General features: G+C 53.5%; 55 protein-coding genes and 1 riboswitch (1 of these 56 running past the window's edge). Of the genes, 46 read left to right on the plus strand and 9 right to left on the minus strand.

The window, feature by feature from the left end; translation table 11 throughout:
* The first annotated feature begins 528 nt into the window (after positions 1-528).
* The gene (mutY, locus tag GQS10_RS19945; protein ID WP_166245538.1) at positions 529-1,761 is read left to right on the plus strand and encodes an A/G-specific adenine glycosylase; all 1,233 of its coding nucleotides are present in this window, start codon (positions 529-531) and stop codon (positions 1,759-1,761) included.
* Positions 1,762-2,062: 301 nt separating this feature from the next.
* Here the strand turns inward: mutY and GQS10_RS19950 are convergent, their stop codons facing one another.
* Together GQS10_RS19950 and GQS10_RS19955 are read right to left on the minus strand one after the other, a co-directional pair.
* Positions 2,063-2,674, minus strand: a complete 612-nt coding sequence (locus GQS10_RS19950; protein ID WP_166245540.1) for a superoxide dismutase — start codon at positions 2,672-2,674, stop codon at positions 2,063-2,065.
* A gap of 79 nt (positions 2,675-2,753) precedes the next feature.
* Positions 2,754-2,939, minus strand: a complete 186-nt coding sequence (locus GQS10_RS19955) for a hypothetical protein (RefSeq protein WP_166245542.1) — start codon at positions 2,937-2,939, stop codon at positions 2,754-2,756.
* Between the two features lie 266 nt (positions 2,940-3,205).
* Between GQS10_RS19955 and GQS10_RS19960 the strand changes: the two genes are divergently transcribed.
* The 7 genes from GQS10_RS19960 (at position 3,206) to folE (ending at position 7,974) form a co-directional block, all read left to right on the plus strand.
* A complete protein-coding gene (locus tag GQS10_RS19960; RefSeq protein WP_166245544.1) occupies positions 3,206-3,586 on the plus strand; it encodes a GNAT family N-acetyltransferase in 381 nt (126 codons plus the stop codon).
* A 101-nt stretch (positions 3,587-3,687) separates the two neighbouring features.
* Complete coding sequence (locus GQS10_RS19965; protein ID WP_166245546.1) at positions 3,688-4,239, plus strand: DUF402 domain-containing protein; 552 nt, start codon at positions 3,688-3,690, stop codon at positions 4,237-4,239.
* The gene (gene lepB, locus GQS10_RS19970; protein ID WP_166245548.1) at positions 4,236-4,790 is read left to right on the plus strand and encodes a signal peptidase I; all 555 of its coding nucleotides are present in this window, start codon (positions 4,236-4,238) and stop codon (positions 4,788-4,790) included. The genes GQS10_RS19965 and lepB overlap by 4 nt, the downstream gene beginning before the upstream one ends.
* A gap of 83 nt (positions 4,791-4,873) precedes the next feature.
* Positions 4,874-6,040 (plus strand): tRNA epoxyqueuosine(34) reductase QueG, encoded by a 1,167-nt coding sequence (gene queG, locus GQS10_RS19975; protein ID WP_166245550.1) that lies wholly within the window; start codon positions 4,874-4,876, stop codon positions 6,038-6,040.
* A gap of 52 nt (positions 6,041-6,092) precedes the next feature.
* Positions 6,093-7,121 (plus strand): HD-GYP domain-containing protein, encoded by a 1,029-nt coding sequence (locus GQS10_RS19980; RefSeq protein ID WP_166245552.1) that lies wholly within the window; start codon positions 6,093-6,095, stop codon positions 7,119-7,121.
* A 35-nt stretch (positions 7,122-7,156) separates the two neighbouring features.
* Positions 7,157-7,384: a YneF family protein gene (locus GQS10_RS19985; RefSeq protein WP_166245555.1), complete on the plus strand. Its 228-nt coding sequence runs from the start codon at positions 7,157-7,159 to the stop codon at positions 7,382-7,384.
* Complete coding sequence (folE, locus tag GQS10_RS19990; protein WP_166245557.1) at positions 7,381-7,974, plus strand: GTP cyclohydrolase I FolE; 594 nt, start codon at positions 7,381-7,383, stop codon at positions 7,972-7,974. Before GQS10_RS19985 ends, folE begins: the two co-directional genes overlap by 4 nt.
* 73 nt (positions 7,975-8,047) lie before the next feature.
* Here folE and GQS10_RS19995 read toward each other — a convergent pair whose 3' ends face one another.
* Entirely contained in the window at positions 8,048-9,055 is a 1,008-nt protein-coding gene (locus GQS10_RS19995) for an alpha/beta hydrolase (protein ID WP_166245559.1), read from the minus strand.
* 220 nt (positions 9,056-9,275) lie between these two features.
* On the opposite strand from GQS10_RS19995, the gene GQS10_RS20000 reads away from it, so the two are divergent.
* A complete protein-coding gene (locus tag GQS10_RS20000; RefSeq protein ID WP_166245561.1) occupies positions 9,276-10,019 on the plus strand; it encodes an IclR family transcriptional regulator in 744 nt (247 codons plus the stop codon).
* 90 nt (positions 10,020-10,109) lie between these two features.
* Here GQS10_RS20000 and GQS10_RS20005 read toward each other — a convergent pair whose 3' ends face one another.
* The gene (locus GQS10_RS20005; protein ID WP_166245563.1) at positions 10,110-10,904 is read right to left on the minus strand and encodes an undecaprenyl-diphosphate phosphatase; all 795 of its coding nucleotides are present in this window, start codon (positions 10,902-10,904) and stop codon (positions 10,110-10,112) included.
* A gap of 177 nt (positions 10,905-11,081) precedes the next feature.
* Between GQS10_RS20005 and GQS10_RS20010 the strand changes: the two genes are divergently transcribed.
* Positions 11,082-11,609 (plus strand): hypothetical protein, encoded by a 528-nt coding sequence (locus GQS10_RS20010; protein ID WP_166245565.1) that lies wholly within the window; start codon positions 11,082-11,084, stop codon positions 11,607-11,609.
* A 49-nt stretch (positions 11,610-11,658) separates the two neighbouring features.
* Here the strand turns inward: GQS10_RS20010 and acnA are convergent, their stop codons facing one another.
* Complete coding sequence (gene acnA / locus GQS10_RS20015; RefSeq protein ID WP_166245566.1) at positions 11,659-14,376, minus strand: aconitate hydratase AcnA; 2,718 nt, start codon at positions 14,374-14,376, stop codon at positions 11,659-11,661.
* Positions 14,377-14,620: 244 nt separating this feature from the next.
* On the opposite strand from acnA, the gene GQS10_RS20020 reads away from it, so the two are divergent.
* The 5 genes from GQS10_RS20020 (at position 14,621) to GQS10_RS20040 (ending at position 19,193) form a co-directional block, all read left to right on the plus strand.
* On the plus strand, positions 14,621-15,649 hold the full coding sequence (locus GQS10_RS20020; protein ID WP_166245568.1) for an amidase domain-containing protein: 1,029 nt from the start codon (positions 14,621-14,623) through the stop codon (positions 15,647-15,649).
* A gap of 10 nt (positions 15,650-15,659) precedes the next feature.
* Positions 15,660-16,793 carry a D-alanine--D-alanine ligase gene (locus tag GQS10_RS20025; RefSeq protein WP_166245570.1) on the plus strand — a complete coding sequence of 378 codons (1,134 nt, stop codon included), beginning with the start codon at positions 15,660-15,662 and terminating at the stop codon, positions 16,791-16,793.
* Between the two features lie 46 nt (positions 16,794-16,839).
* The gene (locus tag GQS10_RS20030) at positions 16,840-17,157 is read left to right on the plus strand and encodes a hypothetical protein (RefSeq protein WP_166245572.1); all 318 of its coding nucleotides are present in this window, start codon (positions 16,840-16,842) and stop codon (positions 17,155-17,157) included.
* Between the two features lie 108 nt (positions 17,158-17,265).
* Complete coding sequence (uvsE, locus tag GQS10_RS20035) at positions 17,266-18,231, plus strand: UV DNA damage repair endonuclease UvsE (protein WP_166245574.1); 966 nt, start codon at positions 17,266-17,268, stop codon at positions 18,229-18,231.
* A gap of 107 nt (positions 18,232-18,338) precedes the next feature.
* Complete coding sequence (locus GQS10_RS20040) at positions 18,339-19,193, plus strand: inositol monophosphatase family protein (RefSeq protein ID WP_166245576.1); 855 nt, start codon at positions 18,339-18,341, stop codon at positions 19,191-19,193.
* Position 19,194: 1 nt separating this feature from the next.
* Here GQS10_RS20040 and GQS10_RS20045 read toward each other — a convergent pair whose 3' ends face one another.
* Complete coding sequence (locus GQS10_RS20045) at positions 19,195-20,997, minus strand: ATP-binding protein (protein ID WP_166245578.1); 1,803 nt, start codon at positions 20,995-20,997, stop codon at positions 19,195-19,197.
* Between the two features lie 172 nt (positions 20,998-21,169).
* Here GQS10_RS20045 and bioD point away from each other — a divergent pair, with 172 nt between their 5' ends.
* The 9 genes from bioD (at position 21,170) to GQS10_RS20090 (ending at position 29,881) form a co-directional block, all read left to right on the plus strand.
* Entirely contained in the window at positions 21,170-21,880 is a 711-nt protein-coding gene (bioD, locus tag GQS10_RS20050; protein WP_166245580.1) for a dethiobiotin synthase, read from the plus strand.
* A 12-nt stretch (positions 21,881-21,892) separates the two neighbouring features.
* Positions 21,893-22,885: a biotin synthase BioB gene (gene bioB / locus GQS10_RS20055; protein WP_166245582.1), complete on the plus strand. Its 993-nt coding sequence runs from the start codon at positions 21,893-21,895 to the stop codon at positions 22,883-22,885.
* 10 nt (positions 22,886-22,895) lie between these two features.
* Positions 22,896-24,074, plus strand: coding sequence for an aminotransferase class I/II-fold pyridoxal phosphate-dependent enzyme (locus GQS10_RS20060; RefSeq protein WP_341805108.1), 1,179 nt, complete (start codon positions 22,896-22,898; stop codon positions 24,072-24,074).
* Positions 24,071-25,000 carry an alpha/beta fold hydrolase gene (locus GQS10_RS20065; RefSeq protein WP_166245584.1) on the plus strand — a complete coding sequence of 310 codons (930 nt, stop codon included), beginning with the start codon at positions 24,071-24,073 and terminating at the stop codon, positions 24,998-25,000. Before GQS10_RS20060 ends, GQS10_RS20065 begins: the two co-directional genes overlap by 4 nt.
* Positions 24,984-26,045, plus strand: a complete 1,062-nt coding sequence (locus tag GQS10_RS20070; RefSeq protein ID WP_166245586.1) for a methyltransferase domain-containing protein — start codon at positions 24,984-24,986, stop codon at positions 26,043-26,045. The genes GQS10_RS20065 and GQS10_RS20070 overlap by 17 nt, the downstream gene beginning before the upstream one ends.
* Positions 26,046-26,132: 87 nt before the next feature.
* Positions 26,133-26,888, plus strand: a complete 756-nt coding sequence (gene kduD, locus GQS10_RS20075) for a 2-dehydro-3-deoxy-D-gluconate 5-dehydrogenase KduD (RefSeq protein ID WP_166245647.1) — start codon at positions 26,133-26,135, stop codon at positions 26,886-26,888.
* On the plus strand, positions 26,888-27,835 hold the full coding sequence (locus GQS10_RS20080; RefSeq protein WP_166245588.1) for a sugar kinase: 948 nt from the start codon (positions 26,888-26,890) through the stop codon (positions 27,833-27,835). The genes kduD and GQS10_RS20080 overlap by 1 nt, the downstream gene beginning before the upstream one ends.
* Positions 27,836-27,953: 118 nt before the next feature.
* Complete coding sequence (locus GQS10_RS20085) at positions 27,954-28,622, plus strand: bifunctional 2-keto-4-hydroxyglutarate aldolase/2-keto-3-deoxy-6-phosphogluconate aldolase (protein ID WP_424991814.1); 669 nt, start codon at positions 27,954-27,956, stop codon at positions 28,620-28,622.
* Positions 28,623-28,828: 206 nt separating this feature from the next.
* Positions 28,829-29,881, plus strand: coding sequence for a serine hydrolase domain-containing protein (locus GQS10_RS20090; protein WP_166245590.1), 1,053 nt, complete (start codon positions 28,829-28,831; stop codon positions 29,879-29,881).
* Between the two features lie 59 nt (positions 29,882-29,940).
* Here the strand turns inward: GQS10_RS20090 and GQS10_RS20095 are convergent, their stop codons facing one another.
* Both GQS10_RS20095 and GQS10_RS20100 read right to left on the minus strand, forming a co-directional pair.
* Complete coding sequence (locus tag GQS10_RS20095; protein WP_243735301.1) at positions 29,941-34,491, minus strand: glutamate synthase-related protein; 4,551 nt, start codon at positions 34,489-34,491, stop codon at positions 29,941-29,943.
* A gap of 485 nt (positions 34,492-34,976) precedes the next feature.
* Positions 34,977-36,320: a glutamate-1-semialdehyde 2,1-aminomutase gene (locus GQS10_RS20100; RefSeq protein ID WP_166245592.1), complete on the minus strand. Its 1,344-nt coding sequence runs from the start codon at positions 36,318-36,320 to the stop codon at positions 34,977-34,979.
* A gap of 260 nt (positions 36,321-36,580) precedes the next feature.
* On the opposite strand from GQS10_RS20100, the gene GQS10_RS20105 reads away from it, so the two are divergent.
* Genes GQS10_RS20105 through GQS10_RS23580 form a run of 3 tightly spaced genes read left to right on the plus strand, consistent with a single transcriptional unit; the run spans position 36,581 to position 37,651 of the window.
* Positions 36,581-36,883 carry a hypothetical protein gene (locus GQS10_RS20105; protein WP_166245535.1) on the plus strand — a complete coding sequence of 101 codons (303 nt, stop codon included), beginning with the start codon at positions 36,581-36,583 and terminating at the stop codon, positions 36,881-36,883.
* A gap of 8 nt (positions 36,884-36,891) precedes the next feature.
* Positions 36,892-37,524: a DNA-binding response regulator gene (locus tag GQS10_RS20110; RefSeq protein WP_243735302.1), complete on the plus strand. Its 633-nt coding sequence runs from the start codon at positions 36,892-36,894 to the stop codon at positions 37,522-37,524.
* A gap of 1 nt (position 37,525) precedes the next feature.
* On the plus strand, positions 37,526-37,651 hold the full coding sequence (locus GQS10_RS23580; protein ID WP_279538048.1) for a hypothetical protein: 126 nt from the start codon (positions 37,526-37,528) through the stop codon (positions 37,649-37,651).
* A gap of 540 nt (positions 37,652-38,191) precedes the next feature.
* On the opposite strand, the gene GQS10_RS20115 is transcribed toward GQS10_RS23580, so the two are convergent.
* Positions 38,192-39,241: an LCP family protein gene (locus GQS10_RS20115; protein WP_166245594.1), complete on the minus strand. Its 1,050-nt coding sequence runs from the start codon at positions 39,239-39,241 to the stop codon at positions 38,192-38,194.
* 203 nt (positions 39,242-39,444) lie between these two features.
* On the opposite strand from GQS10_RS20115, the gene GQS10_RS20120 reads away from it, so the two are divergent.
* From GQS10_RS20120 to GQS10_RS20210, 19 genes are all read left to right on the plus strand, one after another.
* Positions 39,445-40,461: an ATP-binding cassette domain-containing protein gene (locus GQS10_RS20120; protein ID WP_166245596.1), complete on the plus strand. Its 1,017-nt coding sequence runs from the start codon at positions 39,445-39,447 to the stop codon at positions 40,459-40,461.
* Entirely contained in the window at positions 40,458-41,270 is an 813-nt protein-coding gene (locus tag GQS10_RS20125; RefSeq protein ID WP_166245598.1) for an ABC transporter permease, read from the plus strand. Before GQS10_RS20120 ends, GQS10_RS20125 begins: the two co-directional genes overlap by 4 nt.
* Before the next feature lie 4 nt (positions 41,271-41,274).
* Positions 41,275-42,060: an ABC transporter permease gene (locus GQS10_RS20130; protein WP_341805109.1), complete on the plus strand. Its 786-nt coding sequence runs from the start codon at positions 41,275-41,277 to the stop codon at positions 42,058-42,060.
* A gap of 141 nt (positions 42,061-42,201) precedes the next feature.
* The gene (locus GQS10_RS20135) at positions 42,202-43,059 is read left to right on the plus strand and encodes a protein-glutamine gamma-glutamyltransferase (RefSeq protein ID WP_166245600.1); all 858 of its coding nucleotides are present in this window, start codon (positions 42,202-42,204) and stop codon (positions 43,057-43,059) included.
* A 101-nt stretch (positions 43,060-43,160) separates the two neighbouring features.
* Positions 43,161-43,832, plus strand: a complete 672-nt coding sequence (locus tag GQS10_RS20140) for a hypothetical protein (protein WP_166245602.1) — start codon at positions 43,161-43,163, stop codon at positions 43,830-43,832.
* Between the two features lie 205 nt (positions 43,833-44,037).
* Positions 44,038-45,123: a MerR family transcriptional regulator gene (locus GQS10_RS20145; protein ID WP_166245605.1), complete on the plus strand. Its 1,086-nt coding sequence runs from the start codon at positions 44,038-44,040 to the stop codon at positions 45,121-45,123.
* Between the two features lie 97 nt (positions 45,124-45,220).
* On the plus strand, positions 45,221-45,907 hold the full coding sequence (locus GQS10_RS20150) for a class I SAM-dependent methyltransferase (protein WP_166245607.1): 687 nt from the start codon (positions 45,221-45,223) through the stop codon (positions 45,905-45,907).
* A gap of 49 nt (positions 45,908-45,956) precedes the next feature.
* On the plus strand, positions 45,957-46,421 hold the full coding sequence (gene bcp / locus GQS10_RS20155; RefSeq protein ID WP_166245608.1) for a thioredoxin-dependent thiol peroxidase: 465 nt from the start codon (positions 45,957-45,959) through the stop codon (positions 46,419-46,421).
* 81 nt (positions 46,422-46,502) lie between these two features.
* A riboswitch (cobalamin riboswitch) is annotated at positions 46,503-46,721 on the plus strand.
* 147 nt (positions 46,722-46,868) lie between these two features.
* Entirely contained in the window at positions 46,869-47,006 is a 138-nt protein-coding gene (locus tag GQS10_RS20160; protein WP_166245610.1) for a hypothetical protein, read from the plus strand.
* Between the two features lie 88 nt (positions 47,007-47,094).
* Positions 47,095-48,939: a precorrin-3B C(17)-methyltransferase gene (gene cobJ, locus GQS10_RS20165; protein WP_166245612.1), complete on the plus strand. Its 1,845-nt coding sequence runs from the start codon at positions 47,095-47,097 to the stop codon at positions 48,937-48,939.
* 24 nt (positions 48,940-48,963) lie between these two features.
* Positions 48,964-50,028, plus strand: a complete 1,065-nt coding sequence (locus tag GQS10_RS20170) for a sirohydrochlorin chelatase (RefSeq protein WP_166245614.1) — start codon at positions 48,964-48,966, stop codon at positions 50,026-50,028.
* Positions 50,025-50,801 carry a precorrin-6A reductase gene (gene cobK, locus GQS10_RS20175; RefSeq protein ID WP_166245616.1) on the plus strand — a complete coding sequence of 259 codons (777 nt, stop codon included), beginning with the start codon at positions 50,025-50,027 and terminating at the stop codon, positions 50,799-50,801. Before GQS10_RS20170 ends, cobK begins: the two co-directional genes overlap by 4 nt.
* Before the next feature lie 46 nt (positions 50,802-50,847).
* A complete protein-coding gene (locus tag GQS10_RS20180) occupies positions 50,848-51,498 on the plus strand; it encodes a precorrin-8X methylmutase (protein WP_166245619.1) in 651 nt (216 codons plus the stop codon).
* 3 nt (positions 51,499-51,501) lie between these two features.
* A complete protein-coding gene (locus tag GQS10_RS20185) occupies positions 51,502-52,584 on the plus strand; it encodes a cobalt-precorrin-5B (C(1))-methyltransferase (protein WP_166245621.1) in 1,083 nt (360 codons plus the stop codon).
* On the plus strand, positions 52,568-53,821 hold the full coding sequence (cbiE, locus tag GQS10_RS20190; RefSeq protein ID WP_166245623.1) for a precorrin-6y C5,15-methyltransferase (decarboxylating) subunit CbiE: 1,254 nt from the start codon (positions 52,568-52,570) through the stop codon (positions 53,819-53,821). Before GQS10_RS20185 ends, cbiE begins: the two co-directional genes overlap by 17 nt.
* Before the next feature lie 2 nt (positions 53,822-53,823).
* Positions 53,824-54,537 (plus strand): precorrin-2 C(20)-methyltransferase, encoded by a 714-nt coding sequence (gene cobI, locus GQS10_RS20195; RefSeq protein WP_166245625.1) that lies wholly within the window; start codon positions 53,824-53,826, stop codon positions 54,535-54,537.
* Positions 54,534-55,331, plus strand: a complete 798-nt coding sequence (cobM, locus tag GQS10_RS20200; protein ID WP_166245627.1) for a precorrin-4 C(11)-methyltransferase — start codon at positions 54,534-54,536, stop codon at positions 55,329-55,331. Before cobI ends, cobM begins: the two co-directional genes overlap by 4 nt.
* On the plus strand, positions 55,324-56,493 hold the full coding sequence (locus GQS10_RS20205; protein WP_166245629.1) for a cobalt-precorrin 5A hydrolase: 1,170 nt from the start codon (positions 55,324-55,326) through the stop codon (positions 56,491-56,493). Before cobM ends, GQS10_RS20205 begins: the two co-directional genes overlap by 8 nt.
* Positions 56,490-57,671: the 5' portion of a cobyrinic acid a,c-diamide synthase CobB gene (locus GQS10_RS20210; RefSeq protein WP_166245631.1), read on the plus strand. Its footprint extends 300 nt past the window's final position; only the first 1,182 of its 1,482 coding nucleotides appear in the window; its start codon is at positions 56,490-56,492; its stop codon lies off the right edge, out of view. Before GQS10_RS20205 ends, GQS10_RS20210 begins: the two co-directional genes overlap by 4 nt.

Genomic DNA, 57,671 nt, shown 5'->3' on the forward strand with positions numbered 1-57,671 from the left:
GAGGACTCCAGTTTAATTAGGGGGCCTATGAGAACAATACAAGTAATTTGGATTATCGGACAGTCTCATAGACGAATGTCTCAATGTAACGACGGCAAACCGCCATCCCGAGCAAGTAACCCCGACCCGCCCAAGTATCATCGCACAAGCTAGTTACCTCAACCTCACCGTGAAACCGCCATCCCGAGCAAGTAACCCCGCCCCGCCCAAGTATCGTCGCACAAGCTAGTTACCTCAACCTCACCGTGAAAAACGCCATCCCGAGCATGTAACTTCGCCACACCCAAGGATCGTCGCACAAGCAAGTTACCTCAACATCACCGTGAAACCGCCATCCCGAGCTTGTAGCCCGGCCTCGTCCAAGTATCGCCCCTTGAGCGATTACTCTGCATATTCTGCACTCGTATGCACATCTAAGAATCCCAGAATCCCAATACAGCCCATGCTGCAACTAAGCAGGTCGCCTTTTCCGCTTGCCCGTGTGATAGGCTCTCTGATAGGATACTAGGATACAGGGGGAGAGAGTCAATGGAAAACGGTGTTTTTTTCGGCGAACGGCTGTTGGAATGGTATCGGGTTCATAAAAGGGATCTCCCATGGCGGAGAAGTAAAAATCCTTATTATATATGGGTTTCGGAAATTATGCTGCAGCAAACGCGTGTTGAAACAGTGAAGCCTTACTTCGAAAGGTTTATTTCGAAGTTTCCAACGGTTGAAGCGCTTGCGGATGCTCCGGAAGAGGAAGTGCTGAAAGCCTGGGAAGGACTCGGCTATTACTCCCGTGCCCGCAATTTGCAAACGGCCGTGCGCGAGGTGCGTGAAAAGTACGCCGGAGAGGTGCCGAACGAGCCGGAGCAGGTCGCGGCGCTGAAGGGCGTCGGGCCCTACACGGCGGGAGCGATCTTAAGCATCGCCTTCAACAAGCCGGAGCCGGCCGTGGACGGCAACGTGATGCGCGTGCTGTCGCGTTTTTTCTATATGGAGGATGACATTGCTAAGAGCTCTACTCGTGTGAAAATGGAAGGTATGATCCGCCAGCTGATTCCCGAGGGGACGGCGTCCGACTTTAATCAGGCACTGATGGAGCTTGGTGCGACGGTATGCACCCCGAAGACGCCGCACTGCCTGACCTGTCCGGTGATGGAGCGGTGCGCGGGACGGCTTGAGGGAGCGGAGATGCGGCTTCCGGTCAAGACGAAGGCCAAGCCTCCGAAGCCGGAGCAGCGCTTTGCGATCCTTGCGATGCGGGAGGATGGCGCAGTGCTCGTTCGCCAGCGGCCGGAAACTGGCCTGCTTGCCCGGATGTGGGAGCTGCCCCATTGGAAGGTAGGAGCGGCGGACGGCATCACGCAGGCGGGTACGCATGAGTATAATATGGTGCAGCTTCAGGAGGCGCTGGCTCAAGATGGAGGGCCGATGCTTGAGCCTGACGATTGGTTCCTCGATACGGAACACACCTTCAGCCATATTCATTGGGACATGCGAGTGTACCGGTTTACGGCAGAGGCAGGCGGTAACGCAAATCCAGGGAGCGAGCAAGCTGGGGGCGCCAGGCCGTCGGAACGTCCAGCCATGCTGGAGATGGCTGCCGCACGGGAAATAGTCGGCGCCGTGAATCATGGGCCGTCAGCCGAACCGGCCCTAAGGGACTCCGCCAACCCGGAGCAGTCCGGCTCGTACCGCTGGATTACCCAGTCCGAGATGAAGCAGCTCGCATTTCCAAACGTGTTTTTACGCATCCTTAAGCATGCCTTTGTGTAACGGACGCCAACGATCAAAATAGTCATCTAATGGATAGCCAGACGCAATGGAACCTGCTTCAGGTTTGAAAGGTTGCCACTATTAAGCTGTGGTAGTCTTGAAGGAAGCTAGTGTTGACGAAGAGGCGTTATTCAAAGTGATCCCCTATGAAGTAGGGTGTGGCGCTTGCCCTTCCTCGTAATAGCTTACTTTATTAGCGAGATAATTAACGTGATACAGCATAAGCTCCCTCGCAAATTCTCCGAGCGATAAAAAAACGGCCCTGCGTCTTTCGACGACAGGGCCATTTATTATGGCGAGATTACTTCGCTGCTTCGTAACGCTTGCCAACTTCGTTCCAGTTGATTACGTTGAAGAATGCTTGGATGTAATCCGGACGCTTGTTTTGGTACTTCAGGTAGTATGCATGCTCCCAAACATCGAGGCCAAGGATTGGCGTTTCGCCTTCCATGATCGGGCTGTCTTGGTTCGGAAGGCTGTATACTTTGAGCTTTCCGTCTTTGCTTACTGCAAGGAATGCCCAGCCGGAGCCGAAACGTGTCGTAGCCGCTTTCGCGAACTCTTCTTTAAACTTCTCGAAGCCGCCGAGTTCGCTGTTGATTGCGTCAGCCAGCGCGCCAGTAGGCTCGCCGCCAGCGTTCGGAGCGATTGTTTCCCAGAAGAGGGAGTGGTTTGCATGGCCGCCGCCGTTGTTGCGAACTGCCGTGCGGATATCTTCCGGAACTGCGTTCAGATCGGAGATCAGCGCTTCCAATGTTTTTTCGTGCAGCTCAGGGTACTTGTCAAGAGCAGCGTTCAGGTTCGTAACATAAGCGTTATGGTGGCGATCGTGGTGGATCATCATTGTTGTTTCATCGATGTGCGGTTCCAATGCATTGTTCGCGTAAGGCAGTGGCGGTAATTGATGTGCCATGAATAAAACCTCCTAAAAATATGTAATTGACAATGTATATTATGATCGATTAAAGATAATAAATCAACATTTATGTATGTTAAGTATTGTTAAGCCCACCCCGATTCTTGATTTCATCAATGATCTGATGGTGGAGCGATACGCCCTGGCTGTTCAGCCAAGGGGAAAGCTGGCTAAATGCTTCATGCTGTTCTGCTAATTCTTCTTTCGACCATTGCTCCAGCAAGACATCTTGGAGGTCCTGCATCGTCCGGATTTGATTCATTCAAAGCGCGTCCTTTCCTGCTTATTCAATTCAAGCCTGTACTAGTGTATCAATTCGGAAGGAAAGTATGCAGCTGGAAATTCAACCTACGTAAGAATATTGTAAACGCTTAATATTAAGCGCTTTCACGAGAAATATTAAAAAAATGTTTATTTTATTCATGGTTTTCTCATAATAGTGCAGGAAAATCCGATTTTTTGTCGTAATTTTAACATTCTAAGGTTTCGTCTTGAATCTTTAAGATATCACTGCGGGGAGAGTGTAGCATGTATATACGTTCGTTCCAATTGTCGGATTCCGCTCCGGTTACTGAACTGCTTCGGGAGGTACTCACGGAGGAGTGCTGCCAAGAAACGATGGCTGCGCTGACCAGACAATTATCGTGGGACAGCGAATTGGTTGTTGTTGCCGTTGAGGACGAGTTGCCGGTAGGAATTATTATCGGAACGATTGAAGAAGGGGACGGGTATTTTTACCGTATTGCCGTACATACCGATTATCAACGCAGGGGAATCGGACGTTCACTTGCGAAAGCGCTGCAGGCTCGCTTTGAACAGCGTAAAGTAAAGAGCGTGAAAGTAACCGCTGACGAACATAATGAGCCAATTCTGCCGCTGTATGCTGCAGTTGGTGTCGCCGTAGGTTGATATATAAGATAAAAACCAATAAGATATAGGAAAAGCGTATCTTTTCACTTCTCTGAATGTAGGGAAAAGATATGCTTTTCTGCTATGTGGAGCTGGTTTTGATGAAATATCAAATAAAAAGTTTTAAGCACGACGGACATCTTCATCGCGTGTGGCTGGAGAACTGGAAGGTGCCCGATGAGCACTTGCGGGACATCCATATTGACGAGCGGATGTATGTGTTTGTGAACAGCCAAACTAAGATCCGTGAAGCCGACGGAAAAGAATGGGTCAGCCGAATTCCGGGTGTTTCTTTTTTTCTGCCGGAGCGTTGGTTTAATGTGGTCGCACTGATTGAGGACCATGGTGTCCGATATTACTGCAACCTTGCTTCACCGCCTTTGCAATATGGAAACGTGTTGACGTATATCGATTATGATTTGGATGTGATTAAGCTTCCGAATGGTACCGTCCAAATTGTCGATGAAGAGGAATACCAGCGCCATAAAAAACTGTACCACTATCCGCTCTCTGTTGAGGAAAAGGTGAACTGCGGTCTGCAGGAGCTGTTAGACCGGATTCGAATCGGAAGCTCTCCTTTTGACGACGGGATTGTGTATGAATACTACAGCCTTTGGAAAAACGCCGCGAAAGAGGACGGAGGCGGAAAATGACGCCGGAACACATCCGTGCCGCCGCCGCTGAGGTGCGCGCATGGCTGAAGACGCTGCTGATTACCTTTGCGGTGATCTGGCTGATTCAGCGGTTTTTCTTTAACCTATCGATCGTGCAGGGGGCTTCGATGCAGCCGACACTGATTGAGAGTGAATGGCTGTTCGTTAATAAGTTCATTTATTTACTTCACGAACCAAATCGCGGTGAAATTGTAGTTTTAAACGACCCGACTCTGCAAGGAGGGGCACGGGGCGAACGGATCTTCTTAGTGAAGCGTGTTATTGCGGTTGCGGGAGATACGGTTGAAATACGTGAGGGAAAGCTCTACCTGAACGGGAAGCCGCAGGTGGAGGGCTATACGGATAGCGATATTCAGGACGGTGATTTTGGTCCGTTTCGTGTGAACGAGGGCTACGTTTTTGTGATGGGGGATAACCGCCATTCCGGCAAAAGCGAAGACAGCCGTGTTTTCGGGCAAGTGCCCTTGGAAGCGGTTCAAGGCAAAGCACAGTGGGCATTATGGCCCTTTTCTAAAGCGGGAGCGCTGTAGTTGATCATGAGACCGCTACTTCACCTTTTAGTCGCAACGAACGTAGATCAATGACTTCTTGAAAGGCATGGGGTGATCTTCTAATGGAAGGAGCACGGCCGTCAAGCCGTTGGGAGCAATTAAAGGAAGAGATTCGTGACGCGGCCCCGAGCTTAGGCATCGACAAGATCGGCTTTACGACGGCAGATCCCTTTTCGGAGCTGAGACAGGTACTCGAGCGGCATCGCGAGCAGGGCTTTGAATCAGGCTTCGAAGAGCCGGATTTAGACAAACGGGTCGATCCTTCGCTTAGCATGGCGGAGCCGCAGTCGATTATTTCCATTGCCATTGCCTACCCTTCCAAGCTGCAAAACCCTCCGAAGTCGGAGCCCGGCGCGTTCCGGGGCATGATTTCCCGTTCCGCATGGGGAACGGATTACCACACGGTGCTGCGCGACCGGCTGCAAAAGCTCGACCGTTTTGTTAAGGAGCGTGTACCCGAGGCACGAACAGAGATTATGGTAGACACCGGAGCGCTCGTAGATCGGGCGGTGGCGCAGCGCGCGGGCATCGGCTGGTCCGGTAAAAACTGCGCAGTCATTACGCCGGAATGGGGCTCCTACGTCTACCTCGGCGAAATGATTACGAATCTACCGTTCCCGCCGGATGAGCCGATTACGGATCAATGCGGGGACTGTACGCTCTGTATAGACGCCTGCCCGACAGGGGCGCTGGTCGGACCGGGACAGCTGAATTCCAGCCGCTGCGTATCCTTTGTCACACAGACGAAGGGGCATGTGGAGGACGAGCTGAAGGAGAAGATCGGCAACCGGCTGTACGGCTGCGATACCTGCCAGGTGGTATGCCCGATCAACCGCAAAAAACACTGGTCGCATCAGCCGGAGCTGCAGCCGGACCCCGAGCTGGTTAAGCCGCTGCTTAAGCCGCTGCTTACGCTCTCTAACCGCGAGTTCAAGGAGCGGTACGGCCACACCGCAGCGGCCTGGAGAGGGAAAAAGCCCATCCAGCGAAATGCGATCCTGGCCCTTGGCAATTTTAAAGACCGAAGCGCAGTACCGCTGCTTGCTAAGCTGCTGGCGGAGGACGAGCGCGAGGTGATTCGCGGCTCGGCGGCTTGGGCCCTTGGCAAAATCGGCGGGGACGAGGCGGAAGCAGCTCTGAAGACGGCGCTTGAACAGGAGCAGGATTCGATCGTTCTCGAAGAGCTGAACAAAGCGCTCGCGGTGATCTCCTCCAGCATGCTACAATAACATTGGACGGTGCTTGGAGAGTTGAAAATTACAATAGGTGAGGCGCGCGAACATGAGATATTTACACATTGATAATGTCGAACCTGGGCAATATCTCGGCAAAACGATCTATTCCGCCAATGGAGCCGTCCTGCTCAATGAAGGTGTGCAGCTGACCGTATATATGATCAGCACACTTCGCCGTATTGGGGTTACCATGATTTACATCCGGGACAAGCTGCTGGAGGATGTTACAATCGAGAATGTTGTATCGGATGAAACCAAGCAGGCCGTTATGCGTAAGATGGGTGAAACCTTCGATACGGTGCTTTCGGGAAAAGAATTCAGCTCGAAGCAGCTGGGCTCGACGGTAGACAACTTGATCGAAGAAATTATGCGGAATCGGGATGTGCTGGTCCAGCTAACCGATATTATTTCGGAAGACAACGCGATGTATATCCATGCAGTTAACGTATGCATGATGTCTGTCATCGTTGGCCTGAACTTAAAATTTAACGCAAATCAGCTCAAGGAGCTTGCTCTGGGCGCTCTGCTTCATGATATAGGGAAAATTGGACTTGAAGAAGAGGACAAAGCGGATAAGCGGAAAATGCACACGTGGCGCGGTTTTGAGTACTTGAAGAATAAGCGTGAATACAGCCTGCTCATCGCTCACGTCGCTTTTCAGCATCATGAGCATGTCGACGGTTCGGGAACCCCGCGCAATCTGATCGGCGATCAGATTCACATCTATGCTAAGATCGTAGCGATCGCAAATTTATTCGATAATCTCGTATCCGGCACTGCCGGGCGAAAACGCATGCCGCCTCATGAAGCATGCGAATATATGATGTCTCTCTCCGGTACGGAGCTTGATCCAGCGGTTTTAGCCGAGTTTTTCCGGATCGTTTCGATTTATCCTACTGGGACTTCCGTGAAGCTTACGACGAAGGAAATCGGAGTTATAGTCGGACAGCATCGCGGGCTGCCGGGCCGGCCGATTGTCCGGGTCATCAAGTCGTCACCGGACGATGAAGTAGATATTAAGGAAGTGGACCTGGCGTTTCAAACGACAGTGTTTATCGATTCCATCGTTAATTAAGGCAGCTATTATACGTTAAGGAAGGCGGTCGCCCTATGGCATGGGACATTATTATCCCGATTGTTACGTTAATCGTTGGTTTAATTATTGGTTTTATCGCAGGGGTGTTTTATCTTCGTAAGCAGCTGGAGAAAATGCAGAGCAACCCGCAGATGCTTCAGGAAATGGCGAAGAAGATGGGCTACAACCTCAATGGCAAGCAAATGAATCAAATGCAGCAAATGATGCGTCAACAAAACCGTGGAGGACAAAGACGGAAATGAGCGGTGTAAAAGATTATAAAAACGAGCTGGCCGCCGCGAATCGCGAGCAGCTGGAATATCATGTGAAGGAAATACTGCGTCTAATCGGGGAGGATGTGGATCGTGAGGGTCTGCTCGACACTCCCGCCCGTGTTGTAAGGATGTACGAGGAGATTTTCTCCGGGTATTCCGTTGATCCGCGCGATGTGCTCGGCGTTACCTTTGACGAAAACCACGAAGAGCTGGTCATCATTAAGGATATCGTTTATTACAGCCAGTGCGAGCATCATATGGCGCCTTTTTATGGCAAGGTGCATATGGGGTATATCCCAAGCGGGAAAATCGCCGGATTGAGCAAATTCGCCCGTCTGGTGGACGCGGTAACGAAAAAGCTTCAGGTACAGGAACGGATTACGTCCGAGCTTGCGGATATCTTGGACGAGGTTTTAAAGCCGCATGGCGTTATGGTTGTCGTTGAAGGCGAGCATCTTTGCATGTGCTCCCGCGGCGTGAAGAAATACGGCAGCCGTACCTGCACATCGGCAGTACGGGGAATGTTCCGTACCGACGCGGCGCTTCGCTCGGAGTTTTTATCTTTAATCAAGGAATAACGATAGGTAAGCTCCATATACAGTAAAACCCGGGACAGGAGTCCCGGGTTTGTTGTGTTTTATGCGAAATTTGTCACTGCGCAGCGGTGAGCTGGCTCGGTGCAATTGTTTTTAGAAAGCCGAGAGTTCGGCTCAAATATTCTTTTTTGTCCTCGCGAAAGAGCAGCTCGTGCTTGGCATCTTCCAGCAGCCAGTAATCGGAATGCGGCACGTCCTTCTGATTGGCGGCCAGCGCTTGGGTGATCTCGTAAGGCGCTTTTTTGTCGTTCGTTCCGTGGATGAAAAAGATCGGAATGTCGTACGCAGTCGTCTGCACCTTTTCATAAGGCACCTCGCTCAAACGGACGCCGTTAACGATCGGAAAGAACAGGCGAAGCAGCGAGATTGTAGGCTCCTTCGGCAGTGATATATGCTGGGAGACGTTGTAGTACAGCGTCTCGGGGTCAAGCAAGAAGGCACTGTCCAGAATCATGCCGTCGATATCTTGATTTTCCAGAGCGGTTTGCAATGCAGTTCCGGCTCCCATGGAAAAGCCCCAAACATAAATTTGCTCGGCCCCTTTCTGCTTCACAAATTTGATGGCCCCGGCAAGCTGCTTCGATTCCTTAATGCCTCCTGTAGCGAGTCCCGGATCTTCCTTAGAAGCAAAGGCATAGTCGAACATCAGCACATTGTACGCGTTCCGGTGAAGGACGTCGGCAAGTTCGTACATCGGTACCCAATGCTCCTCGCGGTTCGCGCCATACCCATGGGAGAATATGACGGTACGCAGGGAGTTCTCGGCTGGAATGTACCAACCGGACAGCTTCTTGGATTGATCAGTACTCATGAAGGTAACATCTTCATAGGATGCACCGATGGCAGCCTGCGGGTTGGATTCCAAGGGAGCGACGGTAGGACGCGCCAGATACCAAGCGATATAGGCATGAACACTCATAAATACGGTGGTAGAAAGCAGCACTAGCATAAGAAGGGCGGAGAGGATCCAGCCTCTTTTGCGGGAGCGTGAACGCACCAATATGGTAGCGTTTTCAAAAGTGGGGGTTTGAACGACGGAAGCGGACGATGATGTTGGGTGCATTATTCATTCCTCCCTTAGCGAAGTAGTTCTTGTATGCTTACATCCCTCAGGCAAAAATGACCGTGGGTAATGTTTCTACCTCTATGGTATGCGGGAAAGGGGAATGAGTCAATGGGCCTAGCTTAACTGTAAAGCAACTGTAATGTTGTCGTAACATAGCGAGCAGTGTTATACTGGACGTAACCCTGTTTCACTATGTGAAACAAGAGAGGTGTTACCTATGGAAGATCAAAAGTTAACCGTTCGTGCGGTGGAGCGCGCTTTGGATGTGCTTCTTTGCTTTACGGATGGACGAATGCTCAGCCTTACGGAAATTGCCGGTAAAGCGGGGCTTCATAAGAGTACCGTTCTCCGTCTTCTCGCTTCACTGGAAAGCAAGGGGTTTGTCGTACGGGATACGGCTACGGATAAATACAGATTAGGCTTTCGGATTTGGGAGCTGGCGGCCTCTCTGTCGGGTGACGATGAGCCGGCGGTCCTGCTGCTTCCGGAGCTGGAGCGTCTCCGCGATCAAATCGGAGAAACGGTGAGTTTATATATTCGCGATGGGCTTGAGCGCGTACGCATTCAAGCGGTACAGAGCAATCAGGCGATCCGCAGAGTGGCGCCGGTTGGCGCAAGGCTGCCGATTTACGTCGGGGCCTCCAGTAAGATCCTGATAGCCTTTGAAGAAGAGGCCGTTCGCGAGCAGCTGCTTTCACAGCTGGAATGGCCGCCTTCTGTTGATGAGCTGCTGTTTCGCTCGCAGCTTGCGGAAATTCGCGGGCTTGGCTATGCGACAAGCGTGGAGGAACGCGAGCCGGGAGCGGCTGCGGTCGCTGCGCCGATTTTTAACCGTTCGCATAAGCTTGTTGCAGCCTTGGCGGTGTCCGGGCCATCCAACCGCCTGACCACAGACAAAATGCGGGAGCATGCGGATCTTATTATAAATGCAGCGAAGCGTATGGGCACGATGCTGAGATAGAGCAGTAGGCTTTTAGAGGTATAATGAAAAGGACGATCTCCGATAGAGGAGACCGTCCTTTTTGCGATGCATTTTACAAGAGAGAAGGGTTTAATAGAGAATAAAGAAAAATAGGGCAGCAAGCGCGAAACGATAGTATGCAAACCAAGAAAGCTTGAGCCGCTTGATCAGGTTCAGAAAGGTAACGATCGCAATCATGGCGACGACGAAGGATGCGCCGACTCCGGCCAGAAACATGCCAAGGTCATCCATAGACAAGTACTCACGGCTCTTGTAAAGATCGTAGCCGGAAGCCCCGAACATAATCGGCACCGATACGATGAATGTAAATTCAGCCGCAGCCTTTTGGCTCGTTCCGAGCAGCATACCGCCGGAAATCGTTGAGCCGGAGCGGGAGAAGCCCGGCCATAGGGCGAGAATTTGAAATAAACCGATACCGAATGCCTGCTTATACGAAATATCGTCCATCGTTTCCGCTGTAATGCGGCGATTGAGCTTTTCGGCGACAATCATGAGCACACCGCCAATGATCAAACTGTACAAGACGGGCGTTGGTCCGAACAGATCATCCTTAATCGCACGGTATAGCGTGAAGCCGACAAAGACGGCGGGAAACAGCGCCAGGAACACATGGATGACGTTGATGCCCGGACGCTTGTGAAAGCCGGGAGTCAGGTTCAGGAACCCTAAAAAACGGCGCCAGTACAGCACGAGAACGGCGAGAATCGCCCCTAGTTGGACGACAATCTTAAAGGTCGAGGCACGCTCCCCTTCAAAGTTCAGCAGATGACCGGCCAAGATCATATGCCCTGTAGAGGAAATCGGCAAAAACTCGGTCAAGCCCTCGATAATCCCCAGGATTACCGCATTCATAATGTCATTCATTCGTTCCACTCCCTGTTCTTAATCTTTTTCTATATAGTATGGTTGGTGAAATCTAGGAAAAGGTAGACTCGCAAATCTATTATGAGAATTTGTTTCGAGAAAGCCCACGCCTACTATTCGACGAATTAGGTAAAATTTCCTTTTTTTTCTGCATGTTAAGTATTTATAGAGTCTCTGTTGGCCTTGTTCGTAAACCTGTACAATCATATTACAGTGAACACTCGCGGTAAAATGGATAAGATGGAGGGTAAAGTGAAAAGCGATATACGTTATAGGGTGGAAGAGTACGGAGCCCAACGAAAATCAAAGCAGCAATCACGGGAGCTGGTCGGGGCCTTTATTGATCGTTTTGTCGACACAGAGTCCCGTTATTACAAGAATGTTTACTCAAGGGATCCGTTCCATGCTTTTTTATGGGACTGTTTAGTTGATGAAAGATGGAGATGGCTTGCCGAAGAACAGGCGCTGATAATGCTCCGGCAATTGCCTAAGGTTTATTTCTTCTGGGAGAGAGCGGCCAGCAGCATTCTTTACCTGGATGAGGATGATTTTGTTTACGAGGACTATATGGATAACCTGGAGAACTATCTTAAGGACCTGCCGAAGGATTTATATATCGTAGATCATACCTTCACCTTTGCCGCTGCAAGATCTCATGAATATATGGAATTCGGCGAGAACTGGATTATCGTTGATTTGAGATAGAAAAAGCCCGGATCGTATACCGACCCGGGCTTCTTGCTGCTTTTATAGATTACTTCGCTTCCGCGAGGATTTGGCGAAGAACCGTTTGAAGGATACCGCCGTTGTGGTAGTAGTCCACGTCTACCATGCTGTCCAGACGAACGATCGCTTCGAAATTGAAGCTCGTGCCGTCTTCGCGTGTAGCTGTTACTGTAACAGCTTGGCCCGGTTGAACATCGTTGGAAAGACCTGCGATGTCGAACGTTTCACGGCCGGTGATGCCAAGCGTCTTCCAGGATACGCCTTCCTTGAACTGCAGCGGCAGAACGCCCATGCCGACAAGGTTAGAGCGGTGAATACGTTCGAACGATTCCGCGATAACTGCTTTTACGCCGAGAAGGAATGTACCTTTCGCCGCCCAGTCACGGGAGGAGCCGGTGCCGTATTCTTTACCTGCGATAACGACAAGGTTCGTACCGTTATCTTGGTACTGCATGGATGCGTCATAGATGGACATTACTTCGTCCGTAGGCAGGTAAGTCGTTACGCCGCCCTCAGTTCCCGGAGCAACCGCGTTGCGGATACGGATGTTTGCAAACGTACCGCGCATCATTACTTCGTGGTTACCACGACGGGAGCCGTAGGAGTTGAAGTCTTCCTTCTGTACGCCATTGTCAGTCAAATATTTACCCGCAGGGCTGTCGACCTTGATGTTACCTGCTGGGGAAATGTGGTCCGTTGTAACCGAGTCGCCCATCAACGCAAGCACCTTCGCGCCGCGGATGTCAGCGATATCGTTCAGAGCGCCTTCCAGGCCTTCGAAGAACGGAGGCTCTTGGATGTACGTCGAGTTTTTGTCGAACTCGTACAGCTCGCCTTCCGGAATTTCGATTTCGTTCCAGCGCTGGTTAGCGCGGAATACATCCTTGTACTTCTCGCGGTATACTTCAGGGCTCATCGCGTTGTTGATCGCGTCCTGAACCTCTTTCGCGGAAGGCCAGATGTCCTTCAGGAATACCGGCTGGCCGTTCTTGTCTGTGCCAAGCGGCTCGGTAGTCAGGTCGATGTCGACCGTACCCGCAAGCGCGTAAGCCACAACAAGCGGAGGCGAAGCCAAGAAGTTCGCTTTTACTTGCGCGTGAACGCGGCCTTCAAAGTTACGGTTACCGGAAAGTACGGAAGCAACCGTCAGGTCGTTGTCCGCGATCGCCTTGCTTACTTCGTCCGGAAGCGGACCGGAGTTACCGATACAAGTTGCACAGCCGTAGCCTGCAACGTGGAAGCCAAGCGCTTCAAGCGCGTCGATGCAGCCTGCTTTTTCCAGGTAATCGGTAACCACGAGCGAGCCCGGAGTCAGGGAGCTCTTCACGTAGCCCGGCTTCGTCAAGCCGCGCTCAACGGCTTTCTTCGCCAGAAGACCCGCGCCAAGCATAACGCTCGGGTTCGAGGTGTTCGTACAGGAAGTAATCGCCGCAATGACAACCGCGCCGTTTTTCAGCTTGGAAGTTTCGCCGCTTGGATGCTGCACATCAACAGCCTCTTGCAGCTTCTCCTCGGACAAGCCGTAGCCGCCCTTGTCAATCGGCATGCGAACGATGTTGTTGTAGGTTTCCTTCATTGCAGTCAGCTCGATGCGGTCCTGCGGACGCTTCGGACCTGCAAGGGAAGGAACAACGGAGCCGAGATCAAGCTCGATCGTATCGGTGAACACCGGATCCGGCGTTGCATCGGTACGGAACATGTTTTGCGCTTTGTAGTACTCTTCAACCAGCGCGATTTGCTCTTCCGAACGGCCTGTGCCGCGGAGGTAGTTCAAGGTTTCCGCATCAACCGGGAAGAAGCCGATGGTTGCGCCGTATTCCGGTGCCATGTTGGCTACGGTCGCACGGTCAGCCAGGGAGATGTTGCTCAGGCCGGAGCCGTAGAACTCAACGAACTTGCCGACAACGCCCTTCTTACGAAGCATTTGCGTTACAGTCAGCGCAAGGTCAGTTGCTGTTGCGCCTTCAGGCAGTGTGCCTGTCAGCTTGAAGCCGATAACTTCCGGCATTACGAAGTAAAGCGGCTGACCGAGCATGCAAGCCTCTGCTTCGATACCGCCGACACCCCAGCCTACAACGCCAAGACCGTTGATCATCGTTGTATGGGAGTCCGTACCTACGAGCGAGTCAGGGTAAACGACAGTTTCGCCGTCAACCGTCTTCGTAGCTGCAACGGATGCCAGATACTCCAGGTTAACCTGGTGAACGATACCGGTAGCCGGTGGAACCGCACGGAAGTTGTCGAATGCCGTTTGCGCCCAGCGCAGGAAGCGGTAACGCTCTTCGTTGCGTTGGAATTCAAGATTCATATTGGTTTCAAGCGCGTCCTTGGTGCCGAACGCGTCTACCATGACAGAGTGGTCGATTACGAGGTCAACCGGTACAAGCGGGTTGATCCGCTTCGGATCTCCGCCGGCACGCTTCGTGGTTGCGCGCATTGCGGCCAAGTCAACAACAACCGGTACGCCGGTGAAATCCTGCAAAACGATACGTGCAGGGATTAAAGGCACTTCTTTGTCTTCGCGAACGTTCGCCCAAGCAGCAATTTGCTTAACGTGTTCTTCAGTGATTGCGCGTCCGTCGAACTGGCGGACAGCCGCTTCCAGCAATACCTTGATGGAGAACGGGAGCTTCGAAATCGCGCCAACTCCTTCTTGCTCAAGGGCTGGCAGGCTGTAATACGCATACTCGCGGCCCGCAGCGTTCAGCTTGAAGCGTACGGACGAGTAACGGTTGTTCGTTGCCATGAATAAACACCTCATCCCATTTATTTGTTTCATCTGATGAAACTCAATTTCATAATTCCCTCGTACATAAGTATATCGTTTTTCATGTATTCCGTAAAGACTTTTTGCCCTTGAAAACGTATCGAATTTACTATGCGTTTCCCGCGGTGAACGTATACCGGAGTCATAGTTGGCGCGGATTGTTACATGTTTTGGCGATTGCTTTCATATATTTGGATACAGTGCTTGAACGGGGGGGAGCTTGATGAGCGCAAGCTGGAAGCAAGTGCTTTACGAATATGTCCGCTACGCCAATCAACGCGATATGGAATATCAGATGGACGGCGCGAGCTCTTTTGTCAAAGATGAAGCGTTTTTGGATTTTCAGCGCCGCCGATTGTCGCGCATACGCGACTGGCATGAAGAACGCGGAACGAAGCCGCTGGAGCATGAAACGAAGCTGAAGCTGCTAGGGGTAAAGGAACGTGAAACCTCTGTAATCGCGGAGATTGAAATGGCCTGCAAGCAGCAGTATCGGACGGCTGGCCAGACGCAGACCGCTTTTATGAAGGAAAGAGAGCGCGTAACGCTCGCCTCGCGGAACGGAATCCTCTGGTATATCGAAAGGGTGGAGCCGATCATTCAGGAACGGGCGCAAGCTGCAAAAGCCAGTGTATCGCAGCGGATTCCGTCTTCCCACGATTCTTTAAGCGCAAAGCCGCCCAAAATCGGCTCGACGCCGTTACTCAATCGGGCGGCGGTACCCGGAGGAGCATCGGAAGTACGCAAGACACGTTACAACCGGGAGGCGGCCGTTCACTATGCGGATACCCACTGGGACAATCCTAGCCCGGATTATATTCATTTTGATGTGGACTGTACGAATTACGTCTCTCAATGTCTCTTTGCAGGGTCAGCACCGATGAACTATACTGGGAGAAGAGAATCGGGCTGGTGGTATAAAGGCGGCCGGCCGGGCTCCGAGCAGTGGAGCTTTTCTTGGTCCGTAGCCCACAGCTTGCGCTGGTATTTAGCAACAAGCTCAACCCATCTGCGCGCGGAAGAGGTGCAGGAACCGCAGCAGTTAAAGCTTGGTGATGTGATCGTATACGACTTCGACGGAGACGATCAGTTTCAGCACAGCACGATAGTTACGGCCTTTGACGGCAACGGAATGCCGCTGGTTAATGCGCATACGTCAAACAGCAGGCACCGTTACTGGGATTACAAGGATTCTTACGCTTGGAGCGATACGATTCGCTATAAATTTTTTCATATTCTTGACGATTTCTAAGGGGGTTCCCATGCATACTAAATTACGCGTCGCGCTCGTATACGGCGGGAAATCGGGTGAGCACGATGTTTCCTTGCAGACCGCTTTCGCGGTGATGAAGGCTTTTGATTACGGAAAATATGATATTTCTCCGATTTACATAACGAAAGAAGGCCGCTGGAGACAGGGGCCGATGTTGACTGCACCCGCTGAACGCAAAGAGCTGTTGACTTGGGCTGGGGAAAAGGATGCGGCTATCAGCAGTACGCTTCCGGCAGCTTCACAAGAGAGCTCTGCCCTTTTGCCATTGCTGGCAAACGTCGGCGCAGCTTCTGAAGACCGTGCGATTGATGTTGTATTCCCTCTGCTCCATGGCACGAACGGGGAAGACGGCACGATTCAGGGCATGCTGGAAATGCTGCAAATCCCGTATGTTGGCGCAGGGGTGCTGGCGTCTGCCGTCGGTATGGATAAAGTGATTATGAAGCAGGTGTTTGCGCAGGCGGGAATTCCCCAATGCTTGTACCGTCATTTTACCCGTTACGAGTGGGAGCAGAGCCGCGACGAATACATTATGGAAATTGAAATTTCTTTGGGCTACCCTTGCTTTGTTAAGCCGGCGAACCTTGGCTCGAGCGTAGGCATTTCGAAGGCATCCAATCGGGAAGAGCTTGAGAAGGCTGTAGCCTATGCGTTCCAGTATGACCGTAAGGTGCTTGTCGAAGAAGCGGTAGACGGCCGGGAAATTGAAGTTGCTGTACTTGGCAATGATAATCCGAGGGCTTCCGTTGCGGGCGAAATTAAGTCCTCCAACCATTTTTATGATTACAAAGCAAAGTATGTAGACGGAAAGTCGGAGATGGTCATTCCGGCAGAAATTCCGGCGGAACAGGCGGAGGAAGTGCGCCGGCTTGCCATTAAAGCCTACAAGGCGATTGACGGAAGCGGGCTTTCACGCGTCGACTTCTTCCTTTTGAACAAAGAGAATCGGTTTTTGATCAACGAAGTGAACACGATGCCGGGCTTTACTCCTTTTAGTATGTATCCGCTTCTGTGGAAAGAAACAGGCGTTAGCTATCAGGAGCTGCTCGATGAGCTGATTCGTCTGGCTGTTGAACGTTATGAGGAGAAACAGAAAATTCAGTACGGTTTTGATGTAGAATAAGGTACAATATAAGGAAATGCCGGAAATGGCAAGGAGGCTGTCCCGTATGGGTTTCCAAACAGAATTTAATTCCGTATGCAAATTCAAATCGGACCAGGAGCTGCACGACTTGTTGGAATACGGCCGCACGGCGATGGTCAAGAAGGGCTTTCGCGTGTTTCCGACGGGGCAAATGGTTGTGGCCTACTCCCCTGAGAATGAAGCGGTTGCGATCGTGAAGATTACAGCTTCAATCGCTGAAATTACGTTCCAAGGGGAAGAGGTTACAAAGGTCGAAATGGAGCTGGTGCGCCGCTTGACCGAGGAAGAAGCTAGAGTGCAAACCTCGCTAGCGAATGAAATGTTTTTTGGACTCCAGCAGTAAGCGGCAAAAAGCGTATAATCCCCTTTCCAGGGGCATGCTACTAGTGCACAAGATAGGCTGCCGAAAAGGCGGCCTTATCAGCATGCTCGGAGGAAAGGGGATTTTCATTTGATCGTACGTTTCGGATACGTAGCCATGTCGATGACGGTGAAGAATGCATCGCCGTCCAAGACGATGACTGCTACCAATTTTGAAAAGCTGGCCGACCGTGAAGCCGCTCTGCGGAAGCTGGAGCGGATTGCTGAGGAGAATTTGGCCAACACGCTGCGGCTGCTTCGGCATAATCGGGCGCATGATGTGAAGATGTATCGTTTTTCGTCCAAGCTGATCCCTTTAATCGGACATAAACTGGTTGAGGGGTGGGATCCGTTTCCGCGGCTGGAGGAAGCGTTCCGGGCGATTGGAGACTATGTGAAGCAGCATCAAATGAGAGTGAGCTTTCACCCGGATCACTTTACGGTTCTAAGCACGCCGCGAAGCGAGGTGTTACAATCCTCCTTTGAGGATTTGGATCGTCATGTGCGGATGCTGGAGTCGATGGGTCTGGATGAAACGGCAATGTGCAACATTCATATCGGCGGCACCTACGGCAACAAGGAAAAGTCGTTTGCCCGGTTTTTGGACAACTTCTCCAAGCTCAGTGAACGCATTCGCCGTAGAATTACACTGGAGAACGACGATAAGACGTTTACGGCAGCTGAAACCTTACAAGCGTGCCAGAGGGTAGGCGTGCCGATGGTATTGGATATTCACCACCATATGGTCAATCCGGGTCAAGAGACGATAGACCAGCTTTGGCCGGACATTGTGAAAACATGGTCGAATACGCTTCCGCCGAAAATTCATGCAAGCAGTCCGAAAAGTGAAAAGGATCCGCGGGGGCATGCTGATTTTGTTGAAGTGGACAACATGCTCAAGTTTTTTCAAACCGCCGTCTCCTCATGCGACCGGTTGGATGTTATGCTGGAAGCAAAGCAAAAGGACGAAGCGCTTTTTCGTTTAATGGAAGAGCTCAAAGATAAGCCTGGGGTTCGTGTATTAGATCAGGCATCGATTGCTTTTGGGAAAGACTAGGAAGCCGGCGGGAAATTATGTAAGCTTCGCTCGTTCTTTTTTCTTTCCGGGGATCGAAACTTCATGGAAAATGTTACGTATGTAGTAGTAGAGAGGTGAACTGGGCGATGGCCGGTGAAAAAAACGCGTTTTCTGTCGGCAGTAAAAGCTATACTGCTGTGGCCGTCAACACGGCTGCCCGTGCGGGCGAATGGATTAAAAGCAAGCTTGGCGAATTTGCCAATTTGGATGTGAAAACCTCCCATCATGATCTGGTTACGGAAGTGGACAAGGGTGCGGAGGCGATGATTAAGAAGCTGATTTTGACGTATTTCCCGTCTCATTCCTTCTTAGGCGAAGAAGGTGCCGAGCCTGGGGCGGACGGAGCGATCAAAGCTTTGGAGAAAGTACGGGAGCAAGAATATGTGTGGATCGTTGATCCGCTCGACGGAACGACGAATTTTATCCACGGCTTTCCATTCTTCTCCGTATCCATCGCTCTTGCTCATAAAGGCGAGGTAATCGTTGGGGTTGTTTACGATCCTTCTAAAGACGAGATGTTTGTTGCGGAAAAAGGCAAGGGTGCGTATCTCAAAGGGAGACGCATGCATGTATCTCATGATGCGCGGCTCTCGGAAAGCCTGCTTGCTACAGGCCTTCCAACCGATAAAACCGTAAATTTACCGGCAAATCTGCGCGGCATTCAAGCGCTTTCTCCACAGGTGCGTAACATCCGCATCGTCGGATCCGCCGCGCTGCATCTGGCGTATGTGGCTGCAGGCCGACTAAGCGGGTTCTGGGAAATCGGATTAAACGCTTGGGATTTGGCGGCAGGCTCTTTGCTCGTTACGGAATCGGGCGGAAAAATTACAGATTTACACGGAAATCCTTACGAGCTGAGCACGCGCAATGTCATGGTTTCTAATGGAATGATCCACGATGATTTCCGCAAAGCGTTGGACGAGGCCGATGCAGTTGTCTAAATCATTCTCTGCCAGCCTCGTCCGGCAGCGGAAGGGAAACGGTAAAGGTCGTCCCGCTGCCTAGCTCGCTGTGTACGGTAATATTGCCCCCATGGTCTTGAATGACCTTGTGGCAGATGGAAAGACCAAGGCCGGTTCCATTTTCCTTTGTGGTAAAAAACGGGAGAAACAGCTGATCCAAATGCTCCTGTGAAATGCCTTGACCTTTATCGACGACCTCCAAATAAATGGTCTGATGCTTCCGGTACAGCTTAAGGATGACCACCCCGTACTGGTCCATCGCTTCGAATGCATTTTTAATTAAGTTCAAAAGTACTTGTACAATTTTATCTTTATCCAGATTCAAGTAAGTCGGGGCCATGAGGTCGTCCAGATAATGAATTTGATGGCCGAGCCGAAGCCCTTCCGATTCGGTCAGCTGAATGGCATGCTGAACGCAGTCTTGAATAGAGTGAAGCTGGAACTGGGATGTTCCTGCCCTGGAAAATTGTAGAAATTCAGCTGTCAGCTCACTCATTCGTGAGATCTCGTCCATAATAATTTCGTAATACGACGAAATATTGTAATTGTTTTTTTCTTTGGCGATTTGCAGAAATCCCTTCACTGAGGTGAGGGGGTTTCTTATTTCATGGGCCATGCCCGCAGCCAATTCCCCCACTGCCTTGAGCTTTTCCGCACGAAACAGGTGCTCCTCTCTTTGCATCCACAGTGTTCGCTTCATGGAAAACAGCATGTGCTCCGCAGCTAAAATCAGCTCGTTCTTCGTATTGGCCTCTTCCGGGTAAAAGCTGTAGCCATAGGAGAGCGCAACACGAGATTCGCGCGGAATGTCCTGCTCCAATATTTTTTTCAGCCTAGGCTCAAGGAGCTCTCTCGTATCATAACGGATAACAATCGCAAACTCATCGCCCCCATACCGAGAAATAATAAGAGCGTTGTCAAAAGCTCTGGAAATGACAGCGGAGATCTTTTGCAGCTCGGCGTTTACGCCATGGAAGCCCAGCTCAATATTCATCGATTTGAGATCCTGACAATCGACAATAATTAAGCAAATGTTGGAGTCCGGGATTAACAGCCGGTTCAGTTCTTTATGAAATTGCTGGAAATTGAGCAGACCTGTTAAGGGATCAAATCGGATCAGCCGCTGATGCTCCTGCTCCAGCTTAATTTTTTGACTGTGATATTCGAGGTAAAAGTGACCCAAAAAAACGGTAATCGCAAAAGTAATGATGAACGAGGTCGAATCGAATAAGAGATGCTCCTTGATCGAAAAGTAGGGGGCTGTTGCGCGCTTGAAATATCCGACTATGAAATAGAGAAGAAAGATACAGCTCATGATGGCAATGCTCTTTTTTAACGGAGGAATAGATAGTCTGGAGAGCAGCGCGCAGCCGATTCCGACCGATAGTCCAAGTATGACGCTTGCTTCCGAAAAAGTGAAAAAGACCATGCTGTAGAGGACGATGATGATGGAAGCGGTGAATGCGGAAAGCCAATTACCGGAGATGGCTGGGAGGACAACGGCCGCATAGCGTAAATCCATGGTTATGCTGCTTGGCAGCCCAACGCTGAAATGCATGCAGATTGCTCCGATTAGACCATAAACGGTTCCATGAACAATTTTTGCGATCAGCGAGTTGTTTTGCAGTGGATGGATCGGGAAAATTTGTGTAATCAAAAACAAGCTTGAAAACATAATACATATATTAATTACTAGATTATAAAGCACATTATCGCCTCGCTTGTTGAGGGTTGTTGCTTTTCTCTCTATACCTTCGACAAGACTCGTCAGGAATCCTCTCATGTTAAGAAAAATTTGTAAAATTAACCTTTTGAACATATTAAATTTACATTGATACCCATAGAACTCTATTCTGGAAGTCTACTTGAATTGTTAACTTCATATGCTATATTATGGTTAACAATCATCTTTGTAAAGGAGAGTGCGAGAGATTATCGCTTTTCATCGCAAAGGAATGTTTATAACGGGTACAGACACGGACGTAGGAAAAACGCTGGTTGCGGGGGGGCTTGCTGCGCTGGCGGCAAGGAGAGCCGCCGGGCTGAAGGTATCGGCGTGGAAGCCGATCCAGACCGGGGTTGCGCTTGGTGCACCGGATAGCGACAGCTTCCGGCTGCTGGCCTTGAGCGGGCTTGCACAGCCGGAGCAGGAGACGGCGGGTTTGACCCTGCCGGAGCCGCTGGCGCCATGGGCCGCTTCCCGCAGAGCGGGCGTGAGAATAGATACGGAGGTGCTGATTGCCTCGGGAAAACGGTTGGTGCAGAGCAGCGCTTTTAGCGTGATCGAAGGCGCGGGCGGGCTGGCCGTTCCTATCGCGGATGGCTTCTTGATGGCGGATTTGGCGAAGGTGCTGGAGCTTCCTTTGGTAATTGTGGCGCGTCCGGGTCTAGGTACGGTAAATCACACGCTGCTAACGATACATTATGCGAGGGAGGCTGGGCTTGATCCGGCTATTGTTGTGCTGAACGGCGTGAAACCCGATCTGCCTACTCGCAATCTGCAAGAAAATATAGAAATGATCGAGGCCTTCGGCAAGGTAAGGGTAGCAGGCTGGCTGCCTTGGTTGGATGAGCCTTCGTATGGAAGCGCGGATTGGCCCGCATGGCGTAAGCAGTGGCTTGACTTGATGGAAGAACAACTAAAGCTGGATGTTTTTTATACATAGGAGGGTATTGGGATGGAAATGACATTGATGAATTGGGAGCAGCTGGCGGACAAGGCTTTGGCGGGGGAACGGCTTACGATGGAAGAAGGACTCGCTGTACTGCAGGCGGACGATGACGAGGTGCTGGCGGTTTTGCAGGCGGCATTCCGCGTTCGCAAGGCGTATTACGGCAAAAAGGTTAAGCTCAATATGATCATTAACGCTAAAAGCGGATTGTGCCCGGAGGATTGCGGCTATTGCTCGCAGTCGATCGTATCCACGGCGCCGGTTTCAAAGTATCCGCTGCTGGAGAAGGACACGCTGGTTGACGGTGCACGGAAGGCCATGGAGCTGAAGGCGGGCACGTACTGCATCGTTGCGAGCGGCAGAGGGCCGACCGAAAAGGAGCTGCAGCAGGTGATCGATGCGGTCAAAGAGATCAAGTCGGATATGCCGATGAAAATTTGCGCATGTCTTGGCATCCTGTCGCAGGAGCAGGCTGAGCGGCTCAAGGAAGCGGGCGTTGACCGATATAACCACAACATTAATACGAGCGCGAGCAATTTCTCGAATATTACGAAGACACACTCGTACGATGACCGGGTAGCGACCGTGGAGAAAGCGAAGGCAGCCGGCATTTCACCGTGCTCCGGGGTAATTGTCGGCATGGGCGAAAGCGATGCGGACATCGTCGAGATGGCTTATGCGCTGCGGGAGATTGACGCGGACTCGATTCCGGTTAACTTTCTAAATTCGATTCCGGGAACGCCGTTAGAAGGGTATGCGAACTTGAACCCGCGCAAATGCCTAAAGGTGCTGGCGTTGTTCCGGTTTATGAATCCGACGAAGGAGATCCGCGTTTCGGGCGGGCGCGAAGTTAATCTGCGCTCCCTGCAGCCGCTCGGCCTGTATGCCGCGAATTCGGTGTTTGTCGGCGATTATTTGACGACCGAAGGACAGGAAGCGAATGCGGATCACCGCATGATCGAGGATCTCGGCTTCGAAATTGAGCTCTGCGCACTGTAAGGAGGCAGCGGTGACTAGCAAGTGGGACTGGATGCGGCTGGAGCTGGAGCGGCTTGATTCGCTTTCGCTGCGGCGAAGCTTGAGCGCGGTGAGGCTGCTTCCCGGCGGGTGGCTGGAAAAAGACGGGCGGCGCATGCTGAATCTCGCCTCGAACGATTACTTGGGCATTGCCTCTGAGGGCGGGTACGTCACAGAGGAGGCGGATGCGCTGCAAACCGGAGCGGGAGCGTCACGGCTCGTCGTCGGCGGGACGGAGGAGCTTGCCCGGTTTGAGGAAGCGTATGCCGCTTATCACGGTGTGGGAGCGGCTCTGGTATACGGCAGCGGCTACGCGGCCAATGTAGGCGTGCTCGGCGCGCTGCTGACGAGGGACGATGCGGTGTTCAGCGACCGGCTGAACCATGCCAGCATCGTCGACGGCATCGTGCTGAGCCGGGCCGAGCATTTCCGCTACCGGCATCTTGATATGAATCAGCTCGAGGCGATGCTGAAGAAGGTGAGCGAGGCTGCTCCCCGCCGCAAAAAGCTGATCGTAACCGACGCGGTATTCAGCATGGACGGCGACGCTGCGCCGCTTATGGACATAATCGCGCTGAAAGAGCGTTACGGTGCGCTGCTGATGATTGACGAAGCACACAGCGGCGGGGTATGCGGCAAGGAAGGCAGAGGGCTTGCCGACGCGCTTGGCGCTGCGGAGCATATCGACATCCATATGGGCACCTTCAGTAAAGCTTACGGCGCCCTTGGAGGCTACATAGCCGGTGATACTGTGCTCAAGGAGTATTTGGTGAACCGCTCGCGCAGCTTTATTTATACGACAGGGCTGCCGCCCGTTGTTATTGCGGCTATTGAGCGCAACTGGAGAAAGGTGCGCGCGGCCGATGAAGCGCGCGATCGTCTGCGCCGAAACGCGGCGCTGTTTCGCGAGGGGCTTGCCGCAGCGGGATTTCAGCTCGGCGACAGCGCGAGCCAAATTGTGCCGCTGCTTGCGGGCGAGAGCGAAAGGGCGGTACGCATGGCGGCGAGGCTCCAGCAGGCGGGCATCGCCGCCGTTGCGATCCGGCCGCCGACGGTTCCGGAGGGGACCGCCCGGATTCGCTTTTCGCTGATGGCGCAGCATGAACCGGAGGCTTTGCTGCAGGCGGTTCAAGTCATAACCGACGCCGGTAAGCAGGAGGGGATAGTGTGAAGCAGCGGGCAGGCATCGTATGGCTGCACGGCTGGGCTTCTTGGCCCGGGATGTGGAGGCCGCTTTGGGAGCGGCTCCCCGAGTACCGGCATGAATGTGCCGAATTTTCCGGCTGCAAAACCGCCGATGATTTTGCCGCGGCGGCGGAAGCGGCTATAGCGCGCCTCCGGAGCAGGATGCGGATTCAGGATGTGAAAGAGCCTCGAGTTGAGGATGCTGCGGCGGCTTCACATGAGCCGGATGACGGCGAGGCGCTTATTCTCGCCGGCTGGTCCATGGGAGCATTGCTTGCCCTTCAGCTCGCGCTTGATCCGGATCGCCGTGCCCGACTCGGTATCGACGGAGTCGTTTCGATTTCGGGCACGCTGCGCTTTACGTCCGATGCGCCGGAGCTTGGCTGGCCTGACCGGATTGTGGCGCGCATGCAGAAGCGGCTCGGCAAAGAGCCGGAAGCGACGCTTGAAGCGTTCCGGGCGCTCCTGTGGACGGCCGAGGAGCGGGAGCGCATGACGGCACCGAGCGGCAGCTTTCCTCCGTTAGAACGGACAAGCGTTGGGCAGACGCAGCCTGGGAGGCCTGAGAGCGAGGTGCCGGAGCAACCCTGCGCTCATACCGATATGAGTGTGGAAGGACTGCAGGCCGGGCTCGCCTATCTCCGGCAGACCGATCTTCGTGAGCGCTGGGAGACGCGCGAGGGGGAAACGGGGATGCCGCCGCTTCTTTGGATTCACGGCCGGCAGGACCAGGTTTGTCCTTTTGGCGCGGCAGCGGCATCCGCGTCCGTTGGGGGAAAGAATAACGACGGCGCCGAGCTTGCGCCCTATCGTTTGGTGGAGCTGCCGGATGCCGGGCATGCTCCTATTTATTTTTCTGTGGATAGGGTGGCTGGGGAGATAAGGAGCTTTCTTGATGAGCAAATACAATAAACAATTGGTACGGAAGCATTTTGATAAGCAAGCAGGGAATTATGAACAATATGCCGAGGTTCAGGCGCTTATGGCGGAGGAGCTGGCAAATCGGCTTCCTCGTGAACTGCCGGACCATGCGGAGATACTTGAAATCGGCTGCGGGACGGGCATGCTGACAAGAAGGCTGCTGCGAAAATATCCGAACGCTCGGGTGACTGCGGTTGACCTCTCGCAATCGATGCTGGACTACGCGCGTAAAGCCATTGAGGAGCTTGGGGAGATTACTTCAGACGGAGGACCCGCTCATGCTGGGAAGCTGCTGGAGCGCGTCGATTTTCGGGAGGCGGACATTGAAGTGCTTGCGCATCAGCTTGCGGCAGCCGACAATCGTAATTTTGATCTGATTGTTTCTTCGGCGGCATTTCAATGGTTGAATGATCCGGAGGGAACGATGGGCGCCCTGCTTCAGCTGCTGAGGTGCAAAAGCGATCGACACGCTTCCCCGGACCAACAGGATGAAGCGTCGGGCTGTCATGGGGCAATCCTTCATGCAGAGCGAACGGAGGGACAGTATTCTTACTCTAACGTTGATCCCAGTGTTACCACGTCCTCATGGATGCACGGCAGGGACGAAGGAACCGGAGGTCAGGACAGCAAGGGCACGAAGAGCGGGCTGTATTTTGCTACGTTTGGGGATCGGACCTTTTTTGAGCTGAGACAAAGCTTCACGGAAGCAGAAACGGAGCTTGGCCTGCCCGGCGGAAGCCATACCTCCGAGCTTTTATCAGGCAAGCAGTGGACTGCGCTTTTTACGAGGCTTCATTGTTCTCTTTCCATTACGGAACGTATGGAAGAGGTTTGGTTTCCCAATGTGCGGCAATTTTTGCGCTCGGTTCAGCGTGTTGGCGCAAGCCACGCTCCAGCTAATGGAAATGACGCTGCATATCCTTCCGGCGGAAAAACGCTTTTCCGTCAAATGGAGCAAAGGTATCTGCGAAGATATGGCAGCAGCCCGTCCGGCGCGATTCCGGCCACCTATCATCTGATCTATGGATATGTGTAGACGCTCCTTTGGCTTTGAACTATAATGAAGGAAGAAAGTGCACAGAAACGAACAATTTCGTACTGAATCGCACGATTAAGGGAGGATATTAAGATGTTTTCATTGCAAGGGAAAGTCGCATTGGTAACCGGAGCAGCAACTGGATTGGGAAAAGCGATGGCTTTAGGATTAGCGGAAGCGGGCGCTGACGTAGCGCTGGTTTCGAACCGCAGCCCGCTTGACGAGGCGGTCGCAGAAGTTCAGGCACTGGGACGCAAAGCACTTCCGATCGTAGCGGATTTGAGCCAAGAGTCTGAAATTCCGGGTGTCGTTGCAGCAGTAGTGAAAGAGTTCGGACGCCTTGATATCCTAGTTAATAACGCAGGCATTATTCGCCGTACACCGGCTGCGGATCATGCAGCATCCGACTGGCACGACGTGATCGATTTGAATCTAAATTCGGTATTTTTCCTGTGTCAGCAGGCTGGCCGTGTCATGATCGAGCAGGGCTCAGGCAAAATTATTAACATTGCATCCATGCTTTCGTACCAAGGCGGCATTAACGTTCCAGGGTACACGGCAAGCAAGCATGGCGTGGCAGGGATTACGAAGGCGTTAGCGAACGAATGGGCAAGCAAAGGCATTAATATCAATGCTATTGCGCCGGGATATATGTCTACGGACAATACTGCGCAGCTTCGTGCGGATCAAGACCGCAGCCGTCAAATTTTGGAGCGCATTCCGCAGGGACGCTGGGGTACGCCAGAAGATTTGAAGGGACCGGTTGTATTCCTTGCTTCGGAAGCATCGGATTACATGAACGGGCATGTTATTTGTGTTGATGGAGGGTGGATGGCTCGCTAATGAATGAGCTGATAACGTTTGGTGAATCGATGGCACTGATGATGCCGACTACGACCAAAGGCATCGAGTACAGTCCGCAGATGAGTGTTTCTTTCGGCGGTGCGGAGAGCAATGTCGCGATCGGGCTTGCCCGACTCGGCCACAAGGTTGGATGGTTCGGCCGTCTCGGTCAAGATCCGCTGGGCTCTCTCATCGTGAAGCGTATTCGCGGTGAAGGTGTCGATGTATCTCGTGCAGAGCTGACACCGGAAGCGCCGACAGGCTTAATGTTCCGCGAGCAGGTTGCGGGCAAATCGTCGGTTTATTATTACCGCAAGGGTTCGGCGGCCAGCAAGATGCAGCCTTCCCATCTTGACGAGCAGTACATTGCTTCTGCAAAGTATTTGCACGTTACAGGGATCACGGCTGCCCTGAGCGACAGCTCCTTGGAAACGCTGAAGGCTGCGGTTGCTATGGCGAAACGCAATGGCGTAAAGGTATGCTTTGACCCGAACCTGCGCTTAAAGCTGTGGACGGCGGAGCAGGCTCGTCCTGTTCTTCTGGATCTGGCTCGTCAGGCGGATATTTTCTTGCCGGGGCTGGACGAGCTGAAGATTTTGTTCGAGACAAGCTCGGATGACGAGGCATTGAAGCAGGTGGAGGGGCTTGGCGACGGCATCAAGGTTGTGAAAGGCGGCAACAATGCAACGCTGCTTTATGAAAACGGTGCGTGGACGGAAATTCCATACGTTAAAGTAGAGCATGTTGTAGATACCGTTGGCGCTGGGGATGCATTCTGCTCGGGCTTTTATTCCGGTCTGATTCGCGGGTATTCGCTGACGGAATCGGTTCGCCTTGGAAACGTCATGGGAGCGATGATTATCCAAACCGAAGGGGATTGGGAAGGCGCTCCAACCTGGCAGCAGGTGCAGAACGTGCTGGAAGGCAAAGCGCACGTCGAACGGTAAAAGAGATGCGTCATGCGTCTCTTTTTTCGTACCTGTGCAAGCAGTATAAGATGTTATGGTGTACGATGTAACGAGCTGCAGTCATGTTCTCTTACTACAAAGGATGGAGTGGATCCATATGCTGAAAAAAGTTAAAATCTTGAACTACTTAACGGAAGAAGGCGTCGTTGCGGTACTTCGCGGAGAGAGCCCGGAAGAGGTTGTTGAGATGGCCGAGCAGGCTATTGCCGGCGGGATCAAAGTCATCGAAATTACGATGACGGTACCGTTTGCGCTTCGGGCGATTGAGCAGCTTGCGGCGAAATACAGCATTGACGCAAAAGATCCTGCGAAAAATGCGCTGATCGGTGTGGGCACCGTACTTGACCCGGAAACAGCACGCGCTGCAATTTTGAGCGGTTCTGAGTTTGTGGTCGGCCCTGCATTGAACCCGGCGACGGTAACGCTTTGCCACCGGTACAGTGTGCCTGTGCTGCCAGGAGTGATGACGATTGCGGAAATTCAGAACGCACTGGAGCTTGGCGTGGATATCGTGAAGCTGTTCCCGGGCAACCTGTTCTCGCCATCCGTAATTAAAGCGATCAAAGGTCCTTTGCCGCAGGCAAATGTTATGCCGACCGGCGGCGTATCGCTGGATAATCTGGCTGAGTGGATTAAAAATGGCGCAGTAGCGGTAGGGATCGGCTCCGATTTGACGAGCGAAGCAGTGAAAACGAGAGATTTCAGCCACATTGCGAAGAAAGCGGAGCAGTATGTTGCCGCTTATCGTGCTGCAAAGCAGAAGTAATATCGTTCGTAGACTTTTGTATAAAAAGAAAGTACGAGCCCGTTGGCTCGTCCAAGCCTGTTGAGAAGCTTCTATTCTTCAATAGGCTTTTTTTTGCGCGAAAAAGCTCTTCATAAAAACATTACAATAAGTGCTGCAACAAAGAAGCGGCTCCGGCGTAGGTATAAGCAATTTAGCTTTAAGCGACTACAGGGGAGAGGTTTCAATTGAAACATATTTCGTCTAAAGTAAAAGCGGAGAAATTATTGGGGAAAGAAATAAAGAAGATCGATATTGCTGGGGCCGCCGTCTGTGTAGAGAGCGGAAACGGTTCGTTTTCATGGAGCGGGTCGGCAGGAAATTTAACCAAGGATCGCCCGTTCTTTATTGCAAGTGTAACGAAGCTGTACACTACGGCCGCTGTACTTATACTTCAAGAGAAGGGGCTTTTGCAGCTGGAGGACCCTGTAAGCAGACATATCGATTCAGCGGTATTGGATGGTATTCATCGTTTTCACGGGAAGGACTACACCCATGCTATAACGGTTAGGCAACTGATGGCTCATACATCGGGCTTGCCGGATTATTTTCAACAAAGGGGCAGTGATGGGAAAAGCCTGCAAAGCAAGCTGTTAGCGGGACACGATCAAGATTGGACGTTTGAGCAGGTAATGGACTGGACGAGAGGGATGAAGCCGCATTTTGTGCCGGGGCAAACAGGCAAGGCCCGATATTCCGATAGCAATTTTCAACTGCTGGGCCGAATTATCGAAAATAGAATGGAGCAGAGGCTGAGCGATGCGTTTCGAGCTATGATTTTTGATCCGCTAGGATTACAAAATACATTTCTATACGAAGATTCGAAAGATCAGCGGCCGGCACCTTTATATTATAAAAAGAAGCCTTTGCAGATTCCATTGGCCATGTCTTCCTTCGGACCGGATGGGGGAATTGTTTCAACGGCAGGGGAGATGATGGTATTTTTGCGGGCATTTTTTGAAGGCAGATTGTTCTCGAAAGAACGGCTTCCGGAGCTCTATGCATGGAATAAAATCTTTTTCCCGTTGGAATATGGAGTTGGTCTTGCTAGGTTTAAGCTGCCAAGATTATTTACTCCGTTAAAAGAAATGCCCGAGCTGCTTGGTCATTCGGGGCTATCGGGAGCGTTTGTTTATTATTGTCCCGCGAAGGACCTATATATGGCGGGTACGCTGAATGAAACCGCTCATCCGAGTATGCCTTATCGCTTGATGGTAAAGCTGCTGCATGCTTTGCCATAGAAAAAAAACGCCCAGCGTCCGACTTAGCGGATCAGCTGGGCGTTCTGTTTATACGAAGACTACTCGGTAGCTACGGATTGATCAGCCTGCATACCCACTGGGGATACACGGACGAAGTTAGCTTCAAGGTTGTTCATCAGCTCGTCGACCTTCTCTGCTGCTTTAGTTTGGCCTGCTTTTGCAAGCTCTTCACGGTAAATGCCAAGCAACTCGGTTAAGTCTTTACGGCTTTGTGGTCCTAGCGGAGCAACGTTAACCTTCGCGCCTTTTGCGATACGACGCTCGATTGCATCTTCCGTCAGACCCATTTCCGGCTGGATACGCTGGTACACAACGCCGCCAGTCATACCTGCGCAGATCCATGGACCCGGATCGCCCATAACAACGGCACGGCCGTTTGTCATGTACTCGAACGCAAAGCCCTTCAGGTTCGCGCGGGACGCGATGGAACCAAGCTCGTCGCGGATCGGAGTGGTCACTTCGCCGCCGAAGATTACGTCAGCGCCGGAGAGACGGATACATGCACGGGAGTCGGCATTGCCTTGAACGATGAACGTTCCTTTTTGTGCGCCGTAAGCGAACGACTTACCGACAGAACCGTTAATATACTCTTTATGCTTGCTAGGCGCCTTCAGGATCGCCACTTTACCGCCGTACGACATTTTGCCGACGCCGTCTTCTGCACCGCCGTGTACCGTAATTTCTACACCGCGAGCATTAAATGCGCCAAGGCCGTTACCCGGTACGGAACCGTCTGTCAGGTTGAGCGATACCTTCGGCAGCTTGTCGTAGCTTCCGTCGAAACGGTCGCGTACGCGGTTGCTGGAGTAGCGGGAACCGATAATGCGAGTTTCCGCCATAACCTTCGACCAAGTGCGGTCAACCGGAGCTTCGAACGTAAGCGAACTCGGGTAGTAGCTTTCCGAACCGGCTGCGACTGCAAGCGCGTTTTCTGCTGCCGCTGCAGCTTCCGCTTGAGCGCGTGCCGCAGGGGAAAGGAACTGGATCGGAGCCGGACGAAGCAGGGCGGACAAATCGATTTTTTCCAGGTGATTTGTCTGAACCAGCAGGTCGGAACGGCCTACGAGATCCTGAGCGTTCTTAAAGCCGAGCTGTGCCACGATATCGCGAACTTCTTCGCCGATGGATCCGAATAGGCGAACAAGCGATTCAACAGCGATGTCGTATACGCGAGGAACGAAACGGCGCAGGCCTTTTTCTTCAGCTTCCTCAAGCGAGTCAATTTGCGTTGCGATACCAACGTGGCAAGTATCCAAGTGACAGCCGCGGCAAGTCGTACAGCCGATCGCTTGCATTGCGATTGAACCGAAGCCAACGCGGTTTGCGCCGAGCATGATCATTTTTACAACGTCTGCACCGGACTTCATACCGCCGTCGGACCAGATTTCCACCAGGTGGCGAAGACCTGCTTCGATCAGCGCTACGTGCGCCAGCTTGGTGCCGATTTCCGTCGGGAGGCCTACGTGCTGCAGGGAGTGAATCCGCGCAGCGCCTGTGCCGCCGTCGAAGCCGGACAGTGTGATCACGTCAGCGCCGGCTTTGGCAACGCCGACTGCGATCGTACCGATTCCCGGAACAACCGGAACTTTAACGATAACCTTAGCTTTATGGTTGGAGGCTTCCTTCAGCTCGCTGATGATCTGAGCAAGGTCCTCGATCGAGTAAATGTCATGGTTGTTGGACGGCGAAATCAGGTCGGAGCCGATGGTCGCATTACGTGCTGCAGCGATTTTCGACGTAACCTTGGAGCCTGGCAGGTGACCGCCTTCGCCCGGCTTCGCGCCTTGACCGATTTTGATTTCTAAGAATGCGACTGCGTTCGCAAGCTCAACGTTAACGCCGAAACGTCCGGATGCAACCTGCGCACCGCGAGTACGCTTGTAACGGCCGAGCATATCTTTAATCTCGCCGCCTTCGCCGTTCATCGTTACCATGTTCAGACGCTCGCCGGCTTCCGCATAAGCGCGGAACGCGGTTTCGTTCTGCGAGCCGAAGGACATGGACGAGATCAGCATCGGCAGGTTGTGATCGCCGATCGAAATATCGACTTCGCTGCGGTCAAGCGCTTTACGGCCTTCTTCGTAAGACTTGTCGAAGTTGAAGCCAGCCACGTGACGGATCGAAATCGGGTTTTTCTGCTCTTCTTCACGAAGCTTATTCATGTAATCCTCGTAAGGAGCAGTTCCTGCCGCAGCTTCGTTCATCGCTTTCCACATACGCTGGAAGAAGTGGAAGTTACGAGCTGCTTTTGCTTTCGGATTCTCAACGTCCTGGTAACGCGCTTCTGCCTCTGCCTCAAGCTGAGCAAAGCCGGTTCCGGCTGTTTCGCTTCCGAGGTAGTTTACGATATCGAGCACTTCCGTCACTTCCGGCTTTAAGCCGATCGAAGAGAAGAAGCGTGTATAACCGCGAAGCTCATGCGTACCGATCGTGGAGATCGCCTTCTCCATCCCTTTGGAAAGGGCAGTGTATACTTTACGCGCTGCAGCAGCGCCTTCCTTGCTAGCTGCGGTTGCGAACAATACATAAGGCGAAATCGCGTCTGCGCCAAGACCAACAGCAACAATCATGTCATGCAGATTGCGAACTGCGGCGGAGCGAAGAACGATGCTGGTTTGACGGCGAAGGTTGTCGCCGAGTTCAAGCTTTACAGCTTTCAATGCAATGTCTACTTTGGAAACCGCAAGATGCGGGTCCAGCCACAGACGATCGTTGCGGTGCGCGCCTTCGTCGTCGAGCACAAGAATCGAAGCGCCGCCTTGAACTGCGGAGATCGCATCTTGAGCAAGCTGCTCCAAAGCTGCTGTCAACGCTGTGCCGCGTGCGTAAGTGATCGAAAGCACGGCAACGGATTTCTCATTCTGTGCACGGAACATCGAAAGAAGCTGCTCCAAGGACAATTGTCCAATCTCCTCGTAGCTGCCAACTCCGTTGGAGCCTTCAAGAAGCATTGGGGACGGAAGCTCCAGACGGAAGCTCTTGTCCGCCGCACCGTAAATCGAAGGACGGGCACCGATGACAACACGTGTCGAGAAGTGCTCGGTTTCGCGGTCGCGGTCGATCGCCGGGTTCGTTACGACAGCAACGCTTTCCTTGATGAAATCTGGGATGTTTTGACGCTCCCAGTTAATCGCAGCAAGCGGACCGTCATGGCCGAGCGAGCGGATCGGCTCAGCGCCGGTTTGGGACATCGTTTCGATCATTTGGATGCCTTCACGGTCCCAGCCGTTTACGCTGTATAGGGTATCTGTAATTTCAACGTCTGCATTCGGCTCAACCTCAGCAGGAACGTCGATTGCATATTTTAAATGCTTGTTCAGGCCGGACAAGGATACACGCTTTGCTGCGCGATCAAGTACGAGGTTCTGCAGCTCTTCGTACGGGATAACCTGAATATGCTCGTTCGGTGTAAGAACGACACCGATTTTCTCGCCCGGAGCGATCGGCTTCGGATCGGCAACCATTTCGCCTACGGTGATAACGCCTTGCTCGGAGGAGAAGTACAGCGAAGTTTCGCTTTCTACCATCCAGAGCGGACGAAGACCAAGTGCGTCAACGGAGAATACGCACTCGTTGCCGTAACGGGAAACGATAGCTGCCGGACCTTGGGCATAATGGCCCCAAATTTGGCGATAATAAACATAAAGGTCTTGAAGCTCAGGCTTCAAGTGCTTCATCTCGTTGTAGATCGGCGGGAACACGAGTTCCATCGCTTCAAACATCGAGAAACCGAAACGGTGAATGAACGTCTCGATCGTACGGTTCATATCCTGGGAGTCGGAACCGCCGTCTACGAGCGGTACGCCAACCATTTCCGCTTCGTAACGAAGCTTCTTAATCGTATTGATTTCTCCGTTATGACCGAGCAAAGAGAACGGTTGTACACGGAAGAAATTAGATAATGTGTTCGTCGAGTAACGGTTGTGACCGATCGTTACTTGAGCAGCGAACAACGGATCGCGTGTGTCATGGAAGTACTTTGGCAAAATGCTTGCCGATCCCATCACTTTGTAAGCAGCCGCTGTGTTGCTGAGCGTTGCTACGTGAACGGTGAACTTGTCTTCGATGGCGATGTGCAGCTCGTAAAGATGGTCTGCAACAACGACTTCTTGCTTCTCGCAAAGTGCGGCAACCTGCCAGAACACAGGCTCGTCGTTCTTACCGTTCGGTCCAAGAACGGAGCTGTCGACCTGATCCTCAAGTTCCAGCAAAATGCGTACGCCCGCATCCGCGAACATCTTGCGGATCTCCGCCTGCATTTCGAATGCGGAAATTTCAAGCTTGCGCGGAACAAAAATGTGCGCAATAGAGAAACGAGGATCCTGGGCCAGCTCGCTGTCCAGACCCGCCTCAAGAAGGCGTTTCGCCCAGAGCGCTCTCGGGATATCGGTTAAAATACCGCAGCCGTCGCCCTCGCCGTCGATAAAACCGGAACGGTGCTCCATTTTAACGAGTGCTTCGATCGTTTTTTGTACGTTATCCGGTGAAGGGACGCCGTTTTTCTCGATGATACAAATAACGCCGCAGCTGTCGTGCTCGATTTCGAGCAGGTTTTGAAATTGACCCTCATTGATCATAGCTCTGTTCATTAGTCTTTGGTCAGAAGAAACTGACCCTCACCTCCTGATTAGAATGGTGCAAAGAAATATTAACCTTTTGTAAATTAGCAATTATTCACGTTATATGAATAAAAATGCAGGATTCCGTATGCAACAAAGCGGCGGCAGTCACGTCGGGGTATAAATTGACGATTGCGAATCACCGGGACGGGGAATAAAAAGGCACTGCGGATAAGTACTGCCAATATCGGGTGAAATCTATAAATTTCCTTGCCCTGATTGGTGCTGGCCGCACCTTTTTAGAAAATAGGTAAAGTAGTTATAGGATAACACGAATCTTCACCGTGTACAATAGTCTATTCGGGAAATACAAAATGTAAGCGTTTTTCTACATGCATAATCGTGAATATATGGGCATTCAACCTGTCCGCTTATACAAAAAAGACGAACGTTTTCGCTCGTCTTTGGATAAATGTACGGAATATTTTAGTTAACTATGTTACGGATTTTTGAAGCTACCCTAGCTTTTGGAACGCTTCGTCAGCAGCTTGGATTGTACGTTGGATGTCATCCTCGGTATGCGCGGTGGTCAAGAACCACGCTTCGTATTTGGACGGCGCTAAGCAAATCCCGCGGTCTAGCATTTCTTTGAAAAAGCGTCCGAACCGCACGCCGTCGGTGTCCTGTGCTTCATCGTAATCGCGTACCGGATGATCGCAGAAATGCGTGGAAAACGCGCCGCGTATTTGATTGATCGTAAGCGGAATTCCGTGCTTACGGGCGCTTTCCGCTAGCCCTGCCGTGAGGCGCGAGGCGAGGGCGTCCATGCGGTCGTGCACGCCGGGGGCCTGCAGCGCCTCGAGGCAGGCGATGCCCGCCGCCATTGAGAGCGGATTGCCGGCCATCGTGCCCGCTTGATAAGCGGGGCCGAGCGGCGCGACCTGCTCCATGACCTCGCGGCGTCCGCCATAGGCGCCGATCGGCAGGCCGCCGCCGATGATTTTGCCGAGCGCGGTCAGGTCCGGCTCGATCGCGGCGAGATCTGGCGACAGGCCGGGGAACGTCTGCGCCGCGCCGTAATGGAAGCGGAAGGCGCTGATGACCTCGTCATAGATGACGAGGGAGCCGTTCGCCCGCGCGAGGCGGCAGAGGTCCTCGAGGAAGCCGGACTTCGGCATGACCATGCCGAAGTTGCCGACGATCGGCTCGACCATCACGGCCGCGACCTCGGCGCCCCAGCGGCTCAGCGCCTCTTCCAGCGCCGGGATGTCGTTGAACGGCACCGTGATGACCTCTTGGGCGATGGTCGGCGGTACGCCTGCGCTGTCCGGTGTGCCCAGGGTCGACGGGCCGGAGCCTGCGGCGACCAGCACGAGGTCGGAGTGGCCGTGGTAGCACCCGGCGAACTTGATGATTTTGGTGCGGCCCGTGTAGGCGCGGGCGACGCGGATTGTCGTCATGACGGCCTCGGTGCCGGAGTTGACGAAGCGCACTTTATGCAGCGAAGGGATGGCATCCTTAATCATTTTGGCAAAATGAATTTCAAGTTCTGTAGGAGTGCCGTACAGCGTGCCGTTTGCGGCGGTGCGCTGGATCGCTTCGGTGACATGCGGGTGGGCATGTCCGAGGATAATCGGGCCGTAGGCAGCCAGGTAGTCGATGTATTGGTTGCCGTCCTCGTCCCAAAAATATGCGCCCTGCGCGCGTTTCATGAATACCGGGGCGCCACCGCCAACGGCCTTGAAGGACCGCGAAGGGCTGTTCACGCCGCCGACAATGTGCTGCAGCGCTTCATTATATAGTTGTTCCGAGCGGGGGCGGTTAGCCGCCGGCAGGGAATTTGTTTCGTTTGCGTCCATGGCAGTTCCTCTCTTCCGTGGTACATATATGGTGTGTTGCTTGTTGCTATAATATAATAGAAAGAAAACATTTTCCATACGTGTCGTGAAGCCCACGCCGTCCATTTCGGTATTTGCCGGAAGGGGCGGTGTTTTTTGTTTTTTGTCAGGGGGAGGGGAGTAGCGGGATGCTGGGATCATTGGCGGCGGGCTGGCGGATTGGAAGGAGGAAGAGCTGGACAAGGGCATTGTGACATTTGTGCGTAGGGGCGAGTTGGGGCGTGCTGCATAATCTGCGTATCGTCAAAGGGAGAGGGAAAAGAAGGGAATTCACGGGCTGCAACGCGGAGTGGGTTAGCAAATGGGAGGGGATGTCTGAAGAAGGGAGGCTGGGCTGGGAATATGCCGGGCACAGCACAGAGCTAGATGGGGCTTTTCATTTTACATGCGGTTATAGGAGAGCAAGGAAGATGATGCATTTATATTCATTACTATTATATGAAGGGAGAGTTAGGGGATGGGCGGCAGTCAATTTAGGGATCATGATCAAGAACAAGTTCACGCTCGAATGCTGTCTTTTTTAAAAGATCAAATGGAAAAGTCGGAAGGAGAACGTCAAAGGAGGCTTCAGCAGGGGCTAGGGCATGCGGAGACGATGTTTTTAGAAAATGTGTGGTGGCCGTTGTTTCATTCTTTTCATGATTTGTATCCGGAATACGAAGTTATTGATTTTGATGATGGGGCAAGATTTTTAGATTTTGCTTACTTGCGCGCACCGCACAAGCTATGTATTGAAATTGATGGTTTTGGCCCCCATTGGAAAAATACTACCCGTTGGCAATTCGCGGATCATCTCCACAGGCAGCTGCATTTGACGATTGATGGATGGGTAGTTGTCAGGTTTTCTTTTGACGATGTAAAGGAACGGCCGAGAAGGTGCCAGGGAGCATTGCAGCAGCTTTTTGGCAAACTGTACGGGAGTGGTGTGCCAGATCGTTTGGAGATGAGCTTGACCCCCATTGAACGCGAAATTGTGCGGTTTGCGATTTCCGAGCGAAATGTGGTGAAAGCGGGCGGAGTAATGGAGCATCTGGGCTATAGCAGGAACCAAGTTCATGCGCTGCTTCGCGGACTTGCGGCTAAAGGAGTATTAGTACCTGCAGAGGGAGGAAAGCGGATTAGGTATTATCAGCTGCAAAATGGGTGGGAGCGGCGGTTTCGTTAGTTTGTTAAGTTGGTTAGTTGAAGAAAATGGAGGAGTGCGGACGGTTATCGGTCAGAAACGTGATGGAGCTGGTGGCGTGCTGGGTATGCAGCAGGATATGGCGGCAGTTGGAGCTGGACTTGATTAGGGTGGACGGATGCGTTTGGGGAGAGGCTTGTTCAAGAGCGGAACCCATTGGGGGTCGGGAGCTTGTAATGGTGTTGAAAAGGTGGAAGGGGAACTAGTTGGGGCGAGGTGGTGCTTTGTATAAGATGTTAACGATGTTAGCTAGAAGAGTTAATACAAATTATTTGTATTAATCGTTTTTCGGACTGAATATTGAGCCGGATAATACAAATTATTTGTATTGTTTGAGCTATTATGCTGATTGTGGCCCTTCAGCGAGGGAAATAATACAAATCATTTGTATAATGCGCCCCCACTTTGGGGTCGAGTGGAGAAATAATACAAATTATTTGTATAGAGGCCCGCGCCAGCGGCAACGCCCTCGCGCCGGCGGCTCGCCCCGCGCCAGCGCCTCGCCCCGCGCCAGCGCCTCGCCCCGCGCCTCGTGCCCAGCGCCGGCGGCTCACGCCCCGCCCCCTCGCGCCAGCGCCAGCGCTCGCGGCTAACGCCGTAAAGGCTCAAGCCATCCGGCTTGAGCCTTTACGCTTGCCCGCGGCGCGGGCTACCGCACGGCAGGCTGCGCCTTGCCGTTTGCAGGCTCGGCCAGCTGCGTGCCCGTGCCTGCATCCTTCAAAAACTGCTCCTGCACGTACGTTTGGAGCTTCGACGTATTCACCGTGATCACGGAGGCGCCGCCTACGCGATCCTCAACCAGCAAATCCGACGGCGGGATTTGCGACGAGCCGATCGTGCCGGCCTTCACCTCAAAGCCTAAAGCTGCCAGCTTCGCCATTTCGCTCACCGTTAAATTCGTTTCTATATAAGGATCAATTTTACTTAATATATAGGGAAGCTTAATCAAAGAAGACGTCTGCTGCATCTTCTCCCCGATCGCCTGCATAAAATTGCGCTGGCGCTCAGTGCGCGCAAAATCGCTCAGCGCATCATGACGGAACCGCACATAACCGAGTGCTTGCTTGCCGTCGAGATGCTGCATCCCTTTTTTCAAATTAATATCGTAGTCGGGGCCGTCGGCACGGCTAATGTACTTCATATTCTTTTCAACCTCGAAATCGATTCCCCCGATGGAATCGACAAGAGCGACAAAGCCTTCGAAATCCGTATACACATAATACTGGATCGGCAGGCCGAGCAGATCTCCGACGGTGCGCATCGCAAGCTCGGGTCCGCCAATGGCAAGAGCTGCATTCGCGCGATCCTTGCCATGATCAGGAATATGTACATAAGTGTCGCGTAGGATGGAAAAGATGTGACCGTTCTTACTTACCGGATCAACGGAAACCACCATCATCGTATCGGAGCGAGGCACCTCGCTGTTCGTAAGTCCGCGGGAATCGCCGCCTAACAGTAAAATGTTCACCCGATCCTGGCCTTCCCACTTTGGCACAGTGTACTCGGTTGATTTGGTTTTCCCGGCAGTTCCGCCTTGAGCTCCTTCTGCAGCCGTATTTTGCATAAATTGCTTAAACCGGGATTGCTCCGGCGCTTTCTGAATTTCCGTGGCAAAATGATAAACAGAATAGCCATAATACCCAATAACACCTAGAATTGCGAGCAGCATAAGTGTTAATAACCGCCGAATTGTTTTCATATGCAGATCCCCCCTGTTTGTGGTATGACCCGCAGCCTTTAAAATCGGGCAGGGTTCGTGTATCATTACGATAGGATTTGGACAAAGCTGGGACATCATACATGATAAGCTTAACATTTTTTTACCATATCGGGGCTGTAATCGCAAGTTTCGACCTTTTTCAACGAGTTTAAACGGATGTTTTCATATAGGAGGTGAAGGCTGTGCTGGCCATTGATGTACAGGATTTGCGAAAGGAGTTTAAAGTCCAGAAAAATCGGGAAGGCTTAACCGGCGCATTCCGTGATCTGTTCAACAGAGAATACAACAAAGTAACGGCGGTAAAAGACATCAGCTTTCAAATTCCGCGCGGCGAAATTTGCGGCTACATCGGCGAGAACGGTGCAGGGAAATCGACAACGATCAAAATGCTGACCGGCATTCTCGTGCCTACATCCGGCAAGGTGGTCGTGAACGGCTATGTTCCATTTAAAGATAGAGAGAAGTTCGTATCGCGGATCGGAGTTGTCTTCGGACAGCGAAGCCAGCTGTGGTGGGACATCGGAGTGATCGAGTCGTTCCAGCTGCTGCGCAAGGTGTACCGCGTCCCAGCGGACGAGTACAAAAAACGGCTCGGCGAGCTCGTTGAACGGCTTCAGCTGCAGGAGCTGCTGAACCGTCCGGTTCGTAAGCTCAGCCTTGGTCAGAGGATGCGCTGTGAGCTGGCCGCAGCGCTTTTGCACAACCCGGACATCGTCTTTCTTGATGAACCTACCATTGGACTTGATATTGTGGTTAAGAGTGAGATTCGCGACTTTTTGAAAGAAATGAATCGGAAGCATGAAACGACCGTGCTGCTTACCACCCACGACTTGCAGGATATTGAAGCGCTTTGCTCACGCGTTATCATGCTGGATGACGGCCGAATTATTTATGACGGCGGTCTGCAGGACCTGCGGGATACGTGGGGTCAAGGCAAGGAGGTTGTCTTCCAATTTGCTTCCGCCGTTACGCTGGATGAGCTGGCGGGCATTACAGCCGGTATTAATGGGGTCCGCTGGACGCAGGAAAATGAGCTGACCTGCAAGGTGTGGCTGCCAAGAGGGACGGTGTCCGTGTCACAGGTAATCGGCAGCGTCGTGCAGTCGTTTGAAATCTCGGATATGCAGATTCACGAAACGAATACCGACGATATCGTTAAAGAAATTTACAAAAGCGGTTCGGCGGTGGCGCAGGGATGACGGCCGCATACTTGGAACTTATTCGCATCCGATTTTTGATGATGCTGGCATACCGCGTCAATTATTATTCGGGTATCGTTATTTATGCCATCAATATTGGGGCCTATTACTTTGTGTGGAAGGCGATCTATGCAAGCAGTCCGGCAGCGGCCGGAGAAGGCGGTATCGGCGGGCTGACTCTAGCGCAAATGACCACCTATATTGCCGTATCCTGGATGGCGAGGGCCTTTTACTTTAATAATTTAGACCGTGAAATAGCCAATGAGATAAAAGATGGCAGCGTCGCGGTGCAATTTATTCGTCCCTACCAATACATTGTTGTGAAAATGATGCAGGGGCTCGGGGAAGGGCTGTTTCGCCTGCTTCTGTTTACGACGCCGGGGATGGTGCTTGCCGTTCTTTTGTTCCCGGTCCAGCTTCCAACAGACCCGAAGGTATGGGTGCTTTTCCTTGTGATGCTGTTGTTCAGCTTTCTTATTAATTCGCAGATCAACATTATTACCGGTTTGTGCGCATTTTTCCTTGAAAATAATGAAGGGCTCATGAGAATGAAGCGGGTCGCGGTTGACTTGTTCTCAGGCTTGATCGTGCCGATTTCATTTTACCCGGGCTGGGCGCAGGCAGTGCTCGAACTGCTTCCCTTCCAAGCGATCACTTATCTGCCAGGCTCGGTGTTTACAGGCAAAGTAGCGGGTGCGGCAGCGTTTCAGGTGCTCGGTGTGCAAGTACTGTGGTTTGCCATCCTAATCGTACCGCTGGTCGTGATGTGGCGGGCGGCGCGTCAGCGGCTGTTCGTACAAGGAGGGTAATCGGGTGTTTTACGCAGGATTATTTTGGGACTACTTAAAGAACTACTTCAAGACGCGAATGACCTACCGCTCCGATTTTTGGGTGCAGGTCCTATCCGATCTGCTGTTTTTCGGGATGAACCTGCTGTTTATTTTCGTCATCTTCCAGCACACGCCTGTTTTGGACGGCTGGACAAGAGAGCAGATCATTTTCATCTACGGCTACTTCATGGTCCCTTGGGGACTGTTCGGTACGTTCTTTAACTTGTGGAGCTTTACGGAACGCTACATTGTAAAAGGTGAAATGGACCGGGTGCTGACCCGCCCAGCACATAATCTGTTCCAGCTGCTGCTTGAAAACATGGATCCTTCCTCCTTATCCAGCGCAGCGCTGGGGGCAGCCATCATGGTTGTGACTTGGCCGATGATCGGTGCGGAATTCCTATGGTACGACCCGCTAGTGCTGCTGCTGCTTATTGCGGGTTCAGCGGCGATCTACGGCGGGATTTACATTGGACTAACGGCGATCTCGTTTTTCTCCGATGCTCCGACAGGCATTCTGCCGTTAATGTGGAACATCCAAAGCTACGGGCGCTATCCGGTAACGATTTATAACAAAGTGATCAAAGTGCTGCTGACGTGGATTTTGCCGTTTGCATTCGTCGGCTTTTATCCCGCGGCTTACTTTCTCAACCGGGAAATGTATCAAGGCGTGGCGCTGCTGACACCTGTAGTCGGAGCGGTGTTTTTGACGGCAGGGATTTTATTTTGGAACTGGGGCGTCAGCCGCTATCGCGGAGCCGGTTCCTAGATGATACCGTCGTTTGTCACGTAATGTGAGCTCCATATCCAGCAAAGGACTGCCCTTTCCAAGCGGCGGTCCTTTTTTCGGTTCAAAGAGCAAGCCTCCTTCGAATACATATAGAAAAAACGCAACACAAGGAGGAACTGCATGATCCGGATTTCCGATGCTCCCGTATCCGCAGGACAGCTGCTGAAAGAAGTGTCTCCGTCTGCTGTGAGCCTGGCTGCATTCATGAGAATGAGCACGAATAAAGAGCAGTATGAGTTTGATTCTTACCGTAACTTTTCCTATGAAATGCAGCTTCGAGACAGCATTGTTCGGGCGGCGTCGGAACTGAACTACAGCGGAGTCAGCTTTGCAGTCGATGAAAAGTCTCGCTGCAATCCGCAGTTTTGGCGGCGTACGGCAAATGGCGGCTTTGAGCTGCTTCCGGGCGTCACTCCTGCGAATGCGATTCGTGATATTTACGCCAATGGGGCAATGTATGCTTTTGAATGTGCCGCTGCGATTGTTATTGTTCTATATAAAGCGGTGCTGAGTACGTATACGGACGACATGTTTAATCGGCTTTTTGCGAATTTGTATTTGTATCATTGGAATTACGATCACGACCTGCGACTGTCGTCCGTCCCTGGAAATCAATTTTTGCCTGGGGATGTCCTCTACTTTGATAACCCTGAGGTGAATCCAGAAACCCCGCAATGGCAGGGGGAAAATGTCGTCGATATGGGAGGCGGCTTGTATTATGGGCACGGGATCGGGATCACGACAGCGGACCGCATTATTTATCATTTGAACAATCACCGGAGGCTCGGTGCGATGCAAAGCGCCTTTTTGATGAATCAGGCGACAAGGCCGGATTTTGCGTATTTGGCCCAGTTCAGTGCGAATCCAATGCCGCCGTTCCGTAATGTGCAGCAGGCGGCGCAGGGCGGCTCGTGTAATCCGAAGGAGCTTTTGATCGGCGCGAGGATCGGGGAGCGGCTTTCGCTTCAGGCAGAATAAAATTTCATCGGACATTCATTTCTTTTTAAGGATAAATTCAGGTTCCCTGCCAATACTCCACAATGTACGAATATTCCAATGGAGAAAGTTGAGGGAACAGCATGAATTTTTGGAATCGGAAAGCCGCCGCTGCGGCATTAACCGCAGTATTGGTCGGCACGGGGATGTTCGGTTCGCTGCAGGCTAATGCTTCGGCGCTGCAGGCGGAGGCAGCTGCGGGATCGGCGGCTCAGGCGGAAGTGAAGCTGGGGAAGCGTATGCACAAAGGGCCGGCTCCTTTGGATACGGCTGCGGAAGTGATTGGGCTGACGAAGGAGCAGCTTCAGAAGGAAATTGAAGCGGGCAAGACGTTGACGGCTATCGCCGGGGAAAAGGGCATGGCGAGGGAAACGCTGATCGCCAAGCTGGTGGAAAAGCACAACCAGCACATCGATCAAAAGGTGAAGGAGGGTCATATCTCCGAAGAATTCGCTGCAAAGCTGAAGGAGAAGGCGCCGGAGTTCACCGGGAAATGGGTGGACAGCGAAAGACCGGATCAAATGCTCCTGAAGCATAAGCATGGCATGCACCGTGGTGCGTATTTGGCGGGTGCTGCGGCGGAAGCGATCGGAGTGGAGAAGGCAGAGCTTTGGAAAGCGATGAAGGAAGGTAAGTCGGTCGCTGAAATCGCTCAGAGCAAAGGCGTTAGTAAGGAGCAGCTGATTGCCAAAATGAAGGAAGCTCTTACGGACGATATCGAAGCGTTTGTCGATCGGAAAAAAGAGAAGAAGTAACGCTGTAAACGAGCATGAAGTCAGCCGTCTCTAATTTGGAGGCGGTTTTTTTGCGTGGATATGAGTGGACATGCATGGAAAGGATTTGTAAGATGGACGTAACGTGAAGGTTTTGGGGATGATCAACGAAAATAACGGAGTGAAGTGAAGATCAAACGAGCTTCGAAGCGGGATATACATGAAAGAATATAGGGGAGGGACACGCATGCGGATCCAAGAAATTGCCCGGAAGCTCAATATGACCCCGAGAGCCATTCGGTTTTACGAGGAAAAAGGACTGATCAAGCCGGAGCGGCCGGATGAGAACGGATACCGGTCTTACAGCGATTCGGACGCGTGGCGGCTGCAGACGATTTCTGCGCTGAGGGAGATCGGATTGCCTCTGGAAGAGGTTCGGTCAGTGCTGGCAAGCGTCGAGGCGGAGGGGCCGATGGGGATTCGCAGCGGCTTGGAAACCCAGCGCAGCCTGCTGTTTCAGCAGTGGACGGGCTGCAGGGAGCTGATTCGCTGTGTCGACGGCATGCTGGAAAAGCTGGACCGCAACGATATGCCGGCGATGCACGATTTATTTGAGCTGGCGGACCGGATGAAACGGTGGAAGCAGGTGCGCGAAACCTGGGAGGAGCGGCTGCATTTCGACTCGCTTGCGGCGCAGTACGATGAGCTGCTGAAGGAAGACCGGCAAGGGTTAGGGGATAGGCAAGGGGCAGCAGATGAGAAGGAGCGTATGCTGCGCGAGCAGCAAGCCGGGACATCTAATCCGAACGAAATGCTTGCACAGCGGCTTTTTCCAATCGGCGCCTCTTATGATCAGGTTCTTGACCGGATTGTAGAGTGGATCGATCCTGAGCGTGAGGAATCGGGACTGGATGCGGCAACGGGAACAGGGAACCTGGCGGGCCGTTTTATCGCTCGCGGGGTACGGATGGCTGCGTTTGACCAGTCAAAGGGCATGCTGCGCAAAGCGAAGGAGAAAGCGGCCGGACTGGATGTGAAGCTGGGGAATTTATTGGCGATCCCCTACTTTGATGAGCAGTTTCATTTTGCTGTAACGAGTTTTTCTTTTCGCCATCTAACGCTGGAGGAATGCGGAATTGCCTTGGAGGAGCTTTGCAGGGTACTGAAGCGAGGCGGAAGGCTTTGTATTGCCGACGATTTTAGCTTGGTGCAAGCGGGAAGCGTTCAGGAGATTCGGCAGGTGCTCGTAAGCAAGCTCAAAGAGCTGCGCATGGTTACGGTCCAGCAGCCGGCAGTAGATCACATTCACTTGATTTACGCAGTGAAACGGTAATGAGATCAAAGGGTTATGACGTTAATTCATTCACACTTGAGCTTTACGCAGCGTTATCCTTTACGATCAACTTGAAACCGATCGAGGAGGATGAACCATGCCAAACCATGAACAAATTTACCGCAATCAGGCTGAGCAGTATGAGGAAATGATTTCGCGGCAAGAGAGCCTGCTGGAGGTCATTCGAAGCAAAATGAATCCGGACGGCTGCGATGTCATTGATCTTGGAGCGGGAACGGGAAGACTGACGAGAGCTCTTCTGCCAGCGGTCCGGTCCATAGTATCCGTGGACCAATCCCCAGCAATGCTGGGAGTGCTCAAGCAAAAGCTGTCGTCTCAGCTGCAGTCCAACTGGCGGGGCATAGCAGCTGATTATCGTTCCGTTCCGCTGCCGGACGGCTGCGCGGACCTTATTACGGCAGGCTGGAGCATTTGTTATACGGCTAGCTCGAATCACGCGGATTGGGAGACGAACGTAGAGCGGGTATATGGAGAAATAAAGCGGCTGCTCCGCCCTGGGGGAACGGCTATCATTTTTGAAACGATGGGGACAGGGGCTGAGACACCGGAGCCGCCTGCTTATTTGCTCCCATACTATGAAAAACTAGAACGGCACTATGGCTTTCAAACGCAATGGCTGCGCACCGATTATTCTTTTGACAGTGTGGAGCAGGCGGTTCAATTTGCTGAATTTTTCTTCGGACAGGAGCTTGCGGCGCGGATATCCGAGCACGGGTGGCGGCGGCTGCCCGAATGCTGCGGGGTTTGGTGGAAAGCGTTTTGATGCTTCGGTATAATGTTTGTAATGTTTTGGAATAGGAGTGATTGTGATTATGGCAGAGCTAGCAATTGGACAAGCCGTACCTGACTTTACATTACCGGCCTCGAACGGATCCGAGGTTTCGCTCAGCGATTTTCGCGGCAAAAAGGTCGTTATTTATTTTTACCCGAAGGATATGACCCCAGGCTGCACGCAGGAGTCCTGCGATTTCCGCGATTACACGGCGGAACTGCGCCAGCATCATGCGGAGATTATCGGGATTTCGCCGGATGATTTGAAGTCGCATGACAAGTTTATTGAAAAACACAGCCTTCCGTTCCTGCTGCTGGCCGATGAGGAGCATCGTGTTTCCGAGCTGTTCGGCGTGTGGAAAGAGAAGAAAATGTACGGCAAAACCTTTATGGGGATCGAGCGCTCGACCTTCGTCATCGATGAAGAGGGTAAGCTTGCTAAAGAATGGCGTAAGGTAAAGGTCGAAGGGCATGTGCAGGAAGTGCTTGAGTTTGTAAAAGGGTAAGCACGGCTGGAAAGAATCGGCAACATTTGTCTGTACAAAATTTTTGATCTCAGGTATTCTTTGTAGAGTGAAAAATAGAATAGAACTAGCTGGGAAAAAGGTGCCAGGCCCTATGAGCTTACGAGCTTCATGGGGCTGGCTTAATAGGGAAGCCGGTGTAAATCCGGCGCGGTCCCGCCACTGTATACGGGCGGCCATGCAAGCCATGGCCAACCTTCGGAAACACGTCACTGGGGGAAACCCGGGAAGACTCCGAAGGCTGCCCAGAGCCAGGAGACCTGCCTGTTTCCGTTGAACAACACGCGAACCTGCGAGGACAAGGAAGTGTTGAAGTGCGATGTTCCTGCAACGGAGGACGGAAAGTAGGTTTCTTTTCGCCGCTAGGAGTGAATGGACGAGCATTTCTGCACCCACGCCCGGGTTCAGGAATGCTCTTTTTAATATTTTTTGATAGAGAAAGCAACTGCGGGTTTGGCGAATTACTCGCTCACGCCGCTGCAGCTGTTCACGATTGGCATGCAGACTGCAGCACAGCCTGTGAGCTATGCCGCATCTGGGACTTATTTTTACGAAGGTGAAGCGTAAGCTTTACGTTCTGCTTGGTTCGGTTACGGGTATTTACAGTTTGGTGCTGGGTGTTTACCAGGCAGTACAAGAAAGGGGAGAGAGCGTTATGAATGAAAACAGGGGAAAGCTCCTCATCATTGGCTTTGGCCCGGGTTCAGCGGAGCATATTACGGAACGAGCGCGTACGGCATTGCAGGAGAGCGACGTCGTAATCGGCTACAATACATACGTTGATTTGATTCGGGATTTAATGACTGGGCAGCAAATCGTAAGAACGGGCATGACCGAGGAGGTCAGCCGGGCGCAGGAAGCGGTACGTCAAGCGGAAATGGGCAAAAAGGTTGCGGTCATTTCGAGCGGCGACGCCGGGGTGTACGGCATGGCCGGACTCGTATACGAGGTGCTGATCGAAAAAGGCTGGAAGGAAGCGCAGGGCGTCGAGGTAGAGGTCATTCCGGGCATTTCAGCAATTAACTCCTGTGCGTCGCTGCTTGGTGCGCCGGTTATGCACGATGCGTGCACGATCAGCTTAAGCGATCATTTGACGCCTTGGGAAACGATCGCGAAACGGATTGAAGCGGCGGCTTATGCGGATTTTGTGATTGCGCTTTATAATCCGCGCAGCGGCAGACGGACGCGGCAAATCGTGGAGACGCAGGCGATTTTGCTGAAGCATCGTTCGCCGGATACTCCAGTCGGCCTTGTTAAGAGCGCGTATCGCGACCGTGAGCATGTGGTCGTGACAACGCTGAGCAAGATGCTGGAGAATGATATCGGCATGCTGACGACCGTTATTATCGGCAACTCGACGACGTTCGTCTACGACGGCAAAATCATAACGCCGCGCGGCTACCAGCGCAAGTATACGCTGGATACGGCGGAGCAGCGGCTGAAGCCGGCCGAGCGGCTGCGCACCGAAGCGGAGCCGTGGTCGTTGAACGCGCAGGCGCCTGACTGGGAGGCGGCGCAGCCGGACCGCGGGCCGGCGCCTGGCGCGGGCGCAGCCGGGGCTTACGCGGCGAGCGGGGCGAGTGCGGCAGGCGCTGTGGGCGCGACGGCGGCGGGTACCGCCATCGGCGCAGCGGCGCCATGGGCCGGCGGGGGCCGCGCGGCTTCGCCGGAGGTGCTTGCCGCAGGGCCGGAGCGCAGCGCCACGGGCGCCCGGGCGGGCACCGCCGTTGCGGAGAAGCCGCAGCCGGTCGTTTCGCTCGGCGCGGTGGAGCTCGCGATGGAGGCGCTGGAGCGCGTTCGCGGGCCGATCGCGGCCCCAGCGGCGGACAGCCAGCCTTCGCGGACGAAGCAGGTGTCGATCTTCGAGGTCGCTGTAGCGCCCGGGATCGCCAACAAAAAGCTGACGAACCGGCAGATGCTGCTGCTCGCGGAGATCGCAGGAGACAGCGGCGAAATGGAGTACACGCCGAATCACCATTTTGTGCTGCGCATCCCGACGGATGAGCCGGAGCGAATTGTGGCTCGCTTGAAAGAGGCGAACCTGCTCGTATTCCCGATCGGGGATGTGGCGCAGGTGAAGGCATGCGATTTTTGCAATTTGGAAAAGACGGATGCGATTCCGGTCGCGGAGCAGCTGAACTTATCCTTCGGCGGCCTTCGCACACCGAAAGAGCTGCATGTCGCGGTGAACGGCTGCGGCATGGCATGCTACGGCGCAGTGCTGGAGGATATCGGGCTGGTGTATCGCAGAGGAGCATATGATTTGTTCCTCGGCGGAAAGAAAATCGGTCGCAATGCGCATTCCGGCATTTGTGTGGCGGAAGGCATTCCGGCAGAAGAAATCGTAGGGACGGTTGAACGGATTTTTGCCGAATATGCGGAAAAAGGCCATCCGAATGAACGTTTTCATAAATTTTTTAAACGAATGGGCAAGGTCGCAGGATTTGCCTATAATGCAGATGCCGCTCCGGTCGAAGTAGATCCGGTGTGCGGAGATTAAGAGAAAAACCAGGGGGGATATCGGATGGAAGCGATTTTGCTGGTAGGACATGGGAGTCGAGATGCAGAGGGAAATGCGGAGCTGCTTCGTTTTGCCGATATGGTTAGAGAAAGAGCGGGAGCTTCTTATTATATAGAAACATGCTTTTTAGAGCTGGCGCGGCCGAACATCCCGCAGGGAATTGCCAAGTGCGTGGAAGCGGGGGCAACGCGGGTTGTGCTGGTGCCGATTATTTTGTTTGCGGCCGGACATGCGAAAATCCACATTCCTGTGGAGATTGACCATGCGAAGCAAAAATATCCGCATGTGCAGTTTGCCTACGGACGCCCGATCGGCGTGCATCAAAAGGTCATGGATATTTTGTCGGAGCGTTTGTCGGAGGCAGGGTACGCAGCGCCGCAGGCGGCAGGGGAAGGCCAGCGGGATACCGATACAGCGGTACTGGTGCTGGGCAGGGGCAGCAGCGACTCGGATGCAAATAGCGATTTTTATAAAATGACGCGTCTGTTATGGGAGCAGCTTCCGGTAAAATGGGTGGAAAGCAGCTTTATCGGAGTAACGGAGCCGTCTTATCCGGAAGGCTTGGAGCGCTGTATGCGGCTTGGGGCGAAGAAAATTTATGTTTTGCCATATTTCTTGTTTACGGGCATTTTGATCAAGCGCATCGAGGAAATGACCGCCGAGTTTGCAGAGCAGAACGAACAGGTGCAGGTGGAGCTGGCCGGTTACTTCGGACTGCACCCGTATCTTGTTGAGCTGCTGCTGGACCGCGTGGCGGAAGCGTCCGAAGGACGCGCATTTATGAACTGCGACAACTGCAAGTATCGTCTGGAAGCTGCAGCGGCCCATGCGCATCACCATCATCATGACCACGATCATGATCATGACCATCATCATGGGCACGACGATCATCACGATCACGATCACGACCATGTGCATGCACATTCGCATGAACACGAGCACGATCATGACCACGAACACAGCCATGGGCATGCCCATGGACACGATCACGACCACGATCATCATGAAAAGCCGAAGCATGAGAAGGAGCCTGCGCAAGCGTCGAAAGGCCAGGTGGCCGGCGTATGATTTTCATGCTTTGCGGCACAAGCGACGCAAGAGAGCTGGCTGTACGCATCAAGCAGAGCGGCTGCGAGCTGCTCACCTCCGTCGTCACCGAAAGCGCAGCAAAAAGCCTCGAGGAAGCCGAGCTCTCCGTCCGGATGGGACGGCTCCCTCTCGCGGAAATGACGGCGCTGCTGCGCGAAACCGGCGCGCGCGCCGTTGTCGACGCGAGCCATCCGTTCGCCGAGGAGGCGCACCGCAATGCAATGCAGGCCGCGCAGGAGGCCGGCATCCCGTATATCCGTTTCGAGCGGGCCTCGCTCGTGTACGGCGACCATCCGCTGCTGACCGTCGTCTCCTCGTACGAGGAGGCGGCGCTTGCAGCGAAGCGGCTGAAAGGCTCGGTCATGCTGACCACAGGCAGCAAGACCCTGCAAATCTTCACCAAGCATTTGCTGGGCGATTCGGAAATCCGGCTCGTTGCTCGTATGCTGCCAAGGCTGGATAATATGGAGAAATGCGAGCAGCTTGGCGTCGAGCAAAAAAACATCATTGCCATGCAGGGGCCTTTTTCCCGTGAATTGAATGAAGCGCTGTACAAGCAGTTCGGCACCACCGTGATGGTAACGAAGGAAAGCGGAAAAACCGGAGCCGTCGACGAAAAGGTAGAGTCGGCGCTGCAAATGGGGATTGCCGTTATTTTGATATCGAGACCGGAAATCGAATTTGGCACCGTGTACAGCAAAGAAGAAGAGGTGCTTCAGCAGTTGAAGCAGCTGGGATTGACGGAAGCGTAGCCTTAGGCTGGATAGATAGAGATTTGATATAGAGGAGGACAATGAAATGGATTTTAAAACGGAATTTAAGCCGTTAACGGTACAGCCGCAGGAAATTGAAGGCATCAGCTTTCAAATGATTAAGGACGAGCTGGGTGAGCACCCGTTCACGGAGGAGCAGTTTCCGATCGTACAGCGCGTGATTCACGCTTCTGCAGATTTTGAACTAGGGCGCAGTCTTGTGTTTCAACCGGATGCGGTTCAAGCGGGCATAGAAGCGATCCGTGCAGGCAAGCGCGTCGTTGCGGACGTACAAATGATTCAAGCCGGTGTAAGTCAGGACCGTCTAAAGCGGTTTGGCGGAGGCATTGACGTGTACATCTCCGACCCGGACGTGATCGAAGAAGCGAAGCGTCTCAACACGACACGCGCCATCATTTCGATGCGCAAAGCGATCCGCGAGGCGGACGCAGGCATTTTTGCGATCGGCAACGCGCCGACGGCGCTGCTCGAGCTGATCCGCATGGTAAAGGAAGGCGAAGCGAAGCCAGGTCTTATTATCGGGCTTCCGGTCGGCTTCGTATCGGCCGCAGAATCGAAGGACGAGCTGCGTAAGCTGGACATTCCTTATATTACGAATATCGGACGAAAGGGCGGCAGCACGATTGTCGTATCCGTGATCAACGCGCTATCGCTGCTTGCTGTGAAACAGGACTAAACGATGCGCCACGGATTTACGACAGGGGCGTGCGCGTCGGCGACGGCCAAGGGCGCGCTGACCATGCTGCTGACAGGGCAGCCGGTACGGGAGGCGGAGATTTGGCTTCCGGCCGGCTTTGCCCATACCTTTGAGCTGATTGAGTGTGAGTGGACGGCGGCGGATTCCGCCCAGTGCGCGACCATTAAGGACGGCGGCGACGATCCGGATGCGACACATCAGGCTAAAATTGTTGCTACGGTGTCGTGGACCGACGGCGAAGGGATCGAGCTGGACGGGGGTGTCGGCGTCGGGCGGGTAACGAAGCCCGGGCTGCAAATTCCCGTAGGGGAAGCGGCGATCAACCCTGTTCCCCGTAAAATGATCCGCCAAGCGATCCAAGAAACCTTGGACGAGTATGGCGTGAACCGCGGGGTGCGGGTGGTCATTTCGGTGCCCGACGGTGAAGAAATCGCCAAGAAGACACTTAATGGCCGGCTTGGCATTATCGGCGGCATCTCCATACTCGGCACGCGCGGCGTCGTTGTGCCTTACTCTACGGCGGCATATAAGGCGAGCATCATTCAGGCTTTGCAGGTGGCCAAGGCCGCAGGTTGTCAGCATGTTGCACTGACTACGGGCGGCAGCAGCGAAAAGTCGGCGATGCGGCTGAACCCGGAGCTTCCGGAGGAAGCCTTTATCCAGATGGGCGAATTCGTCGGCTTTGCGCTTCAGCATGCGAAGCGGCTCGGTATGACGAAGATGAGCCTCGTCGGGATGATGGGCAAGTTTTCGAAGGTGGCGCAAGGGGTCATGATGGTGCACTCGAAGAGCGCTCCTGTCGATTTCGGCTTTTTGGCCCAAGTGGCGGAGGAAGCGGGCGGCTCACAGGCGCTAGTCGAAGCGATTCAGGGCGCAAACACGGCTTCGCAGGCTGGCGATCTCGCGCAGGAGGAAGGGCTGAACACCTTTTTTGATTTGCTGAGCGCCAATGCGTGCCGGCATGCGATGAAACAAATCGGCGGCGGTGCAGTGATTGAAACGGTACTGGTGACGATGAAGGGTGAAGTATTGGGGAGGGCCGAGTTACATGGGACACCGGATTAAATTGATCGGCGTTGGGGAAGAAGGGGCGGCAGGCTTATCCGCTGCGAGCCTTACGGTCATCCGTGAATCGGATGTACTGGCAGGCGGGGAGCGGCAGCTGTCGTTTTTCCCGGAATTTACAGGCGAGCGTGTCGTGCTGAAAAGCGGCATAACGAAAACGGTAGAGCAGTTGGCGGAGCTTCGCGAGCACAAGAAGGTAACGGTGCTTGGTTCCGGCGACCCGCTCTTTTTTGGCATTGCGGCGCTAATGGTGAAAAAGCTCGGGGCCGACGCGGTCGATATTCAGCCGAGCCTTAGCTCGCTGCAGCTTGCTTTTGCGCGGATGGGCGAAAGCTGGCATGACGCACAGCTGGAGAGCGTGCACGGCCGCCCGATGAAGGGGCTGGCGCAGCGGATCGACGGCAAGGCGAAGGTAGCGATTTTGACTGACGCGCAAAACAGTCCATCGGCGATTGCGCAGTATTTGCTGCAATTCGGGATGGACGAATACGAAGCGTTTGTGGCTGAGGATCTCGGCAGCGAGCAGGAGCGTTACGGATATTGGCCGCTGCAGGAGATGGCGGATGCAAGCTTTTCCGAGCTGAATGTCGTTATCTTGAAGCGGCGAGCTGACGCTCCTGAACCGCGCCGGGGCTTCGGCTTTGAGGACGAGGAGTTTCACCAGCGCAAGCCGGAAAAGGGCCTCATCACGAAAAAAGAGGTGCGGGTGCTAAGCCTTGCCGAGCTGCGGCTTCGTGCGGACAGCACCGTCTGGGACATTGGAGCGGGCTCCGGCTCGGTCGCGGTGGAGTGCTCTCGTCTGGCGCCTCGTGGAGAGGTATACGCCATCGAGAAGAATGAAGGCGATTTCGCGAACATTGAACAAAACCGGCTCAAGTTTCGCACCGATTTTACCGCGATTCACGCGAAGGCACCCGAGCGGCTCGATGAGCTTCCGGACCCGGATGCCGTGTTTATCGGCGGCAGCGGCGGCGAGCTGCGCGAGCTGATCCGCATTTGCTGTGAGCGGCTGAAGCCGGAAGGTCGCATCGTCGTGAACGCGGCGACGATCGAGACGCTGTCTGCGGCGAATCAGGCACTTGTGGAGCAGGGCTTCGAGGTGCGCATTACGCTGGTGCAAATTTCGCGGAGCAAGCCGATTTTGGACATGACCCGCTTTGAGGGTCTGAATCCGATTTATGTAATCACCGGCTTTCGCAGCGGTGGTTCTGTGCAGCAAGTAGAGGGGGCGGTTTAATCATGACAACGACAGTAGGCACGCTGTATGGCGTTGGTGTCGGCCCGGGGGACCCGGAGCTGATTACAGTCAAGGCGTATCGATATATGAGAGAGTGTCCGGTCATTGCATACCCGAAAAAGCGTATGGGCGGCAAATCGTACGCGCTGGAAATCGTGGAGATGTACTGTGACCCGGCGGAAAAGGAAATGCTCGGACTTGTGTTTCCGATGACAAAGGACCCGGCCATTTTGGAAAGAGAATGGAATAAAACGGTTGAGCTGTGCTGGGAACAGCTTCAAATGGGCAAAGACATCGCGTTCGTAACGGAAGGCGATCCGAACTTATACAGTACGTTTATTCATATGGCCCGCCTTATGCAGGAGCTGCATCCGGAGGTGCCGATTCGTACGGTGCCGGGCATTTCCTCAATTCTCGGAGCGGCGGCGCAGCTGGGCTTCCCGCTTGCGGACGGCGACGAGCAGGTAGCAATTGTACCGGCTACGGACGACCCAGAAGCGATGCGCAAGGCGATCGTTGACCATGACACGGTCATTTTTATCAAAGTAGCGAAGGTGCTTGATCAGATGATCGCTGTCCTAGAGGAGCTGGGCTTGGCCGACAAGGCTTCTGTCATTACGAAAGCGACGTCCCCGTACGAGCTGGTATGGAGAGATGTGCGTGAGCTGAAGGGGCAGGAGCTGGAATACTTAACGTTAATGGTGGTGAGAAAATGAGCAGCGGCGAAGCGAAGGTTTATATTATCGGAGCGGGTCCCGGCGACCCGGAGCTGATCACGGTCAAAGGCTTGAAGCTGCTGAAGCAGGCCGAGCTGGTGCTGTACACGGATTCGCTCGTTAACGAGGAGCTGATCGCACAGGCCGGCGAAGGCGCTGAGGTGCTGCAAAGCTCCGGCATGGATCTCGAGGAAATGGTCGAGGTCATGGCCAAAGCGGTCAACGAGGGGAAAAATGTCGCGCGTGTACATACCGGCGATCCGGCCGTATACGGCGCGATTTTGGAGCAGATGGTGCTGCTGAAGCAGCGCGGCATTCCGTATGAAATTGTTCCGGGAGTGAGCTCCGTATTCGCCTCGGCGGCGGTGCTTGGCGCGGAGCTGACCGTACCGGACTTGACGCAGACAGTGATTTTGACGCGTGCCGAAGGACGAACACCGGTGCCGGAGCGCGAGAAGCTGCGCGATTTGGCGTCGCATCACTGCACGGTTGCATTATTTTTAAGCGCGACCTTGGCCAAAAAGGTTGTCCGTGAGTTTCTTGAGGCGGGCTGGTCCGAGGATACTCCTGTAGCCGTCGTTCAGCGGGCGACGTGGCCGGATCAAAAGATCGTGCGTTCCACACTGAAAAATCTCGACGATGACTTACGTTCGGCTGGCATCCGCATGCATGCGATGATACTGGCCGGATGGGCACTGGACCCGACGATCACCGAGCGCGACGAGCATCGTTCGAAGCTGTATGACAAGACGTTTACGCACGGGTACCGCAAGGGGGTCGCCGCTCATGAGTAAGCCGTTTGCGGCGGTGGCCATCACGAAGCATGGGGTGGAAATGGCCCGCAGCCTCGTGGAGTCGTTCAGCGGTACGGATTTATATTATATGAGCAAGTTTGCCCGGGGCGATGAGGAAGAGAAGGGCTACCACATGTTTGAAGGCTCGGTGAAGCTCATTCTCCCGGATCTTTTTAAAAAATACAGTGGACTTATTATTATTATTTCCCTTGGTGCGGTTGTGCGCATGATTGCTCCGATTCTGGAGGATAAAAAGAAGGACCCGGCCGTCGTTGTGATCGACGATCGCGGCGAGCATGTTATTTCCGTGCTGTCCGGCCATTTGGGCGGGGCGAACGAGCTGACGCGCCAGGTGGCGGCGGCGATCGGCGCAAGACCGGTCATTACGACTGCCTCGGACGTGCAGCAGACGATTCCGGTTGACCTTTTCGGTCGGCAGTTCGGCTGGGAGATCGAAAGCTTTGAGAAGGCGACGCCGGTCAGCGCCTCGGTCGTGAATGAGGAGCGGGTGGCTGTCGTGCAGGAAACCGGCGAAACAGGCTGGTGGACGTATGAAAAACCGCTGCCTTCGCATATCAAGGTGTATGGAAGTGCCTCGGAGGCAATGGAAGGCGCCGAATTTGACGCAGCACTGGTCATCACGGATCGGCTACTGGACGCCGGGGAGGAAGCCGCGCTGCTGGGCAACGGTGTGCTGTACCGCCCGCGTTCGCTGGTGCTTGGCATCGGGTGCAACCGCGGCACGTCCGCGGAGGAAATCGAAGGGGTGATCGCGGAGACACTGGCGGAGCTGAAGCTGTCGATCCGCAGCGTTCGTAATATTGCGACGATCAACCTGAAGGCGGATGAAGAAGGGCTGCTTGCGGTGTGCCGTAAGCACAAGTGGGAGCTCGTCACCTATACTCCGGAGGAGCTTAACGCCGTCGAGCTGCCGAATCCTTCGGAAACGGTGTTCAAGTATACCGGCGCTTACGGCGTGAGCGAACCGGCGGCTCGTTTATCTTCGGGAGCTTCTAGCTGGCTGCTGGAAAAACGCAAAAGCGGCAACGTGACGATTTCGGTAACTCGCATTCCGTTCGCGGCCGCCCCCGCTTCCAGTTCAACGGCAGAGGCAGCTGCAGCGACGGAAACGGCTGCAGCCCGGCAGGTGGCGCAAAAATGAGCGGAGAAGTGCAGCGGGAACGCCGCAGCCGTCTCGTCATCGCCGGCACAGGCAGCGGCGTCGGCAAGACGACGGTGACGCTCGGGCTGATGAAGGCGCTCGCTCGCAGCGGACGAACGGTTCAAGGCTTTAAATGCGGGCCGGATTATATCGACCCTACCTATCATACAGCGGTAACGGGACGGCCGTCGCGTAATCTCGATACGTGGATGATGGAGACGGAACGGATGAAGGAGATCTTTCTGCGCGGCTCTGCTGGTGCGGATATTTCCGTCATCGAGGGCGTGATGGGGCTTTATGACGGTAAGGACCCGCTCTCAAACCGCGGCTCGACAGCGGAAATCGCTGCCGAGCTGGACGCGCCGGTGCTGCTGATCGTCAATGCGCAGAGCATGGCGCGCAGCGCGGCCGCCGTCGTGCTCGGCTTTCAGAAGCTGGACCCGCGCGTGCGAATCGCCGGGGTCATTGCCAATCGCTGCGGCAGCAAAGGGCACTACCAGCTCGTTAAGGCCGCGATCGAGCAGGAATGCGGCGTGCCGGTCATCGGCTGGCTCGGCCGCGACGAATCGCTCGGTATCCCCGAGCGGCATCTTGGCCTTGTGCCGGCAATCGAGCGCGGCGAGCTTGACCCGCTCTTCGAGCGGGCGGCGGACTTCATCGAGCAGGGCGTCGAGCTGGAAGCGCTGCTCGCGCTCGCCGACAGTGCGCCGGCTCTGGCCTGGCCGGAGCAGCGCTTATTCACCGCCGAGCCTGCGCCGGCGAGTCCGAGTCAGCGGCTGTCCGCCGCGGACTCCGGCGCTGCTTCAGCCGCAAGCCCTGTCATTGCCGTCGCAAAAGACGCGGCGTTTAATTTTTACTACCGCGAAAACCTCGAGCTGCTCGAGCAGGCGGGCGCACGCTTAGCCTATTTCAGCCCGCTCGCGGGCGAAACCGTCCCTGCAGAGGCGCACGGCTTGTACCTCGGCGGCGGCTTCCCGGAGGAATTCGCCGCCGAGCTTTCCGCCAACGAGCGCTTCAAGCAGGACGTGCGCGGCCTCGCCCAGCGCGGAATGCCCATCTTCGCCGAATGCGGCGGCTACATGTACCTGTGCCGCTCGATCACGGATCGCGCGGGCCAAACCTACGCCATGGCGGGCCTCATCCCCGCCGACGTGGCGATGCAGACCAAGCTCGCGGCG

This window comes from Paenibacillus turpanensis (assembly GCF_011421635.1).
In the GTDB taxonomy this organism is placed as follows: Bacteria; Bacillota; Bacilli; order Paenibacillales; family YIM-B00363; genus Paenibacillus_AK; species Paenibacillus_AK turpanensis.

Coding starts and splice junctions, on each gene's coding strand:
- queG (WP_166245550.1), top strand. CDS start 4,874: ATGGAAGGAGCACGGCCGTCAAGCCGTTGGGAGCAATTAAAGGAAGAG.
- cobI (WP_166245625.1), top strand. CDS start 53,824: ATGACAACGACAGTAGGCACGCTGTATGGCGTTGGTGTCGGCCCGGGG.
- cbiE (WP_166245623.1), top strand. CDS start 52,568: ATGGGACACCGGATTAAATTGATCGGCGTTGGGGAAGAAGGGGCGGCA.
- acnA (WP_166245566.1), bottom strand. CDS start 14,376: ATGGCAACGAACAACCGTTACTCGTCCGTACGCTTCAAGCTGAACGCT.
- GQS10_RS20140 (WP_166245602.1), top strand. CDS start 43,161: ATGAATTTTTGGAATCGGAAAGCCGCCGCTGCGGCATTAACCGCAGTA.
- GQS10_RS20000 (WP_166245561.1), top strand. CDS start 9,276: ATGGAAGATCAAAAGTTAACCGTTCGTGCGGTGGAGCGCGCTTTGGAT.
- folE (WP_166245557.1), top strand. CDS start 7,381: ATGAGCGGTGTAAAAGATTATAAAAACGAGCTGGCCGCCGCGAATCGC.
- GQS10_RS20020 (WP_166245568.1), top strand. CDS start 14,621: ATGAGCGCAAGCTGGAAGCAAGTGCTTTACGAATATGTCCGCTACGCC.
- GQS10_RS19965 (WP_166245546.1), top strand. CDS start 3,688: ATGAAATATCAAATAAAAAGTTTTAAGCACGACGGACATCTTCATCGC.
- GQS10_RS19995 (WP_166245559.1), bottom strand. CDS start 9,055: ATGCACCCAACATCATCGTCCGCTTCCGTCGTTCAAACCCCCACTTTT.
- GQS10_RS20115 (WP_166245594.1), bottom strand. CDS start 39,241: ATGAAAACAATTCGGCGGTTATTAACACTTATGCTGCTCGCAATTCTA.
- bioB (WP_166245582.1), top strand. CDS start 21,893: ATGGAAATGACATTGATGAATTGGGAGCAGCTGGCGGACAAGGCTTTG.
- GQS10_RS20045 (WP_166245578.1), bottom strand. CDS start 20,997: ATGAGAGGATTCCTGACGAGTCTTGTCGAAGGTATAGAGAGAAAAGCA.
- lepB (WP_166245548.1), top strand. CDS start 4,236: ATGACGCCGGAACACATCCGTGCCGCCGCCGCTGAGGTGCGCGCATGG.
- GQS10_RS20185 (WP_166245621.1), top strand. CDS start 51,502: ATGCGCCACGGATTTACGACAGGGGCGTGCGCGTCGGCGACGGCCAAG.
- GQS10_RS20125 (WP_166245598.1), top strand. CDS start 40,458: ATGACGGCCGCATACTTGGAACTTATTCGCATCCGATTTTTGATGATG.
- GQS10_RS20080 (WP_166245588.1), top strand. CDS start 26,888: ATGAATGAGCTGATAACGTTTGGTGAATCGATGGCACTGATGATGCCG.
- GQS10_RS19985 (WP_166245555.1), top strand. CDS start 7,157: ATGGCATGGGACATTATTATCCCGATTGTTACGTTAATCGTTGGTTTA.
- GQS10_RS20005 (WP_166245563.1), bottom strand. CDS start 10,904: ATGAATGACATTATGAATGCGGTAATCCTGGGGATTATCGAGGGCTTG.
- GQS10_RS20040 (WP_166245576.1), top strand. CDS start 18,339: ATGGCCGGTGAAAAAAACGCGTTTTCTGTCGGCAGTAAAAGCTATACT.
- GQS10_RS20180 (WP_166245619.1), top strand. CDS start 50,848: ATGGATTTTAAAACGGAATTTAAGCCGTTAACGGTACAGCCGCAGGAA.
- mutY (WP_166245538.1), top strand. CDS start 529: ATGGAAAACGGTGTTTTTTTCGGCGAACGGCTGTTGGAATGGTATCGG.
- GQS10_RS20100 (WP_166245592.1), bottom strand. CDS start 36,320: ATGGACGCAAACGAAACAAATTCCCTGCCGGCGGCTAACCGCCCCCGC.
- GQS10_RS20170 (WP_166245614.1), top strand. CDS start 48,964: ATGGAAGCGATTTTGCTGGTAGGACATGGGAGTCGAGATGCAGAGGGA.
- cobK (WP_166245616.1), top strand. CDS start 50,025: ATGATTTTCATGCTTTGCGGCACAAGCGACGCAAGAGAGCTGGCTGTA.
- GQS10_RS19980 (WP_166245552.1), top strand. CDS start 6,093: ATGAGATATTTACACATTGATAATGTCGAACCTGGGCAATATCTCGGC.
- GQS10_RS20095 (WP_243735301.1), bottom strand. CDS start 34,491: ATGAACAGAGCTATGATCAATGAGGGTCAATTTCAAAACCTGCTCGAA.
- GQS10_RS19950 (WP_166245540.1), bottom strand. CDS start 2,674: ATGGCACATCAATTACCGCCACTGCCTTACGCGAACAATGCATTGGAA.
- GQS10_RS19955 (WP_166245542.1), bottom strand. CDS start 2,939: ATGAATCAAATCCGGACGATGCAGGACCTCCAAGATGTCTTGCTGGAG.
- GQS10_RS20150 (WP_166245607.1), top strand. CDS start 45,221: ATGCCAAACCATGAACAAATTTACCGCAATCAGGCTGAGCAGTATGAG.
- GQS10_RS20025 (WP_166245570.1), top strand. CDS start 15,660: ATGCATACTAAATTACGCGTCGCGCTCGTATACGGCGGGAAATCGGGT.
- GQS10_RS20145 (WP_166245605.1), top strand. CDS start 44,038: ATGCGGATCCAAGAAATTGCCCGGAAGCTCAATATGACCCCGAGAGCC.
- GQS10_RS20135 (WP_166245600.1), top strand. CDS start 42,202: ATGATCCGGATTTCCGATGCTCCCGTATCCGCAGGACAGCTGCTGAAA.
- cobM (WP_166245627.1), top strand. CDS start 54,534: ATGAGCAGCGGCGAAGCGAAGGTTTATATTATCGGAGCGGGTCCCGGC.
- cobJ (WP_166245612.1), top strand. CDS start 47,095: ATGAATGAAAACAGGGGAAAGCTCCTCATCATTGGCTTTGGCCCGGGT.
- bcp (WP_166245608.1), top strand. CDS start 45,957: ATGGCAGAGCTAGCAATTGGACAAGCCGTACCTGACTTTACATTACCG.
- GQS10_RS20110 (WP_243735302.1), top strand. CDS start 36,892: ATGGAAAAGTCGGAAGGAGAACGTCAAAGGAGGCTTCAGCAGGGGCTA.
- GQS10_RS19960 (WP_166245544.1), top strand. CDS start 3,206: ATGTATATACGTTCGTTCCAATTGTCGGATTCCGCTCCGGTTACTGAA.
- GQS10_RS20070 (WP_166245586.1), top strand. CDS start 24,984: ATGAGCAAATACAATAAACAATTGGTACGGAAGCATTTTGATAAGCAA.
- bioD (WP_166245580.1), top strand. CDS start 21,170: ATGTTTATAACGGGTACAGACACGGACGTAGGAAAAACGCTGGTTGCG.
- GQS10_RS20205 (WP_166245629.1), top strand. CDS start 55,324: ATGAGTAAGCCGTTTGCGGCGGTGGCCATCACGAAGCATGGGGTGGAA.
- GQS10_RS20085 (WP_424991814.1), top strand. CDS start 27,954: ATGCTGAAAAAAGTTAAAATCTTGAACTACTTAACGGAAGAAGGCGTC.
- GQS10_RS20030 (WP_166245572.1), top strand. CDS start 16,840: ATGGGTTTCCAAACAGAATTTAATTCCGTATGCAAATTCAAATCGGAC.